This window comes from Nitrincola sp. (genome assembly GCF_048264025.1).
Lineage (GTDB): Bacteria > Pseudomonadota > Gammaproteobacteria > Pseudomonadales > Balneatricaceae > Nitrincola.
Genome location: NZ_JBLXDN010000013.1, coordinates 1 through 56,372, shown reverse-complemented (window position 1 = coordinate 56,372; position 56,372 = coordinate 1). Strand labels below are relative to the sequence as shown.

Sequence of the window (56,372 nt, the reverse complement as noted above, 5' to 3'; positions counted from 1 at the left end):
AGACCATGTATTGTTGCAGTCGTTCACGGATCAAAACAAATTTATTTATTTAATCCGTCGTGGCTGATAGACGTCAGTCTCAGGAGAAGTTCTACCTATGATAAAAATTTTCAGTAAGTGGATTCATCGTTACTTCTCGGATGAAGAGGCACTCTTACTGTTTCTTTTGTTGATTGGCGCCCTGGTGGTGATACTGACCCTAGGCAAAGCGCTGGCACCCGTTTTTTTCAGTATTATACTGGCGTTCCTGATGCAGGGAGCTGTGCAGCGCTGTAATCGCTTTATGCCGCGCAAACTATCTGTGTTGATAGTCTTTACCAGCTTTATGACGGCTTTTCTGGCGTTTATGCTAGTGGTTATGCCGCAGATCTGGCGACAGTTGGTGACCTTGCTGAATGAAGCACCACGCATCATGTCTGAAATTCAAAAAGTACTCTTGCTCTTACCTGAGCGATACCCTGAGCTGGTGGCTGAGCAACAGATACGTCAGTTAATAGCCATTGCGGCCGCTGAAATAGGTAAGGCGTGGCAGTGGGCGTTAACCTTCTCATTACACTCCATTACCAATATTGTCGCCTTGTTGATCTATCTTATTCTGGTGCCGATTCTGGTATTTTTCTTTATGCGCGATGGCAATTACCTGGCCGGCAGTCTGACAGCTTATTTGCCAGAAAAGCGTGACATGATGCGACGTATCTGGACTGAAATGGATGCACAGATCGCCAATTACATTCGCGGTAAAGTTATTGAGATACTGATTGTGGGGTCAGTATCTTATGTCGTATTTGCGTTCATGGGGCTGAACTATGCTGCGCTGTTGGCGTTGATGGTAGGTTTGTCGGTAATTATTCCCTACATAGGGGCTGCCGTCGTAACCCTGCCAGTGGCTGGCGTCGCCTTCTTTCAGTGGGGCTGGGGCAGTGAATTTATTACACTGATGACGGCTTATTTTGTGATTCAGGCGCTGGATGGCAATGTGCTGGTTCCGATTCTGTTTTCAGAGGCTGTGAACCTGCACCCGGTATCCATAATAGTGGCGGTGCTGGTGTTTGGTAGCCTGTGGGGGGTGCTGGGGGTATTTTTTGCCATTCCTTTGGCTACATTGGTGAAGTCTGTGGTGAATGCCTGGCCCAAAGCTATGGAGCATGCTCATGATGGACAGGTTGTCGATTCGGAGGTTGAGCAGGAGCGGTAATTCGTTCCTGCTAGGTCAGTCGCTTTAGAGTGCTTTGACGCTTTCGAGCACCTCTTCTGCATGACCGGGCACTTTGACTTTACGCCAGGCCTGTCGTAGCACGCCTGCTTTGTCGATCAGAAAGGTACTGCGTTCAATTCCCAGGTGCTCTTTTCCATAGAGCTTCTTCAATTTGATCACATCAAACAGTTTGCAGACGGTTTCGTCTTTGTCACTGATAAGTTGAAACGGAAAAGCCTGTTTGGCACGAAAGTTTTCATGACTCTTCAGTCCATCGCGTGAAACACCAAAAATCTCTGTGTTCAGTGCCTGAAACTGCTCATAAAGATCGCGGAAGTTCTGCCCTTCAGTAGTGCAGCCGGGTGTGCTGTCTTTGGGATAAAAATAGATAACGATATTACGGCCTTTGAACTCGTTGAGGGTAAAGGTGGTCTCATTGGTCGCTGGGGCACTGAAATTGGGCACGGGATGACCCGTTACAAGCTCACTCATGACTCGCTCCTGGAAAAAGTCTGTTGAAAAATGCTTCTGCCACTACGCTAAAGGGGCGTTATTCGTTTAGAATGACGGGTCATTCAGATAAGATAACGATAACAGAAGCGGAGCGTCAGGTTAACTCTGTTTCTGTTTACGTCCGGTGTGAGATTTAGATCGCCACCGTTAGGTATAAATATGGAGAATAAAATGATTCGCGGCAGTATTGTAGCGCTGGTAACCCCGATGGCCCTCAATGGAGATATTGACTGGGAAGCGTTGAAGCGTCTGGTTGAGTTCCATATACAGAAGGGTACTGCGTCAATTGTCGCTGTAGGCACTACCGGTGAATCAGCCACACTGAGCTGCAAAGAGCATACTGAGGCGATTGGCTTTATTGTTGATCAGGTTGCTGGCCGTATTCCAGTCATTGCCGGAACCGGGGCAAACTCCACCCGTGAGGCGATTGAACTGACCCGTGGTGCAAAAGCGGTCGGTGCCGATGCCAGTCTGCTGGTGACGCCTTACTATAACAAGCCGACTCAGGAAGGTTTGTATCAGCACTACTGCGCCATTGCCGAGGCCGTTGATATTCCTCAAATACTCTATAACGTACCGGGGCGTACTGCCTGTGATATGTTACCAGAAACGGTTTTGCGTCTGATGTCTGTGGCTAATATCGTTGGCATTAAAGAAGCGACCGGTAATCTTGAGCGAGCTAAAGAGCTTATTGAAGCCACGCCAGATAACTTTGCCGTCTACTCGGGTGATGATGCTACAGCGATTGAGCTCATTCTTCTGGGTGGTCAGGGTAATATCTCCGTGACGGCCAATGTGGCACCAGCCGAAATGGCCGAGCTGTGTCGTCTGGGCCTGGAAGGGCGCGCTGATGCTGCTCGTGAGTTGCAACATAAACTCATGCCACTGCATACCCGTTTGTTTGTTGAAGCCAACCCAATTCCGGTCAAATGGGCGATGGTAGAAATGGGATTGATCCAGGCAGGTATACGTTTACCGCTCACGCAACTTTCCCCCCAGTACCATGAAGTGGTGCGCCAGGCTCTTAAAGACAGTGGTATCGCATGACTATTAATAACAAAATGAATTTAGCGCAAGTTTGTGCCTTGCCTCTTCTGGCTGTTGTACTTGTTACGATAGGGTGTGGCTCGGTAAAAAATCCCGTTTACGGTGAGCATGGAATTATACGTGATCGCAGCCAGGATTATGAACTTGCAGAAGCAGGTCAGCGGTTGGAGATCCCTGCAAATATCCAGGCGCGTGAAACCCGTGAGCAACTGGTAGTGCCTGATGTGGGTATTACAGCTACTCGGATTCAGGGGCGTTTTCAGGCGCCTCGGCCTGAGTTTTTCTATGCAGATCCAGGATCAGATCAGGTCAATCTTCAGCGCCTGGAAGGCGAACGGGTTATCATGGTTGACGAGCCGATTGCCGATGTATGGACTAAAGTGATCGATTTCTGGGATTACAACGGAGTGCGGGTTGCACGAACTGATCCACGCCAGGGGTTGATTGAAACTGACTGGATTCAGACTGATGGACAGGACTATAACATCATAGATCGCTGGATGCGTCGTTTGACCTTGCAAACACTGGATGGTCCTGCAGAGAACAAACTCCGGGTCACTGTAAGGCCGGACCCAGATAACTATGAACGTACCTCCATTCGCATGAAGCATGTTCAATACCCATCAGGTCAGGAACCTGAAGTGGTTAATTGGGACAGTGGTGTGCCAGATATCAGCTATCAGAGCGATATGATGTTTGAGATGCTGCGCTACTTCAGTCGTTCCTCTGAACCAACAACGGCACGGACTCTACTGGCGATGCAGGAACAGCGGGCTAGCCGTGCTGAGTTGGGACGTGATTCACGGGGTAACCCCGCACTTAGAGTCAATGCGCCGGCCGATCGCGCTTGGAGTCTGATCGATGCGGCCCTGGATAAAGCCGAACTCGATGTAGGTACTCGTGATCAGCAGGCCGGTGTTTTCTACATGACTTTCACTACCACTACCCAAGTGGAAGATACCAGTCGTCAGGGGTTCTTTGATTGGCTGTTCTCAGACCGTGAAGAGATTACGTTGAGTACCAGCTTTATCAGCTCAGCTCTTGGGCTTGAATCAGATGATGTAGCTGAAGAGAATGTCTATTCGTCACGGGGTGCCTTGACGTCAGATGAGTTGGCTGGCGATGAAGAAGTCCTGGCTGATTTGAACGATCCAAACAATCCGGCTAACCAGGATGGTTACAAAATCTGGCTGGGCGGTCGTGTTATCTTCGTATTTGGTGGTAGTGGGCGCGGTGTATTCAATAATAATACCGGCGAGTATGAACATGTGGGTCGTTACCAGATTAACCTGAGTCGTACACGCTCTGGTGTGATGGTTACAGTTCTGACCGATGAAGGCATCTCGGCACCTGCCGTAGTCGCAGAAGAAATACTCTGGCAGATCAAAGACCAGTTGCCGCAAACATTATAGGCTACAGGTATTTAATTACTTTCAGTCCTCCACCAGTAGGGGGGGCTGACTATTGGAGATAAGAATGGAAAAGCGTGAAGCACTTTATGCGGGGAAGGCCAAGTCTGTTTATACAACGGATGATCCTGATCGCATGGTCATGGTGTTCCGTGATGACACCTCAGCCTTTGATGGAAAAAAAGTAGAGCAGCTTGATCGCAAGGGCATGGTTAATAATAAATTCAATGCCTTTATTATGCACAAGCTGGAAGCGGCGGGTATTCCAACCCATTTTGAAGCCTTGTTGTCAGATAATGAGAGCTTGGTTAAGCGTCTGGATATGATGCCGATCGAGTGTGTGGTTCGGAATATTGCGGCTGGTTCTCTGTGCCGTCGTCTGGGTATTGAAGAGGGTTTGGATTTGAATCCACCCACCTTCGAAATGTTCCTGAAAAATGATGCCCTGGGCGATCCTATGGTGAATGAATCACACATAGCGACCTTCGGCTGGGCGGAACCTGAGCATATTGAAACGGCTAAGGCGCTGACATTCAAAACCAACAGTGTCTTGAAAAGGCTGTTTGATGATGCAGGCCTGCTGCTGGTGGATTACAAGTTGGAGTTTGGACTCTTTAACGGCCAGGTTGTGCTGGGTGATGAGTTCTCACCCGATGGCTGTCGTCTGTGGGATAAGCAAACCCGTACCAAGATGGATAAAGACCGCTTTCGTCAGGGACTGGGTGGTGTAATCGAGGCCTACGAAGAAGTGGGTCATCGTCTTGGGATAGATTTTGGTTAAAGGTGAATTGACTGATGCGTGCCGTATTTCTGGACAGTTTAAGCCTGGATGATCTTGATCTGGCACCGCTTAAAACCGGTTTGTCAGAGCTGGTTGTGTATCCGGGCACATTACCAGAGCAAGTTGCAGACAGGATCCAGGGCTTTGATATAGTCATTACTAACAAAGCGCTGGTGCCAGCTGAGGTGATTCAGTCAACTGATCGCCTCAAGCTGATTTGTGTTGTGGCCACGGGCGTGAATAACGTCGATATCGAAGCGGCAAACGCGGCGGGTATTCCGGTATATAACTGTCAGGGATATGGTACTGGATCGGTCGCGCAGCATGTCTTGATGTTAATGCTGGTTATGCATACCCGCTTTGTAGATTATAAAGCGGCAGTGGAGCAGGGGCGCTGGAATCAGTCGTCACAATTCTGTTTGCTGGATTATCCTATTCTGGAGTTGCGCGGTCGAACCCTGGGTATTATTGGTTACGGTGAGCTGGGTGCTGAGGTTAAGCGCTTGGCTGAAGCCTTTGGTATGCAGGTGTTGATTGCCGCACGAGCCGGTACACAGCCAACCACAGGGCGCTTGTCTCTAGCTGAGTTGTTGCCCCAGATCGATGTATTAAGTCTGCACTGTCCCCTGACTGAGGCGACACGTGATTTGATTGATGCTGATGCGCTGGCGCTAATGCCGCGGGGAAGTTATCTGGTAAATGCGGCGCGTGGCGGTATCGTCAATGAAACGGCCCTGGCTGATGCGCTTCGCTCTGGTCACTTGGCAGGTGCGGCCACGGATGTATTGACAGCAGAGCCGCCGCAAAACGGTAACCTGTTATTGGATCCGGAGATACCTAATCTGCTGGTTACCCCGCACTGTGCCTGGGGCAGTCGCCAGGCGCGTGAAACCATTATTCGCCAGACCTGTGACAATATTCAGGCCTGGCTGCAGGGAAGCAACCAGCGTCGTGTCAACTGATTCTGGACCTTCGGTGCTCAGAAGGGGCAGGGTGAGGCAAACTCCATCCATTGACCGCTAACGGGATGCTCTAGTCCCAACTGATCCGCATGCAGCATCATGCGTTCATGGCGGCTGTGTTCGGCTTCTTCGGTATAAAACACATCTCCCAGAATCGGATGGCCGATAGCCAGCATATGCACCCGCAATTGATGTGATCGACCTGTATGCGGGTAGAGTAGCATTCGACTGGCATTATCCTGCTGATCAATACATTCCCAGTGCGTTAACGAGGGTTTTCCTTGTTGGTGATCAACCAGCATGCGTGGACGACGTTCCCAGTCAGGGCCCAAGGGAAGGTTTATTTCACCGCTTTCTCCGCTAATTTGTCCAGTCACCAGTGCCTGATAGCGTTTCTTGGGGATGCGTTCCTGAAACTGAATGCTCAGGGCGCGGTGTGATCCTCGGTTTAAGGCCAACACCAACAGTCCTGAGGTGGCATAATCCAGTCTGTGTACAATACGGATGGTAGGAAATTCAATCTGCAGACGACTTACCAGGCAGTCTTTTTTTTCTTCACCGATACCTGGCACAGACAGTAGATCGGCTGGCTTTGATACCACCACCATGACGTCATCGGCATAAAGAAGTTCAATCATGTGTTTCTCTCAAACAGTGCCATGGATTCTATGTGTGAAGTATTGGGAAACATATCCAATACTGAAAAACGTTGTAAACAGTAACCTGCTTCCAGCAATACGGCTGCGTCCCTGGCGAGGGCTGCAGGGTTACAGGCAATGTAGAGCAGCTTGGCGGGTTTGAGTTGCAGGAGTTGTGGAAGTAATTCGGCTGCGCCGCTGCGGGGTGGATCCAGCAGGATCAAATCCGCCTGTCCTTGACGAAACCAGGCGCTGGCTTTGATAGGCTGGCTAAGGTCCGCACAATAAAACTCGGCATTGTTGATGCCATTACGAACAGCATTCTGACGCGCACGTTCAACCATGGTCAGACTGCCTTCTACCCCTATCACCTGTTTCAGATGGGGAGCTAGCGGCAGTGAAAAGTTGCCCAGGCCACAGAACATATCCAGCAGAACCTGGTCAGGTTTCGGGTTTAACCACTCCAGCGCGCGAACAATCATGCGGCGATTGACTGCCGCATTCACCTGCAGAAAGTCACCCGGCAAAAAGTGTAACCGAGTTTGATCCTTGGCTAGAAAACTTAGTTCAGTGATGGGCGAGAGTGGTGTCAATTGGTGTTGGTTGTCTTCAATCCAGGCTGACAGTTGCAGCTGTTCGGCGATGGCCAAAAGGCGTTCCTTCAGTGGGTCGGAGGCAGGTCGAGTCAGTCGAAACCGCAAGGCCCCTCCTGAATCACCCAAACTGACCAGTACTTCGGTCAGATGACGTAGATCACTAAGGTCATCCAAAAACTCATGTAGGGTGCTGAATAGCTGGTCCAGGCGTGGATCGAGAACTGGGCAATGCTTGATATCCATCAGTTTGGCTGATTGGCGATGGCGAAAACCGGTAAGGAGTGCCCCGTCACGCTGACGTTGATTGATACCAATGCGGGCGCTGCGCCGGTAACCTGTGGGCGATGAAGTAATCGGTGCATCCAGGCTAAGGGGCGCGCAGCCAGCAAATCGCTGCAACTGGTCCAGCACTAATTGTTGTTTGATTTCGGGCGCGCGATCAGGATTCAGGTGCTGCAGGTCACAGCCACCACAGCTATTGTAATGCGCGCAGACGGGTGGCACTCTGTCGCTACTGAAATCAGCGATATCGATGGCTTCGGCTTCATCGTAGCGCTTGTAGGATTTTTCCAGTCTGACACTGATGCGCTCACCCGGCAGAGCGTTGCGTACAAACAGGGTCTTGCCCTGATAACTGGTAATGCCACGACACTCGTGGCTGAACCGATCCACTACAAGTGGCGTATCGATGCTGTGTAGTGCTCGGGTAGCTGGCTTTGAACGCTGTTGTTTTCTAGGCATGTTATTCTGAAAAAAAGAAAGGGATTATAGCCTATTTTTAAGCCGAGCGCGGCATGGATTAACGAATTTAAGGTTGTTAGCATAATATCCGATCAATTTACTCGGAATTGATTTCGGTGTATGCTGTTCACCATATATCCACGATGGTTGTGAGTGTAAAAACTATGATAATTACCGTAACAGATGGTGGTCAGGAATATTTGGCCAGTTTGCTTGAAAAACAAAATGTCGAAGGCATGGCTGTGCGGCTTTTTGTGACTCAGCCAGGAACGCCTTATGCTGAAACCTGTCTGGCTTATTGTCGTCCTGATGAGGTCAATAGCGAAGATGAGGTTATGGAGACACCGAAAGTACGTTTCTATCTCGAGCGTAACAGTCTGCCATTTCTGGAAGAAGCCACCATCGATTTTGCTGAAGATCGTATGGGTGGGCAACTGACTATCAAAGCCCCCAATGCAAAAATGCCGAAAGTATCGGCCGATAGCCCGTTACAGGATCAGATTAACTACATACTCTACTCAGACATCAATCCCGGACTAGCGGCACATGGTGGCGAAGTTAAGTTGATTGAGTTGATCGAAGAAGAACCCGGGTATGTTGCTATACTGCAGTTTGGTGGCGGCTGTCAGGGTTGCAGTGCTGTCGATCTAACCCTGAAAGACGGTGTTGAGAAGACACTGATTGAACGGATTCCGGCTTTAGTGGCTGTCCGAGATGAGACTGATCATAGCAACAGGGTCAATGCGTATTACAAATAATATTGTCGGGTTTTGCCGACAATAGCTATGAGCCGTATAGCTGAGTATCACTAAACGGCTTGTTTTTCTCAGCCCCGTCCCCATAGACTGATACTATCCAAAGAGCGCAGCTCAAACCGAGCTGATGCGCAGCACAGAGGCACAAAATTATGGATCACTTTGAAGCAAAAGATGACACTGCCAGTAGTGGTGGCGTTGCTATTGAGCTTCCGGTTCTCCCTTTGCGGGATGTGGTAGTTTATCCACATATGGTCATCCCGCTATTTGTTGGCCGGGCAAAATCAATTCGTGCCCTGGATAACGCATTGGCACAGGATAAACAAATCGTTCTGGTGGCTCAGAAAAGCGCATCTGAAGACGAACCTGTTGCTTCTGACCTGTTTCATGTAGGTACAGTGGCTACCGTATTGCAGATGCTCAAGCTTCCTGATGGTACCGTTAAAGTGCTGGTTGAGGGTGAGTACCGTGCACGTATTGCTTGCCTGACAGATAATGAGGAGTGCTTTTCGGCCAGTCTGGAGGTAATGGTCACAGAGCATGCCACTGATGCAGAAAGTGATATCTATAAACATACTGCACTGGATCAGTTCGAACGCTTTATTCAGGTTAACAAGAAGATTCCGGCTGAAGTACTAAACTCCCTGCAAAATATCGATGACATTGGCCGCCTGGCGGATACCTTGGCTGCGCATATGGCGCTCAAGCTGGATGAAAAGCAGAAGGTTCTGGAAATGCTCAGTAGTCGTGAGCGTCTGGAATATCTGATGGCCAAAATGGAAGCTGAGATTGACCTGGTTGAGGTCGAAAAACGCATCCGTGGTCGAGTTAAAAAGCAGATGGAAAAAAGCCAACGTGAGTATTATCTGAATGAGCAGATGAAGGCGATTCAGAAAGAGCTTGGCGATATGGATGAAAGCGGCGGCAGCGATATGGATGAGCTGCGTCGTCGTATTGAAGCGGCTGAAATGCCCGAAGATGCACTGAAAAAGACTCTTGCAGAACATAAGAAACTGCAAATGATGTCACCCATGAGTGCTGAAGCTACTGTGGTACGCGGTTATATCGACTGGATGCTGCAAATACCCTGGAAAAAACGCTCCAAGGTCCGTTTGGACATGCAGCGTGCGCAAACAATTCTGGACGAAGATCACTTCGGTCTGGATGAGGTCAAAGAGCGCATTGTTGAGTATCTGGCGGTACAGAAGCGCGTCAAAAAACTGAAAGGACCTATTCTTTGTTTGGTAGGACCTCCGGGGGTCGGAAAGACTTCGCTGGGTAAGTCTATCGCGCGTGCTACTAATCGTGAATACGTGCGTATGGCCTTGGGTGGTGTGCGTGATGAAGCTGAAATACGTGGACATCGTCGTACCTATATCGGCTCCATGCCGGGTAAGCTGGTGCAGAAGATTACTAAATCTGGGGTGAAAAACCCGTTGTTCCTGTTGGATGAAATTGACAAGATGGGCATGGATCACCGTGGTGACCCCTCATCCGCTTTATTGGAAGTATTGGATCCAGAACAGAATAACACCTTCAATGATCACTATCTGGAAGTGGACATGGATCTCTCGGATGTGCTGTTCATCTGCACCTCCAACTCCATGAATATCCCCGGACCTTTGTTGGATCGTATGGAGATCATCCGTATCCCCGGGTACACCGAAGATGAAAAGCTCAACATTGCGAAAAAATACCTGATCACCAAACAGATGAAGCAAAGTGGTCTGAAAACGGGTGAGCTGGAATTTACCGATGAGGCTATTCTGGATCTGATTCGCTATTACACCCGTGAAGCCGGTGTGCGTGGTCTGGAGCGAGAAATTGCTAAAATTTGCCGTAAAGCGGTGCGCGAGTTTGCTTTGAAGCAAATGACGGCTGATTTGCAGCGGGTGACATCCGATAATCTTGAGCATTATTCCGGTGTGCATAAGCATAGCTATGGTAAGGCCGAAGAAGAAGACCTGATCGGCCATGTCACTGGATTGGCATGGACACAGGTAGGGGGCGAGATTCTCAGCATTGAAGCCGCTCTCGTACCAGGTAAAGGTAGACAGATTCACACAGGTTCACTTGGCGATGTGATGAAAGAGTCTATTCAAGCCGCGTTGACGGTGGTGCGTAATCGTTCGCAGCAGCTGGGTATTCGTGCGGACTTCCATGAAAAACACGATATCCATATTCACGTCCCTGAAGGGGCTACACCGAAAGATGGACCCAGTGCGGGGATTGGTATGTGTACGGCCCTGGTTTCAGTGCTGACGGGCATTCCGGTGCGTTCTGATGTGGCCATGACCGGTGAGATTACTCTGCGTGGGCAGGTGTTGCCGATTGGTGGTTTGAAGGAAAAATTGCTGGCGGCACACCGTGGTGGTATCACCACAGTGATCATACCAGATGAAAATAAACGCGATTTAAAAGAAATACCTGAAAATATTAAGGCAGACTTGGACATAATCGCGGTAAAATGGATCGATGAGGTTCTGGACATCGCTTTAACGCAAGTTCCGGAGCCTCTTTCAGAAAATGAAACCGAAATTGTCAGTAAAGAAAGTGGCAGTGTAAAAGCTGAGCCAGGACAATTAAGTACTCATTAATCGCCTGAAGCCCCTACAAAAAGGGGCCCTGCGGTTGACACAGGAATCTGTGTGTTGGTATAAAGTGGCCTGAAGCGTTACTGGGCAAACCACGCGAACAGAACAAAATAACGATGCATTTAAGGGGAACAAAGTGAATAAATCTGAATTGATTGATGCTATTGCTGCGTCTGCTGATCTACCAAAAGCAGCGGCAGGTCGTGCATTGGATGCTACTCTGGAAGCTGTAACTAAAGCTTTACAGAGCAATGAGTCCGTTGCACTGGTTGGTTTCGGAACTTTCTCTGTTAAAGAACGTGCTGCCCGCACTGGCCGTAACCCACAGACAGGTCAGCCGATTGAAATCGCGGCGGCTACGTTGCCAACTTTCAAGCCTGGTAAGGCTTTGAAAGATGCGGTAAACAAGTAAGCTGACCTTTCTGAGCGAAGAAAGAAGAAAGCGCATTCGAATGGGTGCGCTTTTTTTGTATTACAACAATAGGTGAAACGTAAACAATGCTTCAAACCATCAGGGATAATTCAAAAGGTATTATTGCCAAGACTATCGTCGGCCTGATTGCGCTGACATTTGTATTGTGGGGTGCTGAGTCATTGATAGGTCTGGGCTCCAAGGAAAAGCCAGCCGCTGAAGTCAACGGTGAAGATATTGCCGTCGTTGATTTGATGCGAGGGGTCGATCTGCAGCGTCGGCAATTACTGATGCAGATGGGGCCTGATGCTGATCCGACCTTGCTGGATGATAATCTGATGGGGCGTCAGGTACTGGAAAGCCTGATCGAGCAATCCTTGTTGATTCAGTCAGCTAACCGTCAGGGCTTGTATTTGTCGGAAGATATGCTGGATCAGATAATTGTATCCTCGCCTGGTTTCCAGGTAGACGGACGCTTTGACCGTAATCAGTTTGAAATGGTACTACGCAACGCTGGATTTACGCCGTTGATGTACCGTGAACGGCTTCGTAAGGAAACCCTGGTTGATCAGGAGCGGGCTGCCTTAATACTGTCAGCGTTCAGTACGCCTGATGAGGTTGAGCGGGTAGTCAGGCTGGATCAGCAAAAGCGCGACCTTGCCTGGGTTCGGTTGCCATTGCTTAAGCTGTTGAATGAAACCAGCGTAACAGAAAGTGAAATTCGTGATCTTTACGACCAGCGAGCTACGGCCTTGCAGACACCAGAGCAGGTTGTACTGGACTATGTCCTGCTGGATAAGAATGATTTTGTAGACCCATCACAAGTCAGCGATGATGAAGTGCGCGGTATCTATGAGCAGATGCTGGCTGATTTTGTTAGTGAAGAAGAGCGTTCGGCTTCGCATATTTTGATCGAAATCACCGATGAGCGTGATGAGCTGGCGGCCTTGGCTAAGGCTCAAGAGCTGTCGCTGCAGCTGGAATCTGGAGCCGATTTTGCAGAATTGGCACAGCAAAACTCGGATGATCCAGGTTCGGCCGGTCAAGGTGGATCTATGGGGTATCTAACCCGTGAGGTGCTGGCCGATGAATTTGCTGATACCTTGTTCGCTATGTCTGATGTGGGGCAGGTATCTGACCCGGTGCAGACAGAGTTTGGTTTTCACCTGATCCGTCTGGATGGCTTGCGCCAGGCAGAGCAGCCAACGTTTGCTGAAGCGGCGTATGATTTGCGACTGGAAATTGCTGAGCGTGATGCTGAATTGCGTTATGTTGAGCAAATGGAACGCCTGGCGGATCTGTCTTTTTCAGCCGCTGATTTGATTGTACCTGCTGAAGAGCTGGATTTAGTGATTGAACGTTCTGAGCCGATCAGCCGAGAGGGTGGGGCAGACGAGTTGGGACGTAACTCTCGCGTCGTTGAGGCGGCTTTCAGTAACGACTTGTTACGTGAGCGCCTGAACAGTCTGCCTATTGAGCTGGATCGCGAGCGTACCGTTGTTGTCAGGGTCCAGGAGCATTTGCCTAGTCGTCAGGTTACCTATGAAGAAGTACGTGACGAACTGGAGCTCGAGCTGATAACTGAGCGGGCAACCGAGAGACTTGAACAGCAGGCGTCCGAATGGCTGAATGCTTTGCAGGAAGGTGAAACTTTAGCACAGCTAAGTGATGACTATAGCTGGGTTGAGGTGAGTGATGCGGACCGTGGAGATTCACGCGTGCCATCTGAAATCAGGCAGCGTGCTTTTGCTATGCAGGGCAGTCAGTCGCCAGATTTTGAGTTGATGCAGTTGCGTGATGGTAACTTTGCCATCATTCGTCTGGATGCCGTGCATCAGAGTGATGTTGAACTGAGTGCTGAGGAAATGGCACTGATGATGTCACTATTGGGGGCTACCCAGGGACAGCAGGACTATCAGAATCGCGTAGAAAGTCTGCGTGAATCTGCAACTATCAAGCGTAACTAAACATTAGATAGTCAGTCTCAGGCGCAAGGACGCGCCTCATTACCGAAAGCAGCCAGAAAGAGCTCCCTTGTATAGGGATGTTCCGGGTTTGCAAAAATAGCTTTGGCCTCTCCTTGCTCTACAGCGATTCCTTCTTTCATCACCAGTAGTTTATGACTCAGCGCCCTGATAACGGCCAGATCATGGCTGATAAACAGATAGCTGAGCTGATAGCGTGCCTGTAGATCCCGTAACAACTCTATAATTTGTTTCTGCACCGTTCTGTCCAGTGCTGATGTAGGCTCGTCAAGCACAATAAGCTCCGGCTTTAGTACTAGCGCTCGGGCAATCGCGATACGTTGGCGTTGCCCTCCGGAAAACTCGTGTGGATAGCGGTTACGGATATCCGTTGGCAACCCCACATCTTCTAATGCCTGGATTATGCGTTGTTCAATGTCGGCTGTATCAGTAATGCCGTGCACTTCCAGTCCCTCTGCAATGGATTCACCCACCAGCATGCGAGGGCTGAGGCTGCCAAACGGGTCCTGGAATACAATCTGCATCTGTTTGCGATAAGGTTTGATAGCCTTTTGGGCTAGTTGGTTAAGATTCTGACCGGCAAAATTAATACGGCCATCCGAGTGGATCAGGCGCAGAATGGCCAGTGCCAGCGTGGTTTTTCCAGAACCGGATTCACCAACGATACCCAGTGTCTCACCACGATGCAGGGTCAGGTTGATATCATTGACTGCTTTGTGATGCCCGCTGACGCGTTTAAATAACCCCGTGTGGATGGGAAACCAGACCTTGAGGGATTGGGTTTCCAATACCTTGTGCGAGCTGTCAGCAACGTCGGCAGGGCGTCCATCCGGTTCAGCATTCAGCAGCTTGCGCGTGTAAGGGTGTTGTGGCTGTTCAAACAGCACCTGGCAGGGTGATGATTCAACCTGCCGTCCCTGATGCATCACACAAACGCGATCTGCATAGCGCTTGACGACATTCAGATCGTGAGTGATCAGTAACACCGCCATGTTCAGTTTCTGTTGTAAGCTTTTCAACAGTTCCAGAATTTGTTTCTGAATGGTTACATCCAGCGCCGTAGTGGGTTCGTCGGCAATTAATAACTGTGGTTCGTTTGCCAGGGCCATGGCAATCATAACGCGTTGACGCAATCCGCCGGATAGCTCATGCGGGTACTGTTTAAGGCGTTTTTCCGGTTCAGGTATGCCTACCAGCTCTAATAGCTCAAGAATGCGTGTGCGTGCTTGTTTGCGGTTCATGCCTGCATGTAACTGGAGTGTTTCTCCGATTTGCTTTTCAACACAATGCAGCGGGTTGAGTGAGGTCATGGGTTCCTGGAAAATCATGCTGATACGGTTGCCACGAATAGCACGAATTTTTGCTTCGCTAAGTTGAAGCAAGTCTTCACCCTGAAAGAGTATCTGCCCCTGAGGATGGCTGGCCAGTGGGTAAGGGAGCAGTTGCAGTACGGACAGGGCCGTCACTGATTTACCTGAACCTGATTCACCTACCAATGCTACACATTCGCCAGGATGAATCTGCAGGTTTACCTGATGAACGACCGGGGTGTCGGCGAAGGCAACTGACAGGTTCTTGATGCTTAATAGTACTTTATCCATACATCCTTCCCCGTTCTGATGATAGCTGATCAGCTATCCAAGTTAAGCTGCATATGAAAGGTTGTACCAGATTCCGTATCTGAGGTGACTGCCATGTGACCTTCATGCTGCTCAGTGATGATGAAGTAGGCAAAGGATAGTCGCTTGCCAGCTTCATTGATATGTGGGCTGGACTCATCGTTACTGAAGAAGGGTTCAAATAGGGCCATCTGTTCTTCATCCGAGAGGGGTTTGCCATTGTGGTTGATGCGTACCCACAGCGTATCATATGACTTGCTGACATGAATACGGATGCGCGCAGGCTCTGATGTGAGCTTGCCTTCCGCTATTGCATCAAATGCATGCCGGAAAAGGCTCAGAAAAGCTTGCTGTAATTCAATGTTATAACAAGGCAGGGTTGGCAGGTTGTCATCATAGTGTTTGATAATTTGTATATCGCTGAAACGAAAGCTATTGGTTGATATCAGAACATCACCGGCTAGCTGCAAAGCGTGCTCAAGTAAATCCGGCACCTGCGCCAGCAACTTTTTGTCGGTACGTTGGCGTGCAAAGGTTAGCAGGTTGTTGATGATTGCGGCGACATTACGACCTTTCTCTGAGGCGTCGGCAAGAAGATGATTCAGCCGTTCAATCTCTTGACTGGTTTCATTCTGAGCTTGCATCAATTTGCCAGAAGCCAGTAAGCTTTGAAAGCTGCTGAGATCAAAGAGTATGGCCTGTAACGGTGCGTTTATATCATGTGCCATGGTGGCTGCCAGCTCACCCATGGAAGCGATCTTATCGTTATGTACCAGCATATTTTCAGCAAGAATTTTCTGGGTGACATCGTCAATCAGAATAACAGCACCGGGTTCATCCTGCCCCTGAAGTGGGTAGATGGTGATGTTGAAATAATAAAGACCGCTTTGGCTTTGTTTGATGTAGACAGGTTCGTTAGAGTTTAGCGCCTGTGTTATCTGTGCTGGGGTGATGTTGATGGTAGGATAAATCTGCCAAAGATCCATTCCCAGTGCTTTGACTGTAGAGACTCCAGCGATTTCTTCCGCCTGACGATTCCAGTGTGTGATCTGTCCTTTATGGTTTAGACCAACCAGCATCAGTGGCAAAGAGCGCAGAATGTTTGTGATGTAGGATTCAGACGCTTTTAGCTCAGCGGTGCGTTTCTCTACGCGCAGCTCCAGTTCATTCCTGATCAGGGTCAGTTCACGGTTGGCACGATGCGCCTTGCGCCAGGTCAGTAATAGAATCAGCGCAACAACTGAAAGGATGATGATCAATACACCACTGGAGAAATTGGCTACATACTGCCAATTGGTACTGCCGCGTTCATCTTTAAAGTACTGCCCCAAGTTCAGGCTGGCGTGCAGTGCTGATGAAGGCAGCAGAAGCAGGGCAGCTATGACCAGATAAAAAAAGCGGTTGACTGATCGCTGCATGAAACACTCTCTCCTGGCGCATTATAAATTTAGTTAATTCAGTATTCTAACAGCTTTTGTCAGTTAATCAGAGGTTGTGAACGCTGCTGATTAATACTGTCAGCAGGCTTTCTTGCGCGTGTCACATAGCTCGCTGCGCTTAAGCAGGTCAGACCAGTACTGAATCTCTTCATCAGGTAAGCCAATCGCTTCAACCGAGCGAAAGGGGATGGTGCGCCAGGATTTATTCAAGCTGTAAAGTGTATGCTCTCCTGAGATGATACGGCTTAATACAATTTCGCCCCATTCGGCACCAGCAACCTGACCGCACCAACTGATCTGAATAGCTTCTGCATAATCAGCTGATCGGGATCCTGACAGGATTCTGAAATGGCTGAAATCACAGCTGCTTTGCAGTGCTTCACGGAGTTGACTCAGGTAATTTTCAGGTGAGGTAGTTACTTTATCCAACACCTGAATGGCCAGCATTTCCCGCCAGTTGATAATCGTCTGGTCGGCCGGCACTACCTCTTTCACTCCCCGATCATCCAGCCATTCCTTATGTACGGTATGCCAGCCCGGTGGGATATAGGCTTTCAGTATTTCGCCACCTTCATCTGAACTAAGTACGTCCGGCGTTGCAAGAATACGGAATTCACCGGTTTGAGCCACAGCACTGCTACTGAGTAACCCGATCAGGGTCAGAAAAAGGGTAAGGCGTTGTAAGCAAATCATGTTGCTGTTCTCCAAAGCGTTGGCGCCTAAGCGTCAGAAGTAGTGTTGCCAGATGAGTCGCAGGCTGATCACCAATGAAATACCGACCAGCAACGGACGGATGAGTTTCACGCCATGACTGACAACCATGCGTGAGCCGACACGGGCGCCCAGGTATTGTCCAACGGCCATGGCTAATCCAGCTGACCAGAGTACATGGCCCCCCAGTGCAAAAAATAGCAGCGAGGCAAAGTTGGAGGTGAAGTTGAGTAGTTTAGTATGTGCCGTGGCTTTGGCCAAGCCATAACCAGCCAGAGCAACGAAAGCTATGGCAAAAAATGAACCGGTGCCCGGACCAAAGAAACCATCATAAAAGCCGACGCTGGTGCCGATCAGAAAGGCAAAGGCCAGGGGTGGGATACGCTGTTGGCTATCATCATTACTGATGCGTGGAGAGAGTAAAAAATAGATAGAAAAGCCAATCAGCAGAAAGGGCAGTAATTTGCTCAGGAAACCGGAGTCCATGCGCTGAATCAGCAGTGTCCCTATAGCGCTGCCACAAAAAGTGCAGAGAATATGTGGCCACATAGTGTTTAACTTGATCAAACCCTGGCGCCAGAAATACAGTGTGGCTGCAAAAGAGCCAAAGCAACTTTGCAATTTATTGGTGGCCAAGGCCATAGCAGGAGGCATGCCGGTGGCAAGTAATGCCGGCACGGTAATCAATCCGCCACCACCGGCAATGGCGTCAATAAAGCCGGCCACCAAGGCTGCCAGCATTAGTAGCAGCAGGGTTGTGAGCTCAAGCTCCATGGCGTGATACTTTAGGTTCCAGGCTGGCTTTCGTCTCGACGCATGGCGAACTGTTCTTCATACGCCACTTCCATGATTGCAACCAGTTCGTCAACGCGTTTGTTGAAGTCGGCCAGTTGTTCACTGGGTACGGAGGTGGCTAAGGGTAAATTCGCCGTCATGGCATTTACCGGACGGTCGTTAATATGCAGTTCAAAATGCAGGTGAGGGCCGGTTACGCGACCCGTGGCGCCCGAAAGACCGATGCGTTGGCCTCGCTGAATAGAGTCTCCACGATTTACATCGATTCGGTGCATATGCAGGTAGCGGGTTTTATACGTACTGCCATGCTGAATTTCCAGATAGCGTCCGGCGAACGGGTGATTTTCGACGCGGGTTACGACACCATCACCAATGCTGACCACGGGTGTGCCGGTTGGCATCGCAAAGTCTGTGCCGTTATGGGGTGAAACACGTCCGGTAACCGGGTGTAAGCGACGCGGATTGTAATTGGAACTGATACGGAAATTTTGATTATGTGGGTGACGACGAAATGCCCGAGTCAGGCTTTCACCATTACTGTCATAATAGTTACCGTCTTCAAACAGGAAGGCGGTATAAGCATGTCGGCGCTGCTGTAAGCGTATGCCTTCGATGGACGTCTGGCCTGTGGCTTGTTCACCAACATACTGGCTGTTACGCACTACCTGGAAGCGGTCACCGGCCTGAATTTGTCGGTTAAAATCAATTTGTTCGCCCAGTAGTTTATTGATTTCGTGAATTTCAGCTTTGCTTAGGCCTGCACGGATTGCTGATACATAAAAGCTACCGTAAATTTCGCCAGCTACTATTTCCTGTTCCCAGACGCCAGGGTGTCTGACTTCTTCATACTCAAAGTTGTCGGCATCAACACGACGGTAAATAATCTGATTACCAACGTGTATGTACAATTCCATTTCTTCCAGCTCCAGTGTTTCAGGATGCTTGCGAAAGGTCAGGATGTTGCCCGGCCGGAGGATATCCAGCGCCAGCAGTTGTTCATCAGCTGAAAGAATTTGGTACATGGTCGTCTGACCAATCTCCACCTGATCAAAGATGGTACTGAGTGTGTCGCCCTGATCTATGGCAATTTTCACCTCGAGCTCAACGGGCTCTGGCTCTGACGTTGCAAGTTGCTCCGTTGCAATGTCAGATGTAGTGTCGGTTGTAACTAATGGATCAGACTCAGTTGTATCAGCGATAGGCAGTTGCTCATCACTTTCGAGTTGCATATGTGGCTCTGAGCGAGTCAGTTCAACACTGTCAGCTGAAGTGATGGTTGCGTTTCTAGTGGGATTTTCACTGTTCGATTCAGCCGCTGTTGTGCTGCGATAACGAATCTGAGGGGTGATGTGGGGGGTATTGGTATCCGCTGAGTTTACAACCAGAGTTTGTCGCTCGGTTGAGGTGTTGTTTGTATCTGTCCCAGGCCATAGCATGGCCGCCAGAATAACTAACAACGCCGTAAATAGAGCGACGAGGTGTTTAACCGGAATACCTTGTATTCTGAGCGCTGATTTGGCTGTGTTTCTCAGTTGCATCCTATACCCTGAATATTATCAATTATAGGTAAATATTATAATTGCAGGCCATTATCACGCGATCAACGGTGATAATGCAATGTCAAATTGCCCTTGATTACCCCTATCTGCCCGATTAGATTGCATTTGTTGCGCCAGATCAGCAAATCTGGCGGATTTCAACAGCAGACATACAGGCTAGAAAGGTCTATACCTATTTAATAGTAGGTGTTAATAGTGGGTGATATTTTAAATCGGTAAGGTGTGCTCAGAGGGATAATATGACAAATACAGGGTGGCGATTTCTATTTAGTCATGATGGGCTGCCTGATACAAAAAACTGGCCTGTGTGTCTGGATGCGTTGAAACAAGCTTTTGCAACTGTAGACCAACAGACCACTATGGCAGAAATGAAAGCCTGGCAGCCGACACTGGTCCGCGCGTTACAACAACTGGATCTGCCAGCCTGGCGTATCAGCCAGGTGATCAGCGATCACAACGATTGGATTTATCGTTATACCCTGCGTGAGTCCCTATCTGAAATGCAGCATCAGGGGTGGGGGCAGCCTCCTTGTGATTTTTGCGTGCTGACATTGGGTTCAGGTGCCCGCCATGAAAGTCTGCTAGGTCCGGATCAGGACAATGCAATGATTATTGATAATTACCCTGATGCCCGGCACAACGAGATAGATACCTGGTTTCAATCTCTCGGTGAGCGTTTTACCGATAAACTGGATGCGGCCGGCATTCCGCTGTGCCGGGGACATGTGATGGCGCGTTGGCCTTTGTGGCGTAAGCCGCTGGATCAGTGGTGTGAGCAGATGCGCCTTTGGAGTCGCCGCCGCACCGTCAAACTGGTGCAGTTATCCAATATTTTGCTGGATTTTCAACCTGTGTATGGTCAGGCGGCTCTGGCAGACAGCTTCAGACAAACTTTGTTGGATCTAATGCCAGGTGCCGGGCTGTTTCTGGATGAAATGAATGAGTTGCAGAAGGAGACCACTGTTGCACTGGATAGGTTAGACCGTCTGAGTAGCGATGGTCAGGATGCACCGCATCAGCAAGCCATCAACCTCAAACGCCAGGGGTTACTGCCGATGCAAGCGGCCCTGCGGCTGATGGCCTTGCGAAAAGGCGTGGCTGCAGCCGACTGTAAAGGTCGGCTGACCGCCTTGTGTCAGGCCGGGTTCCTTTCAAGTGACCGAGCCAAGGGACTGAATGATGCACTGGAATACCTGCTGTCATTATTGCTTGATGCTCAAATGGAAGCGGTGTCATTGGGCCGAAGTCCGGATGGTTGGGTAGATAAGAGCAAGCTGGCACCACATCAGCGTCAGCAGTTGAAAATGGCACTAATGCAGATTCGCGAATTACAGCGGCTGGCGGCGAATTAAGCGGTCTAGATTAGCCAAATCGTGCCCTTAGCTATCTGGGTCTTCCGGCGGGACGCACTTGGGGAGTTCTATCACCAAAACTGCACCACCTAAAGCGCGTGGTTCATCTACCCAGAGTTTGCCGCCGAGGTGGGTCAGTATTCCTCGGCAGATTGGTAGGCCAAGTCCAGTGCCGCGAGGGCGGCCGCGGGGTTGTTCAGTGTTACCGCGTTCCACCTGATGGAATTTCTCAAATACCAGATCTCGCTGATTTTCGGGAATGCCTACACCATTGTCTTCGACGCTTAAACGGTAGTTATTCTGATCTGTAGTTAGTGTCACCCGGACTCTGGCCTGATCTTCCGCAGCAAACTTGCGCGCATTATCGAGCAGGTTGATCAGTACCTGTTGCAAGCGATCAACATCAGCACTGACCCAGGCCGCTTCGGCCGTAATTTGCAGTTCCAGGGTGACATTGCGCTCTTCATAGAGCCGGGTCACAGCTTCTACTGACTGGTGTAATGCCGCGACCAGGTCAACAGCTTGCGGCTTCAGGGTCATGCGCCCGGACTCGAGTCTGGCAAGGTCGAGAATTTCTTCAATCAGACGAGACAAGCGCTCACTCTCGCGTACGATAACATCCAGAAAGTGTTGCTGTTTTTCTGCGGGCAAATCCGGGGTGTTTTTAAGAATTTCAGCAAAGGCACGAATTGACGTCAGCGGAGTGCGTAACTCATGACTGACCATGGCTACAAACTCATCCTTGAGCTTGTCCAACTCACGCAAGCGGTCGTTGGCGGCACGCAGTTCATTGCCAATCCGCGCCAGTTCAGTGGATTTTTGCTCCAGACGACGATTGTATTCCAGTGTTTGTGAGGTCGTATCCAGAATGCTCAATACGGCCTGCAGATCCAGGGCTTCACCCTTGACTACTGAGTTAATCAATACCCGGGCGGATGAACTGCCCAGCGCACCAGCCAGCTGCTTTTCCGCCTGACTGATCATGTCGGGGGGGGCCGGGTTATCGTCATTGAGCGGATTAGCCGTGTCGCTGAAAGAGCTGAATAAGCGTTCGGTTGCGATTGGGCCCAGGTAGCGATAAACCAATTGACGCAGTTCACCGCGACTGGTGTGGCCCTGCCAAAGGTGGGTTTGCAAACTGTCCTGACTCAGTGCCTGGGTGAATAGAGCGGCCTGGGTCTGTTCCAGGCTGGATTGCCGGGTGAACTGAGAGATCAACAGGATGAGCCCGACATTGACCAACATACTCCAGAACAGCGAATGGGTATGAATATCCAACCCTGTCAGACCAAAGAGCTGGTAGGGACGCAACCACTCAATACCCCAGGGCCCATCTGTGAGCAAAGACACGGATAGCCAGCCAGATTGAGCAAAGCCGGGAATCAGCAGCGTATGGCACCAAACAGCAAAGCCGCCGATCAGGCCTGCCGCTGCTCCGGCTCGGGTCGCGCCGCGCCAGAAAAGTCCCAGTAACAAGGCGGGTGCAAACTGGGCCGACGCAGCAAAAGAAACCAGTCCGATCGTTACCAGCGAGTAGGAATCGCCGATCAGGGCTACATACAGATAGCCCAGTAGCAGTATCAGAATGATGGCAATACGACGAATGCCCAATAACCAGCCGCTGAGGTCGCTGCTCTGATCCAGATGCAGGCGTCTCCAGCGCAGCAATATCGGCATCACCAACTGGTTACTGACCATGGTAGAGAGTGCGATGGTTTCCACAATCACCATGCTTGTGGCGGCGGAAAGGCCGCCAATAAAAACTAATAAAGGTAAGTAACTCAGCCCGGCAGACAGCGGGAGGGTAAGTACAAAACTGTCCGGTGCGCCCGCGGCATCGCCGAGCATCAGGCCCGCCAAAGCCACCGGAATAACAAACAGATTAATGGCCAGCAGGTAAAGTGGAAAAACCCAGGCGGCTCGTTTGATATGCCGTTCATCGACATTTTCTACCACCAGCACCTGAAATTGTCGTGGCAGGGTGAGAAAGGCGAGCGTAGCCAGTAACAGCAAGCCTACCCAGCCAGCAGCGCCTCCGGGCACACTGGCAAGACCCAGTAGGGTGTTGGCTATATCCGGATGATTAGCTGCTTGGGTGAATAGATCAGTGGGTCCGGAATAAAGTACAAAAACGACAAAGATACCGACGGCTGTAAAGGCCAGTAGCTTCACCAGGGATTCAAAAGCAATCGCCGTGACCATCCCTTCATGGCGCTCACTGGCATCCAGTTGGCGGGTACCGAATAGAATGATAAAGATCGCCAGTACGATGGAAATCCAGAATGACTGATCCAGTAGAAACGAGATATCAGCACCGCGTTGCCGCCCTATAGCCGGGTAGCCGGTCAGAACATCAAAGCTGATAGTGATCGCTTTCAACTGCAGGGCGATATAGGGGATGATGCCGATCACCGCGATACCTGCGACCAGGGCGCCGATGGTTTCGCTCTTGCCAAAACGCGCACTGATGAAATCAGCAATAGAGGTCAGGCGTTGCGCTCTGGCAATCCTCACCATTTTGCGAATCAGCATCCAGCCAGCCAGCATTGCCAGTGTAGGTCCAAGGTAGATCAGCAGGAAGCTGGGACCGGCTTCGGCTGCGCGACCAACGCTGCCGTAAAACGTCCAAGCAGTACAGTACACGGCAATCGATAAGGCATAGACTGTCGGAGAACCTATCAGTGAACGTCCCTGCTCGGCGCGTCTGTCACCCCATGCAGCGATCAGAAATAGCAGTGCCAGGTAACTGAAAGCAACCAGTAGAACGATGGCTTCATTCTTCATCACTGCGTTCCATTACCCAGGCGGTTAGCATAATCAGTACCAGCCAGCCACTGAACAGCCAGACCGGAAGCCACGACAAGCCGTTACTGGCAGGTGTATCAAATAGCAGCAGCAGCGGTGGGGTAAAAAACAACACTCCCAACAACGTGAGCGACGCCAATCGGCTGATGAGTGATTTGCTGTTCATCGCTAGCCTACCCTGACCGTTTCAGCGGTGGCCTGGAGTGCCAGGGCCTGTTGCAGCGTATGAATGCCACGTGCTTCCAGGCGTGGGATCAGGTTGAGCATTAACTCAGCGGTGACGCGTGCATCACCCAGGGCGGTGTGGCGGGTGCCTGCCGGAAAGGTGATCTGAAATCGCTCCGAAAGCGCATCCAGACCATGTTCTTCCAGATCCGGGTCAATGACCCGAGATAACAGCAGTGTATCCAATACCGGCATATCAAAGTGAATGCCAGCTTCCAGACCCGGTAGATTAATAGCCAGCAGGTCAAAAGCGGCATTATGAGCTACCAGAACCGCCTGTCCGACATAGTTACGGAAGCGAGGTAATACCACGGCCAAGGGGGGGGCATCCTGCACATCGGCATCACTGAGCCCGTGTATACGCGTGCTTTCAACTGGAATCGGTCTGCCCGGATTGACTCGTTGATCAAACTGTTCGTTGGCGCGCAAACGACCATTGATAATGCGACAAGCACCAATGCTGACGACCGTATCACCCTCGCGCAGTTTAAGACCGGTGGTTTCGGTATCAAATACGGCCATTTCCAGTTGCTTTAATAGGCAGTTGCCCAGCTCGCTGTCAGGCGGCGGCAGCTCAGCAATACTGAAATCATGAAACTCCGGTCTGGGTTCGGTTTTGCGATCGGGTTCGGCGTAACGGTCAGTCGCTGGTAAGGGGATGCGCAGGCGCGCATGTTCGCGATCATGGTCCGGTAAGCACCACCAGTCAGAGTTATGCTGACTGAGTACATCGCTGATTCGCGGAGCCAAGGGCTGCTCAGAAAGTGGCAGGGAGCGCCAGGATTCCAGGGTTTTCTGCGTGACAGGCTGGCCTTCCCAGACGAGATCAAGGTAGACGCGCTTATTACCAAGACAAAACTCCACATCAAAGGCGTGCTTGTCGGTGGTCATGCTTAGCTTGGTTAGCAGTACTTCCAGCATAGCTAGCAGAGTAGGACTATCGGCACGAAACCAGGCAGGAATGCCGATGGGAGTGATGGTGATGGATTTGTCGTCCCAAAGGTCTGTCATCGCGCTGGTTAAGTCAACCGACCAGGTGTCAGACAAGCAGGTTTGATCCAGTTGCAGCGATTCGAGAACACGTGACAACTGATCGATCAGGTCACCGAGTATACGGCTTTCTTCATGCATGGCCGTTTCTAGCCGAGGGCGAATATCACTGTCAGTTGCGGATCCGCTCAGCGCTTCCGCAGTGGTGGTCAGGCTGGCTGTATGTCCGCGAAGTTCCGGGAGCAACTGGGCCAACGGCTGCCGCCAGCGCAGATGACTTTCATGTGTATCAGTACTGTCAGTCAGTGTCAGTAAGGCTTCACCCTGGTTAGCACGAACGCGGCGCAGATCACAGCGCAGCCAGCGCTCCTCATGGTGTAACAAGAGTTGTCGAGGGCTGCCGTCGGTAGGCAGTTTTTTCAGTGCCTCGGTGAGGTTGGGTAAGGGTAGTAGTTGCTGTAGATGACGCCCAAGGCCTAGTGCCGGGTGATCGCTAAAAAAATCTTTAGCTGCAGGATTCAGCATAAGTACACGCTGGTGTTTATCACACAGCAGCAACGGGGTCTCCAGTACGGCCAGAACGGCTTCTAATTCATGACGAATGCGCGCTGCATCGCGCGCACCTTCCTCGCGGGCCGAACTGAGCAACTCTCGGTCACTACGCCAGCCTTCACGCAAACGGGAAAAGTCATTGGTTAAGCTGCTGAGCCAGCCTTCCGGGTTGAAATCGTCTTTAGCATCTGGATTGGCCGCAAGCCGGGCAAATTGAATCTGAAGATGTCGCAAGGGTGAGAAAAGCTTACGCTCCAACCAAAGGCCGATCAGCAGCATCGCTACGGGTGCGACGAGTACCGCGACCCACAGCAGTACGCGGCTAGACAGATCGGTTGTGAACTGGCTATCTAGCAGAGCTCCGAAGATTATGGCCGCGAAGGTAACCAAACCTGTTGCCAGCATCCAGATACCCAGCAGAAACTGACGTTTTGGCATAGGCTTAGCCCGCTTCCTGAAGCAGTGTCCTAACTTTTTGTACGAGTGCCTGGGTGGAGAAGGGTTTGGTGATATAGTCATCGGCACCCAGCGCCATGCCTTTTTCACGCTCAACCTCTCGCCCGTGGGCTGTCAGCATAATCACCGGTAGCCGGGTGAAACGACTGTCTTTGCGTAACTGCTCAAGGACGTCAAAGCCGCTGATGCCGGGTAAGCTGATATCCAGCAATACCAAGTCAGGCTCGATCTGGCTGATCTGCTCCAGCGCGGCCTCACCATCTTCAGCCGTTGATACAGTGAAGCCCGCTTGCTCCATCAGAAATTCGAGTGATAACAGGATGTTTGGCTCATCATCCACTACCAGTACTTTGGTCATATGCACTCCTTATTCTTTTTAGTTAAGTCTAGTGCGGATGAAGATAAGTTGAAAGTGCGGCCTGGAATTAATCCCGATCAGCTGATAAAGACACATTGTCCCAGAGTGCCACTATGGCCGTTTTGTCCTGATCCGAGAGTCGGTCAATGGTAAACGCCTGTTGCAGGCTGGTATGCATCAACTGGTCGAGACTCGCACTGTCCATTAATTCCTGACCACTGATCAGGCTTAAATGGCCCAGCAGGTAAGCACAGCAGAACAGCTCGTCACTGCTGGTTTCTGCGCTGGCTTCAAGGCGTATTAATTTCTCATAAGCCGTATCGGCTTGCAGGGTAACGTTGGTCATATTACTGGGCTTGTTTGAGTAGTAGGGTAAAGCGATTACCATTGGGTTCAACCTGTTCCAGGCGAACTATTAGGTAGTCAAGTTCGGGTGCAAACCAGATCAGGGTTTCCCGTTCGGAGTCTTCACCTCTGTCACGTTCCACTCGAAATGCATTGAACTGACCGGCAGGGGTGTCGACCAGGTCTTCCCCGGTAACTTTAAAAAGGTAGGTTTGCAGGCGTCCACCATCGGCTACCTGATAGCTGAGTGATGTTTTGCCAGCCGCAATATCGGCTGGCATCTGCAACTGGTAGCTCAGCTTATCGTGTATGCCCGGCTCTATCGCCATGCGCCAGGGTTTGTCATCTATATCGGTGGTGACATGGCCGGCCTCCCAGTCAAAACGTAACTGGGCGGTTCGATTTCGGGTCAGAATGCGACGATGATAGTCATAGCGCAGTGGAAGCAGTTGGTTGTCCCGTTGGGTTACGTGCGTAGACTCGTGAATATTGGCCATCATTGCAGAGGCTTCAACGGAGAGTTCCCAGGTGCCATCATCCAGCTGTTTAAGCTCACGAATGGCTTCACCATTGACGGAAATAGTTGCATCTACTTTATTGCTGTAAACCGCCCGGTAGGGCTTCAGCTCAACTGGACTGGCTAAGACCGGAAGGCTCAGCAACAGTATAAATAATGTAATGCAACCTTTGCGCAGCATGCACAATCCTCTCGTTAAGACTCCAATTGAAAGCCCGAAGCCGGAAGTAGGGTATCATCAAGCAATACTCCTTCTTCGGTCAGCTTCAGTCGCTCAGCACAGAACCAACTGACGGCCAGCGGATAGATCTGATGCTCCAGCGTATGCATACGACCCTGAAGCGAAGCTGAATCATCACTGGTCAATACAGCTGTTCTGGCTTGTATGACCAGAGGTCCGCCGTCCAGTTCCTCAGTCACAAAATGGACTGTGCAACCGTGTTCAGGATCGCCAGCTTCGAGCACCCGCTGGTGAGTGTTAAGTCCTTTGTAGCGTGGCAGCAAAGACGGATGAATATTGAACAGTCGCCCGGCATAGTGACGCACGAACTCCGGACTTAAAATACGCATAAAGCCCGCCAACACCACCAGATCAGGCTCGCAGGCATCGATCTGGCGCATCAACGCCTGATCAAAGCTTTCACGGCTGGTGTAGTCGCGATGGCTGATGAAATAGCCGGGAATACCGGCCATTTCGGCGCGTTTGAGGCCAAAGGCATCATCGCGGTTGCTGATAACACCAACCACCTTGCCATTGATGTTGCCCTGGTTACATTGGTCCATGATCGCCTGCAGATTCGAACCGCTGCCAGAGATCAGCGCAACGATACGTTTGCTCATGCGCTTTTGCCGGAACGCATTTCAACCTGGGCTTCGCCTGCGGCGGCGGTTTCGATATGACCAATTTCCCAGGCTGTTTCACCCAACTGGCTCAGCAGCTCAAGTGCGCGGGCTTTATCCGTTTGTGCGACCGCAATGACCATGCCGACGCCACAATTGAAGGTGCGGTACATCTCCTGCAGGTCAACATTGCCAGCCTGTTGTAACCAGTTGAATACGGCCGGCAGCGCCCAGCTGTCGGCATTCAGCACTGCTTTGGCATCGGCGGGCAGTACGCGTGGAATATTTTCCAGCAGACCACCACCGGTGATGTGTGACAGCGCATGAACTGGCAAGGTTTTGATCAGTTGCAGCAACGGCTTCACATAGATACGTGTTGGCTCCATCAGAGCAGCCGCCAGCGTGGTATCACCCATAGGCTGTTGTAGATCAGCCTGGCTGAACTCGATAATCTTGCGAATCAGTGAATAACCGTTGGAGTGCGGGCCAGAAGACGCCAGCGCTAACAGTGCATCACCGGCTTGTACAAGGGAGCCATCAATGATCTCATCTTTTTCCACCACACCGACGCAGAAACCGGCGAGGTCGTAGTCGTCACCTTCGTACATGCCCGGCATTTCAGCTGTTTCGCCGCCAACCAACGCCGCACCAGCGAGTTCGCAACCCTTACCAATACCAGTAACTACATCGGCAGCCATATCCACATTCAGGTGGCCAGTGGCGTAGTAATCCAGAAACAGCAGCGGCTCAGCGCCTGCGACCACCAGATCGTTTACACACATGGCCACCAGATCGATACCGATAGTGTCGTGTTTGTTCAGCTCCATGGCCAGGCGTAGTTTGGTTCCTACACCGTCAGTGCCGGAAACCAGTACGGGCTTGCGGTAACCTTCGGGAATTTCACACAGGGCACCAAATCCACCCAGTCCACCCAATACTTCCGGGCGAGCAGTGCGTTTGGCCACACCTTTAATGCGCTCGACCAGCGCGTTTCCGGCATCGATATCGACCCCGGCATCTTTGTAACTGAGTGATGTTTTTACAGAATCTGTAGACATGGTGTATCCGACCTTTAGATCACGGATGAGAAGAAGAAATTCAGCTCGCAAGTTTATCAGGTTGATGGTGACTGGGCTATTGTGTGTTAAAGTTGTAGACCAAATTCTGTAAAAATCGGTTAAAAAATCAGCATTCGGAATCAATTACCCATGACAAAGCACAAATCAAGCAGGTTAAAATGGAAGCAAACCCTGGCCATATTGTTGCTGTTGTTACCTCTGAAGGGGATTGCGGCAGAGTCCATGCTGGTCTGGCTTGCTGAAGAGCAGGCTGGAGTGCGCGACTTTGCAACAACCAGCCATCCACTGATCCGAGGCTTGCGTACATCGGCACCGTCATCCTTGGCGGTATTATCGCCGCTGATGGATCTGGCTGATCAGCAGTCGCTGAGTGTCGATGCTTTATGGCGCGGGGCGGATGAAGCGGTGCTGTCCGCCTCAATGCGTTATGCCGCAGATACAGTGGTGGTTGGGCGTGTTGATGCTGGTGGGACTGAGCCGTTTACCGAATGGGTAGTCTGGCAGGATGGTGAACGTCAGTTACTTTCCACGCAAGGTGACTGGCAGGTACAGGTTGATGAACTGTTGGCGAGTCTGTCTGCGTCAAGCACATCGGCACCATCCGTTGCGGCCGATCCAAATGCTATCGTGGCTCCACTGTCTCTGCCGGGCCAGATGACGCCCCCCGGCTATCTGGTAACCGTGTACCGCTTGAATCAGGCCGGTGATTATCTACAGGTTATGGATCTGTTTACGGAACGCCTGGGTGCTCAAGCGGTCATACCGGTGAGTTTCAATGCCGGGACACTGCGCGTCAGTATTGACTATGAAGGCGCCGTGTCTGCCTTACAGCGTGATCTGTTACGTGGATCTCAACTTACCGAACTGCCAGATGGGCAGCTGGAATTTGTCTGGAACTGAGTTATGTCCAATCTGACACCGCCTGTTCAGTTACCACTGGGCATCTCATTACGAGAAGAAGCGCGCTTTGAAAATTTCATCATTGGTGATAATGGTCTGCTGTGTGAAACGCTGAAGGCTTCAGCATCCGGTCAGGGTGAACAGGTGTTGTACTTATGGGGCAGCCCCGGCCAGGGGTGTTCCCATCTGTTGCAGAGCAGCTGTCATCATGCCGATGCGCTGGGCCGCCATGCCGCCTACTTACCCCTGAGTGAATTGATTGACTATGATGCCTCTCTGTTTGAGGGGCTGGAACAGATGGACCTGGTCTGTCTTGATGATCTGCAGGAAATTGCTGGCAAACCGGTTTGGGAAGAAGCTGTGTTTCATCTGTTCAATCGCTTGCGTGCCGCTAATGTATCGTTGGTGACAGCCGCCACACAATCGCCCTCCGGTCTACGCTTGCAGTTGCCTGATCTGACATCGCGCTTGCACTGGGGGTTGGTGTTTCAGGTGCAGCCATTGCATGAAGAGGCTAAAATAGAAACCCTGAAAGCGCGTGCTTCCAGTCGTGGGTTTGAACTCAGCGATGACGTGCTGCGTTATATTATGCATCATGGCAAACGTGATCTGACTGAGTTACTCAATGTATTGGATCAGTTAGATCATGCCTCCTTGAGTGCCCATCGCCGTATTACTGTCCCCTTCGTAAAACAGGTGATGGGATGGTGATACAAGCAATAGAATCTAATGCTGACTCAGCGTCGGCCGATGCTGATTATCAATTGCGTTTTGGCGGCACGCGGCGTCTCTACGGTGAATCACTGACCGAGTATTTTCGTCAGGCGAGGGTGATTGTGGTGGGGATCGGTGGCGTGGGTTCCTGGGTCGCTGAGGCGCTTGCCCGCACGGCCATAGGACAGATTACGCTGATTGATCTGGACGATATCTGCATCAGCAATATTAACCGTCAGGTACATGCCACCTCCAGTAGTATTGGGCAGATGAAAGTAGATGTCATGGCCGCAAGACTACGGGATATCAATCCTTATTGCCAGGTCGAGACTCAGGCGGCGTTTATTCAAGCCGCTAATATCGCTGAGTTGATCCCGGATGATGCCGATTATGTTGTGGATGCCATCGATAATGTGCGAGATAAAGCCGCGCTGATTGCCTGGTGCAAGCGGCGTAAAATTCCACTGATCACCATCGGTGGTGCGGGGGGACAAACTGATCCGACGCAAGTCGCTGTGGCTGATCTGACCCGAACTTCTCAAGACCCGTTGGCGGCCAAATTACGCTCTGTATTAAAGCGCCACCATGGTTTCAGCAAAACCGACAAGTTTGGTATCGACTGTGTCTATTCTACCGAGCAATTACGCTACCCTCAGGCGGATGGCAGCGTCTGTTATCGCAAGCCTGAAGCAGGCGGCCCCACGCGGCTGGATTGTGCCGGTGGGTTTGGCGCGGCAACCTGTGTCACGGCCACCTTTGGGTTTGTGGCGGTGGCACGTTTGTTAAAGAAAATGGAAGCCCGTTTTGTACGCCAGCAGGCGGCTGGCTGAATCCATAAAAGCTATTTCTATAAAAGCTAAGGTGACTGGTTAATGAATCCGATGCGTTCGTTGTATCTGACGGTTGTGTTGTTGTGCTTGCTGCTATTGGCGGGCTGTGCTGAAACCGAAACGCCTCCCGAGGTTAAGCGTCTTGAGGGTGGCATTTTTGGTACCTTCTGGGTGGTGTCAATAGCCGATCCGATGAGTGAAGAGCAATTGACCCTATTACGCCAGGGAATCGAAGCAACACTAGACCGGGTGGACTGGCAAATGTCGACCTGGAAGTCAGAGTCGGAGTTGATGCAGCTGAACGTGCATCCGGTCGGCGAGTGGATGGCGTTATCACCGGAGTTGATGCAGGTGTTGTCTCTGAGCCAGACCATCTCTACTCAAAGTGGCGGAGCATTTGATGTCACCGTAGGCAATCTGGTCAACTTGTGGAGTTTTGGCCCGGAGCAGCGGCCTGATGTGATTCCTGAGCCCGGCCTACTGCAAGACAGGCTGGCTACAGCTGGCTATCAGGGGCTGGAGCTGGATGCCTCCGCCAGTCGGGCACGCCGGCAGCAGGATTTCTTTATTGATCTGTCGGGGGTTGCCAAGGGCTTCGGTGTTGATGAAGTCGCACGTTATCTGGCGGCTCAGGGACTGAGTCACTTTCTGGTGAATATCGGCGGAGAGTTGGTGGCATTCGGTGAACGTGAGCCAGGTCAGAGCTGGCGTATTGGTATAGAGTTACCCCACAGCGGGGTGCAGGTGGCTCATCATATTATCCCTGTGAAGGATATGTCGATAGCGACTTCAGGGGATTACCGTAATTATTTTGAAGTCGATGGTCAGCGCTTTTCTCATACCATCAATCCGCTCACTGGCTGGCCAATAGATCACCGCGTGGCTTCGGTAACGGTACTGGCCCCTGAGAACGCCGATGCGGATGCCTGGGCCACCGCAATGATGGTGTTGGGGACCGAGGGGTTACCACTGGCTGAATCAGTAAACCTGCGGGTGCTGATGCTGGAGCGAAACGGAGACGGCTGGATTACGCACCTCTCTTCAGCGATGGTGGAATATCTCGGTGAAGAGAAAGCGCAGGCATTGTTGCAAAGCGAGTAATGCAATTACTCGCTGACTTTGAACATCTCTTTGACATGTTGTCGGTGGGCCAGGTCTGTGGCGATGCCAGGCTTTAATTTGATCGCTTCGATTATCTGAGTCAGAGAGCGCGTTTCTTGCGTGTTTAACACAGGTTGCTGGAAACGGCGGATATAATCCAGGCATTGGCGTGCTTCGATGACGTTGTCGGGCATGTCTGTTTTGAACTCACTATCACCGACAAATACAATGACTGAGTGAAGCAGTTCAGTTGGGCAACCGAGTGCGGCTTCCAGCGTTTTGATGTGTTTGTAGTTCTGGTGTATCGGGTTTTGAAATTTGGAGGTGTGGCGATAGATTTTCTGCGTCCATTGCGCTTGTGTTGCTGAACCGAATATCCAGCCTTTCATATTCTTGGTTTCGACAACAAATATTCCATATCTGGAAATAATGATGTGGTCGATCTGTGTGGTGCCATCAGCTGTTGGCAGGGTGACATCCTTGATGATGGTGTAGTCTTCAGCAGGAAGCTTGGACAGCAGCCGATTTACCAGAAACTCGCCAAAAATACCCTTAAACCAGCGGCTCTTGAATAACTGTATGACGATGAACAGTGGAATGATGAACCAGAACTGAGTTAGTGCCTCTGCATATAAGCTTAGAATATCCATTTTCATTGTCCTGCTTGGCGCCCCTCATGTTGAAATCTGTTCTATTTTGATTGAATCAAGGTCCAAATTACATGAGTGGCAGTACAATAAGAATAGGGAGTGAAGGGCCGCCAATCCTGGGCTTTCATTGAGGTGGGGTGCTGCATTCCCTGCTTGCATTAAGATTAACTAAGTTTTTACGTGAGCTCAATAGGTTTTTAAACAAGAGCCTGCGGAGGTGTGCTTACACTGGCATGGTTCAGCCAGCCAGCTTTGTGTTTGATGACAGGGCTGTTAGTATGGAACATAAGGATTACCTGAAGTGTGTTCTGTTAAACGGGTAATGTACTGTAGCAAAGCAAACATCAGACAGTACTGGCTGGCTAAAGCGATATAATGTTAGGAGCTGTGTTCCGTGATGCGTTTTTTAATTTTTCTTGCTCTCATATCAGTTGTTTTCCTGGCACCCGACCTGGTGAGGGCTGCTTCGTCGTCTGATATTGATGCTGATAGAGAGCAAAAGACTGGCCAGCAAGTTTCTTATATTGTATCTGGTATTGTCAGCTATTCTCGTTGGCCTGAAGACATAGCTCCGTCGAAAGCCTGTGTCGTCGGATCAACGCTCTATAGGCAAGCTCTTTTTGATCAGGGTATGAACAGGAACTCTTACACCTGGCATCATTATCAGGAAAGTGATCACTGGGATGTTGAGAGTTGCGATATTCTATATATCGGATTGCTTAATTCTTCGGATCGAGACAGCCTCCTGTCTGGGATTATTGGCAAGCCTGTACTGAGTATTAGTGAACAGGACCCTCACTGTGATGGCGGCAGCCTGATTTGTTTGAACCTTGTAGAAGGTGGGAGCTCATTCCAAGTTAACCTGGATGCAGTAGCGCGCAGCGGTATTCGCATACATCCGCAAGTACTGAAACTTGGAAGAGAATTGAGGCCAAACTAGATGAGTCAGAACACTAGTATCAATTACCGCAAGATAGTTACCTTGCGCGGATTGATGCACAAGGCACAAATACGCAGTAATCTGGTGGGCATTGTTACATCGGGCGCTATCCTGACGATATTGGGTTTGGTTGCACTGGTTAACCTGGCAGATCACAACCAAAAACTGGTTAGCCGAGTCTTGTCCTATACGCTTGAAGCCGCTGTGGTGTTCAAAGACAGTGATGCGATAGGTGAGGGTGTTGATCTAATCCTGGAAACAGAGAAACTCTCAGAAGTGATTGTACTCGATGAGCGAGGCAATACCTTGTACGAGTGGAATGCCTCTGGTAAGACCCAATGGGGTCAAATCGAGCGACAGGTTTTAGGTCTTATTCTTGATCAACCCAGAGTCGTACCTGTGCGCCATAATGGTGAGCAGGTTGGTGAGCTGAAAATTTATACAGATGGTACTGTTTTCTTCATCTTTATGCTGTGCGGCATTCTGGCAGTATTTTTCAGTCTGATTATCAGTACGCTGGGTGCGAATGTTGAAGGTGGTCGCATACATGCTTTCATCTGCAAATCTGTGCAGGAACTAGCCAATATTGCCAGAAAAATTGCGCGTGAACGTTCTTTTGAACTTAGAGCACCGCTCAGCTCCATTTATGAAATCCGGGAATTGGCTGAAGATTTGAATATATTGCTGGATGAGATCGAGACTTGGGAAGGACATCTGCAGCAAGAGAATACTTCTCTCAGCTACAGGGCTAATCATGACTCGCTCACCGGGGCGGCAAACCGTGCCTATTTCGAACGCGTGTTATCGCAGCAGGTTATTTCTGCTCGTGATAAGGGATTCCGGCTGGCACTGCTCTATATTGATGGTTACCAGTTTAAGTCCATCAACGATACGTTTGGGCATGCCGCTGGGGACGAGATCCTAGTCACAACAGCGAAACGTCTGAGTGCTTTGATCAGAGAGCAGGATCAGTTAGCACGTCTTGGCGGGGATGAATTCGCTATACTGATACAGCCTTTGCAGCAAGATCAGGACCTTGAAGGCATAGTCAAAAAAATTGTCGACGCCATGTCTCATCCGATTATATTGGAGAGTGGGGAGAGGGTTTGTTTTTCACTTACCCTAGGAGCCGCCACTTTTCCTCAGCATGGTGAAACCCCGAAAGCGTTGATGCAAGCAGCAGATGAAGCTATGTATGCTGCAAAAAACAATGAGAAACATTATTATATTCTATAAATTGGATGCGAAGAGGAGAGTGCTGTGAGAGTTTTGAGGGTTTTGGTTTTGCTGGTGTGTGTGGCGATGTTAACGGCGTGTCAGCTGTTCCAGCAACAAGGGTTGAATTCAGAGCAGGTTGCTGTGCTGCAAAAGTATGGATTCAAGCTTTCTGATGAAGGTTGGGAGTTTGGTATGGCAGCCAAAGTATTGTTTGAATTCGATTCTGATAATATAGCACCTGCTAGTCAGCAAACACTTGCAGATATTACCCATGATTTTGTGGGAGTAGGAATTAGCGGGCTTACTTTGGAAGGACACACTGATACCTCTGGCGAACCTGCCTACAATCTTGATCTGTCACAACGTCGGGCAGCGGCTGTCGCCGAGGTTATGATCAGTAATGGCATGCCAAGAGATAATATCCTGGTTCGTGGCATGGGGGGCAGCAAGCCAATAGCGGATAACAATACCTATAGTGGACGTGGCGAAAACCGACGCGTGACAATCATAGTGGCTAATTAATACCACGGAGTCCAAGTAGACGTGTTTATTGACAAAATACGCTTTTTTTCAATATATTATACATAATTTTATGGTCTAATCTGAGGAGCATCATGGCCCCCAGCCGATGTTGTTTTAGCAGCACTCAACCGTTATTTGCCCGCTCCACGCACGTCCTTCCTTAACCACTAGTTAGCAGTGGGTCAGTTCCGGGCAGGTGTCGAGCCTGCTTTGGAGACTGACAATGAACTATGCAGAACTCGCTGATTCACTGCGCAAGGCAATGGAAAAACAAGATGTTGTTGCCTTGGAATCGCTGGTGGCCGAGTTTCAGCCTGCCGACCTGGCAGAATTTCTTCGTCATGAAGCGGTTGAAGTCAGCCTGAAGCTGTTGGCTCATCTGGACATTGAAGAGCGCGCCGAAGTCTTTGGTTACCTACCCTTAAACACCCAGTTTCAGGTGTCTGAACTGATGACAGCCGAAGGGCTGGCGCAGTTATTGAACTGTATGGACTCGGACGAGCGTGCCGACCTTTTCAATATCATGGATGAAGACCGGCAAACCTCAGTACTCAAACTGATGGCGCAGGAGGAGCGTGAAGACCTTCGGCGCATGGCCTCGTATGAGGATGAGACTGTCGGCGCCATCATGACCAGTAATTATGCCAGTGTACCGGTAACTGATACGGTGCTGCAGGCGCTAGACAAAATACGTAAAACCGCACCGGATGCTGAAACCATCTACCAGATCTATGTGCTGGATAAGCTGCATCGTTTAGCTGGCACCATTTCATTACGCGAGTTGATTGTCAGCCGGCCCACGGCACTGATCAGTGATTTGATGGAAACCGAGCTGATTACCATGTCACCGGATCAGGATCAGGAGCTTGCGGCAAAAATGATCAGTCGCTACGACTTGCTGGCTTTGCCGGTGGTTGATAGCCAGCATCGCTTGGTCGGTATCGTCACCTATGATGATGCGATGGACGTCGCCGAAGCCGAGGCCACTGAGGATATCCTCAAAGGGGGGTCTGTTGGTGGGCTTGAAGGCAGTTTTAAAGATGCCACCATCTTCATGCTGTATCGCAAACGTATCTTCTGGTTATTATTACTGGTATTCGCCAATATTTTTACCGCCGCCGGGATTGCCATCTACGAAGACACTATCGCTAAATATGCCGTGCTGGTATTTTTTATGCCGTTATTGATCGGTAGTGCTGGTAACGCAGGCTCTCAGGCTTCAACCCTGATGGTACGTGGGCTGGGTACTGGAGATGTCAAACTGTCTGACTGGGCAAAATTATTTGGTCGAGAGATCCTGGTGGCGCTGGCGCTGGGCTTGACTATGGCCTTTGCTGTCGCCTTCATCGGTCATTTTCGTGGCGGTATGGAAATTGCCGTGATTGTAGCGTTGAGTATGGTGGCCGTGGTTATGCTGGGTAGCCTGTTAGGTCTTAGCCTGCCCTTTGTACTTCATAAGCTGGGTCTGGATCCAGCCACTGCCAGCGCCCCTTTGGTGGCAACCATCGCCGATGCAGCGGGGATTTTGGTGTATTTCGGTATTGCTACGGCGATATTGGGGGTGTGAGTGGGGGACTGCTTGATATAAAAGGTGTGAGAGTAGGCTTATGTTAACTTATATACATAGTTGCCATTTTGGCATATGCCTTGCTATACAGTTAAATCTTTAACATTTTAAGGTTCGTGTCATGGATGCCTTTCTCTCTGCACATCAAGAAACTATGAAGCGTGTTATGAAGGGAGTTGGTCAATATGACCAGGGTTTAAAGTCACTAAGCACTTGGTGGAAAAAATATCCCTGATCGGAAAAATAAACAGCTTAGAAGTGGCTGCAACTATTTTACAAGATATGGACAGCACACTTGTTCAGTTTAATCACTTACAGAACAGGCTGATTGAAAGCTTAATTAACGAGCATGCGCGTAAGATTCTTCTTCAAGATACCTCTCGTTGCCAGATGGCTATCGATGTTCTGATTCGCAACCTTTTTGAACGAACGGCGGACATAGGTTTTTTGTCGACGGACTATGATATCGTTCAATTTCTTAAAAAATCCATTGTAAATGAAAAGGATAGGGAGTTTATTAAGGGTTTTTTGCAGGCTTATGTAAGCATTTATTCAGTGTATCAAGATGCGGTTTTGTTAAAGCCTGACGGCACCTTAGTGTTTCAATTGAGTCAGCCTAGCCGAACAGGTAAGGTCTCCGATGCTATGATTCAGCGAGCTGTTAGAACCCCTAACCATTATGTGGAATATTTTGGTGCGACCCAACTCATGGGAGACGCGCAAGCTCATCTTTTGTATGCAAATGCGGTGGTAGAAAACGGTAAAGTGGTTGGGGTGATTGTGCTTTGTTTCCGTTTTCATAATAAGTTAGAAGGTATCATCAGTCGCCTGTTGTCATCCCAAGACGCTAACGATTTCTTGCTTCTAAATGGTGCGGGAAAGGTGTTGTTTGCACCAAAAACTTCTCATCAGCCGTATCCCTCTAGGTTGACATTAAAAACAGCACCTCAAATGATTTCCATAGACAACCAAGAGATGGTGGCTGTTTGTGCTAAAGGGCAAGCCTATCAAGGCTACGCTGGCCCAGAAAATTGGCATGTTGGATCCTTAATGCCTATTGAATATATCGACGGAAGTACCAGTGCTGATAGTGCAAATCAAAACGACAGTGCATCATTGTTCTCAGAATTGTCTGGATTGATTTCTGATAACCTGCTTGATATTCGTCGCCAGGCAATGACAATTAATGATGATTTACAATTGATCGTATTAAATGGCGTGATCACGGCGGCGCGTGAAAATGCAGTGGAATTCATGCCAGTTTTAGAGGCCATTAAAAATATTGGGCGAGATATTGATAATGTGTTTGCTGAGTCCATTGAATCGTTGTTTTCTACGATTATATCCGGCCAGTTAAATGCTATAAGACTACAGGCCAGCCTGGCGGTAGATATCATGGATCGTAACTTATACGAGCGCGCTAATGATTGTCGCTGGTGGGGGCTAAGTAGCTTGTTACGCACCGCCTTATCTGAACTAGATAAGGACAGCATTAAACAAACTCTAGCGAAAATACACTCCCTATATACTGTTTATCACACTCTGTATGTTTATGATAAACAGGGACGTTATGTGGCATTTTCAGATGACAGATATGAGCATAAGGTTGGCCAAAGCGTGGCGGCTGACTCCGGTGTGCAGGCGGTTTTTCAATTAAAAAATATCTATGAGTACTGTGTTTCGCCTTTCGAGCCTTTTGAATGTTATCAGGGAGAGTCAACGTATATTTATAACGCTGCACTTCGTGATATGAACCAAGCTGATAAAATAATCGGAGGGATTGGCATAGTATTTGATTCTACGGTGGAGTTTAACGCTATTCTTAATGATGTTTTACCGCGTGAACATGATGTGATTAAGGCTGGGTCCAAAGCCTTATTTACCACAGATAAGGGGGTGGTGATTGCCAGTTCTTCAGCTGAACATGCTATTGGTGAGGTGTTTTGGCCGGATATTGATCTAGCCCAGTTGCATAAAGAAGGCTCCACAGCCACGGCGGTACGGCTAGATGGCACGGGGTATCTTATTGGTGCAGCCAAGTCAGAAGGGTATCGTGAATATAAGCGCCAAGATGGCTACGCTAACACGATCATTGCTTGGGTGTTAATCCCTTGCTGAGGTGATAAACATTAGCGTGCCATCCCTGGCACCTTAGGTCATGTACAATCCATTATTTTTTAAGATTAAATCGGCCTACCAGTGCGGTAAGTTTTGAGGCCTCCTGAGCCAGTTCATTGGACGCTATTGCGCACTTCTCCGACGTTTGACTATTGCGGTGTGAAACCTCATCAATCTGCTGTATTGCAATGCCTACCTGTTCAGCTCCGGTAGACTGTTGTATCGATGCAGAAGAGATTTCCCTGACCAAGGACGCTGCGTCATGCGTGTTTTGGACAATCTTTTGCAGTGCCTCAGCCGTTTGAGCTGACAAGGCTATACCTTTGCGGGTTTTTTCGTTCGAAGCACTCACCAGAAGGGATGTTTTCTTAACGGCTTCGGCACTTCTTGAAGCCAACTGACGAACCTCGTCAGCGACAACCGCAAACCCCCGTCCTTGCTCTCCAGCTCTGGCGGCCTCAATGGCGGCATTAAGTGCCAGCAAATTGGTTTGTTCTGCTATAGATTGAATGACCTTAATGAATTCATTAATGTCATTGCCAGCCGTCTCGATTTCATTCATGGCGACTTGCAGTTCTTCCATCAGATTATTTCCGTCACCAGCCGAGTCTGCGCTTGCAAGAGAAAGGCCGCTGGCTTTTTCAGCGTTACTGGCGGTTTGCCTGATTTGGGTTGCGATTTAAGCGATAGATGCACTTATCTCGGTTACTGAGGCAGCGGAATCTGTAGCACCATTGGACAAATCATCGCTCATGACCGAAACCGTATCAGAGTTACTACCAATAATGTCTGCCCGAGTTTTAATGTCACTGACCAGTTGATTCAAGTCATCCAGCATTCTTTTGAGAGCAAGGCCAAGCTGATCATCAACTCCGGCCATAGTGACTGTCTGGTTGAGATTGCCGCTGGCAATTTTTTCTGCAATATCGGCATGAGATTTAAGAATATTTGCCATATTATCTAGGGCAAAAGAAAGTTGACCAACTTCATCTTCTTTGGAGTAATTTAATCGTCGGTCGAAGCAGCCTTTTGAAATTTCTTTAGCCATGTCTACAGCATTCATTATCGGTTTGCTCATGTTTCTTGCCAATATAAACATGCCCAATACAGCCAAGACAGACAGAACTATACCAATGACAACCTGCCACATGGCATCTTTTTTGTTTTGGCTGTCAATCTTGCTTGTTATATCTTCAACCTCGCTCAATACCAGTGCCTTATCAAGTGTGATAGCTACCCCCCCAACTTATATTGGTATTTCCCAACATAATGGGTGCAATAACGTTTACAGTATTATTGGATTCATCTATAAAGTAGCCGATATCGCCAAGTTTGATTTGATCGACGATTTTTTGACCAAATTCAGAAGAGGTCCCTTGAATGGATTGACCGATGTTATTTGCGTTTCCGCTGTCGGCTATATATAAACCATCTGACGTGATTATTCGAACGATAGCCGCATCTTTATAGATCGATTCAGCCACACTTTTGCTTAGGTTCTGTACAAAATCCAGATCATAATCCGTACCGGTAACACCCACAAATCTGTCATTTACCATAATAGGAGAAGACAGTGTGGCTAACCATACATTTCGCCCTTGTACGACATAAGGTCAAGGAGCTGTAACTGTGGACCGCGACGTGGATTTAGGAACCTGAAACCAGGCGCCTTTCTTCACTCCATTAGGGTGGGCCTCCAACGAATCGTATTCAACCAGGGGTTGCACGTCGACTCGTCCGCTGGCATCGCGAACCCAGTAAGGGGTGAACCGCCCTGTGTCTGGGTTGTTGCCATATTGTCCGTTGGCATTACTCGCATCTAGATTATCAAATGCATTTGGCTCCCAAGCACTGTAAACACCGTTAAGATCCTTGTCCGCATCAAGCACATTTTGCAAAATAGTGTTGAAGGTTGCTCTGTCTATATTTACTGATGTCTGCCCAGTTTGGGATGCTTTCAATCCAGATGCTGCGTTAGATAGGGTTTCTGCAGCCTGAAGACCTTTTTCTAATTTCCTGGCAATATTTTTTGATGAATCAGCTGCGATGCTCATCATTTTTTCGAGTGTTATTTTGGTGACAAGGTCTGATACTTCAATTCTAACTAAAGAGCTAGATTGCCTTGATGAGTAAACGCTAAATATAATCAGTAAGAAAACTGTTACCAGTACACCAATAGCAGCTGAAACTGCTATTTTTGCTTTTATTGAACGCAGCATGATCTTTAATCCTCAAAAATGAGCGTAAACTCGATTTTTTATTATACAGCTGTAAAGATACAAATTAGACCTGTACTAAAGTCGATTTATAGTGAAACTTTAGGCTTAATTTAGATGGTCATTTTTAAACGGTATAAGTCAGATCAATAGGTTTTGATTTGGGTCATGCTTTAAAAACTGAATCGGTTTGCCCTCTGGGGCAAATCCAACGTATATTTGCAATGCATGATTCACAACCCTGAAAAGAGTGCGCCCCAAGGGCAGCAGAGGCATTGAGTGGAACCCTAAGCCTCAAACAAAAAGGATGAAATACCATGGATATGTTGACAAATCCCATCGCCAGCGAGAATTACTTCAGCACATACGACGGTGTTGAGCTCTTCTACCGTCATTGGCCAGCGACAGGGGCGAGGCGGGGTGCCGTAGTTATGTTCCACCGCGGCCATGAACATTCAGGTCGCATGGCGCATCTGGTTGAAGAACTTGCTCTAGACGATTTCGATATTTTTGCCTGGGATGCTCGTGGCCATGGTCATTCGCCGGGTGAACGTGGTTTTTCCCCGAGTTACGGTACCTCGGTACGTGATGTACAAACCTTCATTGACCATATCCAGGCGACTCATGGAGTCGATCAGGGAGATATGGTCATACTGGCACAGAGCGTGGGAGCGGTACTGGTTTCCACCTGGGCGCACGATTATGCACCGCAAGTACGGGCGTTGGTATTGGCTTCACCCGCTTTCAAGGTGAAGCTCTATGTGCCCTTTGCACGGCTGGGCCTCAAACTGCTGCAGAAAATACGCGGTAACTTTTTCGTCAACAGCTATGTTAAGTCGAAACTCCTTACGCATGATCCGGAACGTCAGGCCAGCTTCGATAATGACCCGCTGATTGCCCGGGCGATCTCAGTGAACATCCTGCTTGGTCTCTACGAGGCAGCAGAGCGTGTAGTTGTCGATGCAGCAGCCATCACCCTACCCACGCAACTGCTGATCTCGGGTTCAGACTGGGTGGTTGAGCAGCAGCCACAAATCGATTTTTTCAATAATCTCGGCTCCTCTGTCAAGGAAATGCATCTACTTGAAGGTTTCTACCATGACACGCTGGGTGAGGCGGACCGTGACCAGGCTGTGGCGCTGATTCGTCAGTTCATACAGCGTCAGTTCGATGAGCCTGCACCTGTGGTAGATCTGACACAGGCTGACCGCCAGGGTTATACCTTTGAAGAGTCCCAGCAACTCTCTGCACCGTTACCCAAAGGGAGTTTTAAGAACTGGTGGTGGAAGCGTTACCGCCAAGGACTGCATTGGTCAGGTATGGTTTCAGATGGTATCGCCCTGGGTTATCGCACCGGGTTCGACTCGGGTAGTTCGCTTGATTATGTTTATCGAAACCAGCCTGGCGGGATTGGCTTTATCGGCCGCCTGGTGGACAAAAACTATCTGAATGCCATTGGCTGGCGTGGCATTCGCCAGCGCAAGGTGAACATGGAAGCGCTGTTGCGTCAGGTCAGAGCTAAGCTGCGCGAGGAAGGCAAACCGGTAAAGGTGCTCGATATCGCTGCTGGTCATGGCCGCTATGTACTTGATGCGCTAACCCATGAGGCCGATACATCCGACCGGGTGCTGTTGCGTGATTATTCTGATATCAACGTGCGTGATGGCGGACGGCTGATCGAAGAACGAGGCCTGTCAGACTGGATTCGCTTTGAGAAAGGTGATGCTTTCAACACCGAGTCCGTTGCCAATGCACAGCCGGGAACCACACTAGGCATCGTTTCAGGCCTGTATGAGTTGTTCCCGGATAACGATATGGTGCAGGCTTCCCTGGCAGGCATGGCGCAGGCCATCGAAGAGGGTGGTTATCTTATCTACACAGGTCAGCCCTGGCATCCACAACTGGAGATGATTGCGCGGGCTCTCACCAGTCATCGTGATGGTGATGCCTGGGTTATGCGTCGCCGCACTCAAGCAGAAATGGATCAGTTAGTACGTCAGGCCGGTTTTGTAAAGATTGAACAGCGTATTGACGAGTGGGGCATCTTTACCGTATCGATTGCACGACGCCAGCTAGTATGAATACGGTTGCTACGCCTGTTCGCGAGTCGATTCGGCTAAAGCACAGTCTCGCCTGGCTGGTTCTGCTGGCACCCCTATTTTTTCTGAGCTACGGCTGGAGCAATCAATGGGCTGCCAGTCGTGGGGTGACGGAGAGTATTGTTTTTGCCTGGGAGTGGGTGATCCCTTTTCTTCCCTGGACTATCTTGCCCTATTGGTCCATCGACCTTATGTATGGCTTCTCTTTCCTGGCTTGTCGCGGTCCACGAGAGGTTAATCATCACGGCTTGCGGCTATTAACGGCACAGTTGATTTCTGTGAGCTGTTTTATCCTTTTTCCGCTACGCTTCTCCGGTGAGAAACCTGAAACGACCGGCATATTCGGTACGTTCTTCGATCTCCTGGCCGGTTTTGATCTACCCTACAATCAGGCTCCATCTCTGCATATCAGTCTGCTGGTCATCATCTGGTGGGCGCTGGTGAGGCGTGCTAGTCCTGAGATGCGATGGGTATGGCATAGTTGGGCTGTGTTAGTGGCTGTCTCTGTGCTCACCACCTGGCAGCACCATTTCATCGATGTGCCGACTGGTTTGCTTGTCGGGTTTCTCTGCCTGTGGTTGTGGCCTGATAGGGTCGACTCGCCACTCCTTATCCGCAAGGGCGCGCGTCGTAGCCATCCGCAGCTTGCTCTCAGCTATCTGCTTGGTGCAGTCATTTGTACCTTGATCGCCATGCTGGGTGGATGGGCACTGCTGGCCATGTGGCCGGCTGCTGCGCTGACACTGGTTGCTATCAATTACGCCTGGGCAGGTGCGGCTGGCTTCCAGAAGCAGGATGGGCAGCAAGCTGTTGCTGTACGCTGGTTACTGGCTCCCTATCGGCTGGGGGCTTGGATCAACAGTCGTCTCTGGACACGCCAGCAGCCGGCAGCCAATCAAATCACCGATAAAGTCTGGCTGGGTCGCATACCAACGGCGTCTGAACTGAGTCGAGGTGGTTTTGATGCCCTCGTGGATTTGACCGCCGAGTTCGACTCACCACGCACGGCTACCCAGCGCTACAGTGTTCCGATGCTCGATCTGACTGTGCCTGATGTAAACACGCTCAAACAGGCGGCAGATACACTGGAAACAGCTCACCAAAACGGAGCTCGTATCCTCGTCTGTTGTGCTCTGGGTTACTCTCGCAGTGCCTTAACTGTAGCGGCTTGGTTGTTACTCAGCGGTCGGGCCGATAGTGTCAACAACGCGATAAGGATGATTAAAGCAGGTCGTCCACAGGTCGTCTTCAAGGAAACACATCGTCAGGTATTGAAGGCACTTATATTGAAGGCACCTAACCATGACCCCACCTGAACAAGAGCTCAATACCCTGGCAGCCAAAGCCGCCGTTACCGCAAGCCTGCTCAATATCGGCTCTTATATAGCCCAGATCAGTGTTGCCTTATTGATGCTGGGGCTGCTGCTGCTATGGTTGCTAGGGCACTCGGTGAGTCATCCTCTGCTATTGGCAGCAATGGCTATGGCACTCCTGCAGGTTTACTTTGCTTTGCGGGTAAGGTTTGATGCCAATATCTTCCGCACCTGGGCCAATCGCTGGCACGGAAGTGCCGATCCCAAGGCGGACCTGAACGCCTTTGATAAGCAGGTGGGTCGAAGCGTAGCTGCAACAGATATCAAAACAGACCTGAGCAACCGGCGCGCTGGCGCCCTACGACTGTTGCGTCTGCAGCTAATCTGCATGGTGATGCAGCTGCTAATGACGGCTGTTGCTGTCTGGTTTTAAGGCATCTCCCGGTGCCACTCTGTATCAGTTCGAGGAAGAGGGTATTCGGGAAGTCGCTTACCGTGAAACAGATCCCTACCTGATCACTAAAGAATTTTTGAGTGGATCAGAGCGAATCCTTATTCGTGCTGCCTATCGCCCCGAACCCGTAAAAAACTGGTGAAGCGGGGCAGACCATTATTGGTGTAGCCGTGGTATTTATAGGTAATTGTACTGCCGATAGGCGGGGGATTGGCGCGTTCGGCATCAGTGAATCCACTGCCGACAGAAAATTCAATGCCTTGTTGATTTCGCACTCGTAGAGCGCCTAGCATGCCGGTGTATTTGCCTTGGCCGGGCAAATGCGCAATCACCTCGGCTTCGGCATCAAAATAAGGCTTTAGCTTCAATAACGCATCGCTTCTGCCGGACCGATGGTGTGCGCTGGCTAAATGCAGCATCAAGCCTTCTGCGCCGCTTTCAACAAGAGCCTGCAGATGTTCACTTAACGCCTGATTGGAATCAAAACGCAGCTGTTGTATGGCTTTGATATGCGCTGCATTTATCTGCTCTATTAAGTCGGTATAGTTTTTGTAACGTTGCTCAAAGGGGAGCTGGGCATCAGGCATATCAAAAACCATATAACTGACCTGGCGCCATCGGTCATCGTTGGCTGTTTGGGTGCGTACGATGCTACTTAGGGCTTCGAAATCCTGACGTTGTGTCCATAACTCACCATCCAGCCAAACCGCGGGTAAGGGCGCGGTGAACCAATTAGGCGCTGGTATCGGGTTGCCTTGCCGGGTCAGCAGTTGTTCGCCCGTCCAGATAGCCCTTATACCATCATATTTTTCACTGACTAAATAGTCGCTGATGGTGACGGTACTATCCTGGTCATAAACCTTTGCCAGTTGTACCTGTGCTGAAGATTTCACAGAGAACAGGGCACAAGCGCCAACACACAGAACAATAAAATAAACGCGAGGTAGTTTTGAGAATTTCGAGAGGTTTGACATCATAGCATCCTTGCTTGTCAGTAAGTTGCAGCGCTCCTGCGCTAGCGGTACGAATAGATTATAGCACTGGGAAGCATGCTTCGCACGGCGGCAATGAGTTAGTCGCTCTCCGTTCGCATAGGAGCCACCATTACTGTTTATGGTCACGAAGCTGGTTCGGGATGAGCAGAGGCGGCTGGAAGTGGTTACTGCATCAAAACTCCGAACAACATAACTTCAGATCCCAAGCAAGCCTTGCAATATGCGAATTTGCTTGTTTTAATCCATATGGATAATCTGGATATACCCCATTTGTGATTGAGCAAGGGTTGGGCGGTAGCGTGCCTGGTTTTATAGAAATATCTGAATATGGACAACTTGGGTTGCAAATTACCGACACACTCAAGTTAAAACGAAAGGACGCATTATGAACTATTTAAACATAAACATTTCTGAAAAGCGGGATATTGAAACTGTTCTTAAGAACATTCAGTCATCTCAGTCTCACGAGTTTACACACTTCACTATTAATTTCGCTAGAGGTAACGAGGCTGCATGGTCCCGTTCCTTAAAGGGCACTTATAACTATCCGATAACTTGGTGGGTGGGTGTATTTCAGCTACAAACGCAGATGGGAGTGTGGGGGCACCACCACCGGAGTGTGCGGTGAAGAAGCGATACTTCTGGAAAATCTAGAACTGGATGTTTGTGTAAATGAATAGATTAGCAGAGTGGCTGACTGCTTTAGAGAATGAGTATCGGCTGTTTGAATGAGTAGAAAGGTTCACTGATATGAGCAGGTCACAATTAACAGAATAATGAAGGAACTGTCGATGCTGGGAATTTTGAGTTCAAAATGTCTAATCCGACAGGCGCATTAGCTGATGCAATAAAGGAGAAAGTATGCAATTTGCAGAGATCACGCACATAAATCAAGCTGGGACTTTTGGTCCTCTGAAAGGAAAGTGCTGTGTTCAACCGGGGGAGTACATCAAAGGAACTTACTTTTTAGGCGGTGCCGGACTCGATGGAGTATATATCCCACAGTTGATCAGTGCTCTCCACGAAGCAGGTGTAAGGAGCGCCATACATCTAGATAGAGAAAAATGGTCTGGAGGTCAACACATGGATGCTTCAATAGGTGTCTTATTCGGAAGAAATTATGACCCTAGGTTTCCTATGTTGCTCCGAGTATACCCAAACTCACATAAACAGTTCAATTTAATTGGCTATTCATATGGCTCATTAATAGCTGCTCAACTAGCAGTTAAATATGCGCGAAGTTGATCATATGTGGATCATCTTGTTTTAATTGGTAGTCCTATCAGCGACAATTTTTTAAGCATCGTAAAAGGTATGACAAACATTAAAAATGTTTTTGTTATTGACTTGGATGAATTTGGTGACCCAGTTTATGCAGGCATGACTACACCCAGATTAATTTTGAGTACGTATACTCTCAGTGAACAAATGAAAACATCAAGTGGATATTTTTATTATGCCGAGAAAGGTCCTGCAGGGGATGAACGAAGAGAATCTCTGGCAGAAGAATTATATAGGTTGGGGCTTAGATAATGGTTTTAACAAAAAGAAATTTTTCTTATATTATTTATTTTTTTGCGTTACTTGTTCTTGTTGGTGGTGCAGTTGATCTAATTTTCTCTTTTAGAGATTTTATTTTTTCCGGAAAAGGAATCGGTGTTTATGGTGGTTTTGTATACTATGCGTTAGCTGTTTTCAGTGTGGTTATATGGAGCACATCTTATTTTTTTCAAAAAAACAATACGCTAGCTGTCATATACTGGTCAGTATTTCTGTTACTAACAGGGTTTATTATAGCTCAACCCACATGGTGGTCAGCCCCATAAATAAGTAGCTAACCAACCAAGGCTGTACGACATATTTTGCTTTGCTGCATTAAAAACGCAAAATATGCCTCTTCTTGGGGTGTAAAATTGCTTTTCTAAAACTCAATTACTACAATGTATTACATTGCATTTAGTTGAGGGCTTCATCATGAGTGTTACTACGGTTCGATTACAAGCTGAGGTTGAGCATCAGTTGGAAGCCATTGCGAGCAGGCTTCATCGGAGCAAAGGATGGGTGATCAACCAGGCTTTATCAGAATACATTGACAAGCAGCGATTAGAGCAAGAACGCTGGCAACAAACCTTAGATGCGATGGAGTCAGCTGCTCAAGGAAAAGTAGTCGATGCCAGCGAGGTCCATAGTTGGCTAAATAGCTGGGGAACTGAAAACGAGCAGGATGCACCGAGGTCGGATAAGTGAAACTGGTTTACACGGATGAAGCCATTGAAGATTTGAAGCGCCTCAGGGAGTTCATCGCAATCCATAACCCTGCAGCGGCATCCAGAGTAGCTGCAGAACTGGTAGGCAAGATCGAACTGCTACCAGACTTCCCAAAAATGGGGACGCCGGTTGATTTTGCACCGGTACCAGACTCGGTCCGTGACATGATTTTTGGAAAATACGTTGTCCGTTATTCAGTACATGCGAGTGCCGTTATTATTCTACGGGTATGGCATACGCTGGAGGGTGAACGGTAAGCGGCCATTTTAACCTGCGCGGCTCAAATGTATGTCCAGGCCAATACCCTGGTAAACCAGCGGCACTGAGTTGAATACATCTTACTTTCTCTGACCAGCTTTTAAAGAAACAGCTGTTCGCCCCCCTTACACCACAGCTCGGCTCCCAGCCCGCCAAAATTCAGGGGGGATTCGGTTGTTGCTTTTTGCACACCGCGACTGCGAGCCAGGTTGTTGTAAGTGTTGGGTTTCACATGGGGGGGCTAGTGCAGATATAAGCGTTACGTGCTATCGAAATAACTCGGCATGGGTGCCAATTCGAGCCAACTTGAGAGAAGTGTCATCGGCTTTGTAAATCAAAACCAAGTCCTTCTTAAACTGGGTCGAGTACTCAAGTTTAAGCATTGTCGAGTTTACCGATGTTCAGTTCCTCGAATAGCTCCTCAAGATTGGTAACGGAACTCGCCTTGCCGGACTCTAGCTCGGAGATGGCTGCGGCTGTTGCTGCATTGGGCTGCTTCATTTTAAGCTCAAAGGGTATGCCGCCGTAATTAATTACCGCCTTGGCAAAAAGCTTTATTGCTTGAGAGGGGCTAAGTCCCATACCTTCGCAAACATTAGTGAATGCTAACTTGGTGTCGTGGTCTATTCGGGTACTCAGCATTTCAGTCTTCATAATGTCACCATTTGCTTGACTATGTATTACAATGTATATCAAAGTGTAGCAAATGCCTGACGAATTGAAAACAATAGGCGTCTGCGCTACATGCAACAACTATCTTGGTCTTCTCCTGCGCTCGTTGCACCCGACCGTTTATGGCTGGCTCGTCAGGGCAAAAATCGTGAGGTGTTAATGACTAAAGATATTAGAATCTTTTTTGTGGGTGATTCTTTCGTCAATGGCACGGGGATGAAAAAGCGCTTGGATTGGCTGGACGATTGCTACAGACTCAACCCCCTGAAATCCTCGCCCGAAAACAGGCCCAGATTGAGAAACTGGAAAAAGTCTCTGCCAAGATAAAAAAGCACTTAGCGACCATGCCTGAACGGCTCGGTCAGCGTGGCACACCGGTAAAGGGAAATATCACTGACCCAGATAGTGCAAAAATGAAGACTTCAAGGGACTGATAGGTGAACAATAAATCATCAGCTTCCAAGGTTACCGCCAACACTGTCGAAACTGTTCTCTAAAACATCAGTGCCTGCGTAGACCCAATCAACAAGATGGACGTCATCTCTACAGCCAACGTTTAAGTACGGTTGAACTGGTGTTCGGCAACCTGGAAAGTAACAAAGGATTGAATCGGTTTACACTGAGGGGCAAGTCCAAGGTCAATGCCCAGTGGTTGATGTGTTGTATGGTACATAACCTTGAGAAGATTGCGACACAGGGACAACAAAGGCATTGAGCCAAATCATAATCCACCAAACGGTGGTTGTGATAGCCTGAATGGATGTGCATTTTATTGTACATGTTTGGGTTTGAGGCTATACATGTCCGGTAAAACGTGTATGTGGAGGTTCTATGAGAATTGTGTCTTTTACTGAAGCAAAAAATAGTCTGAAAACGGTGCTAGACTCTGTCGTTAATGACGCAGATACAGTGGTGATTACCCGCCGTGATTCTGAAGATGCTGTTGTTATGTCGCTAGATTACTACAATAGTCTGATGGAAACAGTGCACCTGCTGCGCTCCCCAGCAAATGCTGAGCATTTGAATCGCTCAATTGTACAATTTAAAGCCGGTAAAGTAACGAGCAGAGATTTGATAGGTGAGTAGCCGTCTACTGCCATGGACTGGCGAATTCTGGGCCGATGATTGTGCTGAGGACTACCGGTTTAAAGTAACCCTCAGCCTGTTGAATCTTATCTGGCCAGTAATTCATTGCGCACAATTTGTGCCCCTGCTGCCAAGGCACTGAGCTTGCCTGTTGCAACCTGACGGGATAAAGGTGCCATACCGCAGTTAGTGCAAGGATACAGCTTGTCGGCATCGACAAATTGCAGGGCCTTTCTCAGCGTATCCGCGACTTCTTCGGGTGTCTCGATGGTGTCGGTTGCCACATCGATGGCGCCGACCATCACTTTTTTACCCCGGATCAGCTCCAGTAGTTCCATGGGCACATGTGAGTTGTGACATTCGAGCGAGATGATATCGATATTGGATTTTTGCAGTTTCGGGAACGCTTCTTCGTATTGCCGCCACTCCGAGCCCAGGGTTTTTTTCCAATCGGTATTGGCTTTGATGCCATAGCCATAGCAGATATGGACGGCCGTTTCGCATTTCAGCCCTTCGATGGCTCTTTCCAGACAGGCAATGCCCCAGGCATTCACATCATCAAAAAATACGTTAAAGGCAGGTTCATCAAATTGAATGATATCCACACCGGCTGCCTCTAGCTCTTTCGCTTCCTGATTCAGTATTTTGGCAAATTCCCAGGCGAGTTTTTCACGGCTTTTATAGTGGTCATCATACAGCGTGTCGATCATCGTCATCGGGCCTGGCAACGCCCATTTTATCGGTTGCGTGGTTTGCTGACGTAAAAATCTGGCATCTTCAACAAAAACGGGTTTTTGTCGGGAAACCGGGCCCACTACGGTTGGCACACTGGCATCATAGCGGTTACGAATTCTGACCGTTTTACGCTTCTCAAAATCAACGCCACTCAGGTGTTCGATAAAGGTTGTCACAAAGTGTTGGCGCGTTTGTTCACCGTCACTGACAATATCGATACCTGCCTGTTGTTGTTCCTGCAATGACAGACGTAGCGCATCCTGTTTGCCGTGAATGAGTTCCTCTCCCTGCAATTTCCAGGGTGACCAGAGTGTCTCAGGTTGTGCCAGCCAGGAGGGTTTAGGTAAGCTGCCTGCTGTTGATGTCGGTAATAGTGTTTTCATCATAAATACTTTTATCTGAGTGATTAATTAAGCGTAGTTAGCTGACCATTGATCCAGAACGGCACGATAGGGTTTGATAAAGTGCTCTTCAGCAAACTTCCCCTGTGCGATGGCTAAGGTGCTGCGCTCTTCCCGGTCATACACTATGTGTGTGATTGAGTGATCCGGGTTTTTCAAATTCGGTCGATAGCATTTTCCGGCGACAGCATTGGCATTATAAATTTCTGGCCGGTAAATTTTTTGAAAGGTTTCCATGGTGCTGATGGTGCTAATCAGCTCAAGGTTAGTGTAATCGTTCAGCAAATCACCAAAGAAATAGAAGGCCAAAGGCGCAACACTGTTGGGCGGCATAAAATAGCGAACATCCAGGCCCATCTTTTTGAAATACAGCTCGGTCAGCGATGATTCGTTTGGTTGGTATTCCACGCCTAATACTGGGTGCTGGTTTTCCGTGCGGTGATAGGTCTTGTTATCCGAAACGCTCAAGCAGATAACCGGTGGCTTTTTGAAATGCTGCTGATAGGCTTTTGAACTCACGAAGTACTTGAAAAGTTTGCCATGCAGATCGCCAAAATTCTCCGGGATGCTGAATTGGGCTTGCTGCTTGTTATGATCAAGTAGCAATACACTAAAATCATAATCCCGCACATAGGAAGAGAAGTTGTTACCAACAATGCCTTCAATGCGTTCGTTGGTGGCATGATCCACAATGTTGGTTTTCAACACTTCAATCGAGGGAAAGCTGTCACCCTGGCCTTCGATTGTCATATCAACGGAAATGATTTCCAGCTCGACAGAGTAACGATCGCTGTTGGGGTTATCCCAATGCGCTAATGCATTAAAACGATTGTCAATCATCTTCAGAGCATGGTGCAAATTCTGCTGGCGACACTCACCCCTTGCCAGGTTGGCAAAGTTGGTGGTGATACGGGTACTGTCCGACGGCTGATAGTGCTCATCGAAACGAATACGCTTAATACTAAAAGTGAAATCTTGATTCATCGCTGTCTGGTATCCCTTTTACTCATTTGCTGAGACAAACCCTGAATATGCTGTTTGTTGTTGCTGGGTTCGCCAATCGCTCTCCGGTCTGTCGTCTGTGCTTGAAGGCTGTGTGTACTTTATACGTTTAAATTCACATGAATGAAAACGATGTTATTTCATTTTTTCATGAGTAATATTAATTCTAGCTGTCTAAAGGCCTCTTAATGGACCTCACAACCCGCATCCTCTTTAAAAGTCGGTACTGCTGATGCGAACCTGAGGGCTCCACCGCGCCAGCCATGGCGCTCTCAGGTTACAACCTGATCCATTTTGGTTACGCCAACGTTCAAATGGCATGAGTCAGTTCAATAGATTTCAGTTGGGTGGAGACAAACAGTGAACATCATCAATCCAGAGAAGCTGCTACGCAGCAAATGGACAGCCGTTACGCCGCATAATAAAGAGAAACACTTCATGGTCACGGAATTGGTTCGGGACGAGCAGGAGCGGGTGGTGGCGTGTTTGCTAGAGGCGGTGCTGACCCGGCAAGTGTACAGTTTTCCCTGGCAGACACTAAAGAATGAGGCAGAATGGCGAATGGGTTGGAAGTAGTTTTCTACTGCCTTAACACCTGAACAGAGTGGCTAATAGCGCGGTTTTAAATCTCACAACAAAGCTTGCAGCAATCAACTTTGCCTGTTTTAATCCATTACAGGCTATCTGGATATACGGCGGCTGTAAATTAACTGTATTTTGGATGCTACCCGTTTACACAACTGCAATAGGCTTTCTCTGTGTGTTAAGCCTGCATACTTGATGATCTGTTTGCCTACCGGTATCTGCGAGGGAAAATAGATCAGCCTTGGGGTTTGCCAATTTAAGTGTAGGGTTAGTCGAATTGGTATAGTGGTCTTTGGGGCTATGGTATAAATGTTAGACTTCTTTAAGGTTGAAGAATGGAATCTGTATTAGAATTTCTAGAAAATGATGATATTAATTGGTCGATAAACTTTGACCGATATGATGGGTTCATACATGTAGCAGAAACATTTGGATATAAGTTTGGAGCTCAAAAAACTGCCCGTGAAGTACAGGAGTTTTTAAAGGAAAAAATTAAAAATACACTTTACGGTAATGAGATTAGCCAGATTGATTTTGAGAAGGTGCAAGATCACCTCGCGCTAAGATATTTCTCATCAGGTGAGATTGAGTGTAAAAATTCATTTAAATTTGTAGGATTTATTAGATATATAATTAACCGGCTTGAGTCTTACTCAGCTTCTCTGGAGTCATGGAACTTGGCGAGAGATTACTTAGAAGCATACCTATGTCTTTCTAATTATAATTATGACAAAAATTCTTATTCATCTTTGTGTAATGAAAAAAAGTTAATTTCAGAATCCATAATTTTTTTAAACAAGAAGGGGTTTAAAACTACGATTGAAGCTGGAGATATTGTTATCAGTGAGGGTTCTGAAAGTCGATTATTGTCAGCAATCAACTATAGATTTAAAAAGCTTGGATATCATTCAATATACTTAACCCTTCGTTGTATTTCAAAGCATTATGATCAAGGTGCTAGACGATACTTTTTACGCCCTGAGCCTTCTGTTTCACTTGAATATCGTGCTGGCGTACCTTGGGGGTATTTGTTTAATGTAAGCTTGGCTAATTTACATAGTGTTAAGAAGCTCAAAAGACCTGATAAATTGTTTCTCGAATGCATCGAGCTATCAAAGCACTATTTCTGTATTAAGAATTTGCAAACATTCAATAAATACAGCGACACAAATCATAGGTATGACACTATTTTACCTGCCATACAAAAGCATATCCTATATGATCAGTACTTCTCGATAGATCAAATCAGTTCTGATCATCTTGTTAAGATGATTGAAGGTATGTTCGACACCTCATTAATTAAATCTATGAATATTAATGCAGAGGTCTACATAGATATACTGAAATGGGTTTCAAATAGATCAAAGCACAATGAACCGCTAGTGTTCTCAGTAGATGAGATTACACATGGGCTTAATTACAAATATTTTGCAAGCGATATCGAAGATTCATTGTTATTTATGTCATTTAAAGTCAGTGATATCAATGCTGGATATTTAAAGCCCAATGAGATATATAAGCGAAATTATTTCGAGAAACCCTTTGTCTCTATTGAAGGAAAATTCTTATATGTTAACCCTGTTATTTGCAACTATGGATTTTATAATTGCTTGCTAGATTTGTGCAAAATAAATGGAGCTGATGGCAATTTAATAGGCAAGGTTGCGGAGGAACTGGTTAAGGATTTGTTTGGTCGAAGTGGAGTAAAAGTCCATTCAAATAAAGAGTATAATATTCCGAATCTTATATCTAAAGATTTGTGTATTCAAAGCCAAAAACGTGAATGTGACTTCATTGTAGAAACGGATGATACAATCATATTTATTGAGTTAAAAAGAAAAACTCTTACTTCTGATGCAAGGGCTGGAGATACTCTAAGGTCAACAATTGACTTGTCACAATCTTTATTGCACGCTTTAGCGCAAACAGGCTGCCATGAATATATGCTTAGGCGCAATGGAGAAATTAAATTTGATGATGGTTCAGTAATAGAATTATCAGGTCGGAAGGTTGAGCGTGTAGCTTTGTCCTTGTTTGGGTTCTTTGGTATTCAAGATGGATCTTTTGTACACCAAATACTTGGCAGTCTAATAAATGCAAAGATTGATAGCGGTAATGCCGAAGAAGATAAAAAAATAAATAAGCACCTTGCTGAACTCCAGAACCAATATCGAACTGATATTTTCTCCGATCTATATTGCGGAGAAAATAATCCATTTTTTAATTGTAGGTTCTTTAGTGTCCCGCAATTAATTGAAATCCTCTCAAATTCTAATAATAATGAGCAATTTAAGGTGGAGCTTAATCGTACTCGACATGTTTCAACTGGGTGCAAAGATTGGTTTAAGGATTATCTATTCATTCGAAAGCTTCAAGCCTAAGGAACGTATGAACAAGTTCCTCAAGAGCCATTTAAACTGCATTTTCTCTGCGTCGGGGCGCATAAAATGCGCACAAC

At 48.7% G+C, this 56,372-nt stretch carries 57 protein-coding genes and 1 pseudogene (1 of these 58 running past the window's edge); 33 read left to right on the top strand and 25 right to left on the bottom strand.

All coding sequences use genetic code 11. The features are described 5' to 3' along the window. Positions 1 to 67 carry the final stretch of a sulfurtransferase TusA family protein gene (locus ACN0R1_RS11315; protein WP_417582874.1) on the top strand. The gene continues 173 nt to the left of window position 1, outside the view, so 67 of the gene's 240 nt are visible here — the last part of the coding sequence; the start codon falls outside the window, past its left edge; the stop codon is at positions 65 to 67. Between the two features lie 30 nt (positions 68 to 97). Beyond that, positions 98 to 1,195, top strand: coding sequence for an AI-2E family transporter (locus ACN0R1_RS11310; protein ID WP_417582872.1), 1,098 nt, complete (start codon positions 98 to 100; stop codon positions 1,193 to 1,195). A 24-nt stretch (positions 1,196 to 1,219) separates the two neighbouring features. On the opposite strand, the gene ACN0R1_RS11305 is transcribed toward ACN0R1_RS11310, so the two are convergent. Beyond that, positions 1,220 to 1,687, bottom strand: coding sequence for a peroxiredoxin (locus ACN0R1_RS11305; RefSeq protein WP_417582870.1), 468 nt, complete (start codon positions 1,685 to 1,687; stop codon positions 1,220 to 1,222). Between the two features lie 192 nt (positions 1,688 to 1,879). On the opposite strand from ACN0R1_RS11305, the gene dapA reads away from it, so the two are divergent. The 4 genes from dapA to ACN0R1_RS11285 all read left to right on the top strand — a co-directional run bounded on the left by dapA (position 1,880) and on the right by ACN0R1_RS11285 (position 5,907). Beyond that, complete coding sequence (dapA, locus tag ACN0R1_RS11300) at positions 1,880 to 2,755, top strand: 4-hydroxy-tetrahydrodipicolinate synthase (RefSeq protein ID WP_417582991.1); 876 nt, start codon at positions 1,880 to 1,882, stop codon at positions 2,753 to 2,755. Beyond that, positions 2,752 to 4,167, top strand: a complete 1,416-nt coding sequence (gene bamC, locus ACN0R1_RS11295) for an outer membrane protein assembly factor BamC (protein WP_417582868.1) — start codon at positions 2,752 to 2,754, stop codon at positions 4,165 to 4,167. The genes dapA and bamC overlap by 4 nt, the downstream gene beginning before the upstream one ends. A gap of 64 nt (positions 4,168 to 4,231) precedes the next feature. Beyond that, the gene (gene purC / locus ACN0R1_RS11290) at positions 4,232 to 4,945 is read left to right on the top strand and encodes a phosphoribosylaminoimidazolesuccinocarboxamide synthase (protein ID WP_417582866.1); all 714 of its coding nucleotides are present in this window, start codon (positions 4,232 to 4,234) and stop codon (positions 4,943 to 4,945) included. A 14-nt stretch (positions 4,946 to 4,959) separates the two neighbouring features. Beyond that, the gene (locus tag ACN0R1_RS11285) at positions 4,960 to 5,907 is read left to right on the top strand and encodes a 2-hydroxyacid dehydrogenase (RefSeq protein ID WP_417582864.1); all 948 of its coding nucleotides are present in this window, start codon (positions 4,960 to 4,962) and stop codon (positions 5,905 to 5,907) included. 17 nt (positions 5,908 to 5,924) lie between these two features. Here the strand turns inward: ACN0R1_RS11285 and ACN0R1_RS11280 are convergent, their stop codons facing one another. Beyond that, positions 5,925 to 6,545 (bottom strand): RluA family pseudouridine synthase, encoded by a 621-nt coding sequence (locus tag ACN0R1_RS11280; RefSeq protein WP_417582861.1) that lies wholly within the window; start codon positions 6,543 to 6,545, stop codon positions 5,925 to 5,927. Next, complete coding sequence (gene rlmD, locus ACN0R1_RS11275) at positions 6,542 to 7,882, bottom strand: 23S rRNA (uracil(1939)-C(5))-methyltransferase RlmD (RefSeq protein ID WP_417582859.1); 1,341 nt, start codon at positions 7,880 to 7,882, stop codon at positions 6,542 to 6,544. Before rlmD ends, ACN0R1_RS11280 begins: the two co-directional genes overlap by 4 nt. 164 nt (positions 7,883 to 8,046) lie before the next feature. On the opposite strand from rlmD, the gene nfuA reads away from it, so the two are divergent. From nfuA to ACN0R1_RS11255, 4 genes and pseudogenes are all read left to right on the top strand, one after another. Continuing rightward, a complete protein-coding gene (nfuA, locus tag ACN0R1_RS11270; protein WP_417582857.1) occupies positions 8,047 to 8,640 on the top strand; it encodes a Fe-S biogenesis protein NfuA in 594 nt (197 codons plus the stop codon). A 149-nt stretch (positions 8,641 to 8,789) separates the two neighbouring features. Further along, a complete protein-coding gene (gene lon, locus ACN0R1_RS11265) occupies positions 8,790 to 11,234 on the top strand; it encodes an endopeptidase La (protein WP_417582855.1) in 2,445 nt (814 codons plus the stop codon). A gap of 127 nt (positions 11,235 to 11,361) precedes the next feature. Next, a pseudogene (locus tag ACN0R1_RS11260) lies at positions 11,362 to 11,643 on the top strand (HU family DNA-binding protein); the annotation flags it as partial. 86 nt (positions 11,644 to 11,729) lie between these two features. After that, a complete protein-coding gene (locus tag ACN0R1_RS11255) occupies positions 11,730 to 13,610 on the top strand; it encodes a SurA N-terminal domain-containing protein (protein ID WP_417582853.1) in 1,881 nt (626 codons plus the stop codon). Positions 13,611 to 13,627: 17 nt separating this feature from the next. Here ACN0R1_RS11255 and ACN0R1_RS11250 read toward each other — a convergent pair whose 3' ends face one another. From ACN0R1_RS11250 to ACN0R1_RS11230, 5 genes are all read right to left on the bottom strand, one after another. Further along, positions 13,628 to 15,229 carry an ABC transporter ATP-binding protein gene (locus ACN0R1_RS11250; protein ID WP_417582851.1) on the bottom strand — a complete coding sequence of 534 codons (1,602 nt, stop codon included), beginning with the start codon at positions 15,227 to 15,229 and terminating at the stop codon, positions 13,628 to 13,630. A 29-nt stretch (positions 15,230 to 15,258) separates the two neighbouring features. Then, the gene (locus ACN0R1_RS11245) at positions 15,259 to 16,665 is read right to left on the bottom strand and encodes a two-component system sensor histidine kinase NtrB (RefSeq protein WP_417582849.1); all 1,407 of its coding nucleotides are present in this window, start codon (positions 16,663 to 16,665) and stop codon (positions 15,259 to 15,261) included. 99 nt (positions 16,666 to 16,764) lie between these two features. Beyond that, positions 16,765 to 17,379 (bottom strand): hypothetical protein, encoded by a 615-nt coding sequence (locus ACN0R1_RS11240; protein WP_417582847.1) that lies wholly within the window; start codon positions 17,377 to 17,379, stop codon positions 16,765 to 16,767. 33 nt (positions 17,380 to 17,412) lie between these two features. Further along, positions 17,413 to 18,171: a TSUP family transporter gene (locus ACN0R1_RS11235; protein WP_417582845.1), complete on the bottom strand. Its 759-nt coding sequence runs from the start codon at positions 18,169 to 18,171 to the stop codon at positions 17,413 to 17,415. An 11-nt stretch (positions 18,172 to 18,182) separates the two neighbouring features. Then, entirely contained in the window at positions 18,183 to 19,730 is a 1,548-nt protein-coding gene (locus ACN0R1_RS11230) for a peptidoglycan DD-metalloendopeptidase family protein (protein ID WP_417582843.1), read from the bottom strand. A 260-nt stretch (positions 19,731 to 19,990) separates the two neighbouring features. On the opposite strand from ACN0R1_RS11230, the gene ACN0R1_RS11225 reads away from it, so the two are divergent. Continuing rightward, complete coding sequence (locus tag ACN0R1_RS11225; protein ID WP_417582841.1) at positions 19,991 to 21,103, top strand: DUF294 nucleotidyltransferase-like domain-containing protein; 1,113 nt, start codon at positions 19,991 to 19,993, stop codon at positions 21,101 to 21,103. Between the two features lie 27 nt (positions 21,104 to 21,130). Here ACN0R1_RS11225 and ACN0R1_RS11220 read toward each other — a convergent pair whose 3' ends face one another. The 8 genes from ACN0R1_RS11220 to purM form a co-directional block, all read right to left on the bottom strand. Further along, positions 21,131 to 23,887, bottom strand: a complete 2,757-nt coding sequence (locus ACN0R1_RS11220) for an ATP-binding protein (protein ID WP_417582839.1) — start codon at positions 23,885 to 23,887, stop codon at positions 21,131 to 21,133. Beyond that, a complete protein-coding gene (locus tag ACN0R1_RS11215; protein WP_417582837.1) occupies positions 23,877 to 24,074 on the bottom strand; it encodes a hypothetical protein in 198 nt (65 codons plus the stop codon). Before ACN0R1_RS11215 ends, ACN0R1_RS11220 begins: the two co-directional genes overlap by 11 nt. 2 nt (positions 24,075 to 24,076) lie before the next feature. Continuing rightward, on the bottom strand, positions 24,077 to 26,113 hold the full coding sequence (locus ACN0R1_RS11210; protein ID WP_417582835.1) for an exonuclease domain-containing protein: 2,037 nt from the start codon (positions 26,111 to 26,113) through the stop codon (positions 24,077 to 24,079). A gap of 4 nt (positions 26,114 to 26,117) precedes the next feature. After that, positions 26,118 to 26,489, bottom strand: coding sequence for a response regulator transcription factor (locus ACN0R1_RS11205; protein ID WP_417582833.1), 372 nt, complete (start codon positions 26,487 to 26,489; stop codon positions 26,118 to 26,120). Between the two features lie 67 nt (positions 26,490 to 26,556). Then, positions 26,557 to 26,835 (bottom strand): YfcL family protein, encoded by a 279-nt coding sequence (locus ACN0R1_RS11200; protein ID WP_417582831.1) that lies wholly within the window; start codon positions 26,833 to 26,835, stop codon positions 26,557 to 26,559. Position 26,836: 1 nt separating this feature from the next. Then, the gene (locus ACN0R1_RS11195) at positions 26,837 to 27,532 is read right to left on the bottom strand and encodes a DUF3108 domain-containing protein (protein WP_417582829.1); all 696 of its coding nucleotides are present in this window, start codon (positions 27,530 to 27,532) and stop codon (positions 26,837 to 26,839) included. A 14-nt stretch (positions 27,533 to 27,546) separates the two neighbouring features. Next, positions 27,547 to 28,191 (bottom strand): phosphoribosylglycinamide formyltransferase, encoded by a 645-nt coding sequence (gene purN / locus ACN0R1_RS11190; protein WP_417582827.1) that lies wholly within the window; start codon positions 28,189 to 28,191, stop codon positions 27,547 to 27,549. Then, complete coding sequence (gene purM, locus ACN0R1_RS11185; protein WP_417582825.1) at positions 28,188 to 29,249, bottom strand: phosphoribosylformylglycinamidine cyclo-ligase; 1,062 nt, start codon at positions 29,247 to 29,249, stop codon at positions 28,188 to 28,190. The genes purN and purM overlap by 4 nt, the downstream gene beginning before the upstream one ends. A 150-nt stretch (positions 29,250 to 29,399) precedes the next feature. Between purM and ACN0R1_RS11180 the strand changes: the two genes are divergently transcribed. The 4 genes from ACN0R1_RS11180 to ACN0R1_RS11165 are packed head-to-tail and all read left to right on the top strand — an operon-like array spanning position 29,400 to position 32,815. Beyond that, entirely contained in the window at positions 29,400 to 30,170 is a 771-nt protein-coding gene (locus ACN0R1_RS11180) for a DUF2066 domain-containing protein (RefSeq protein ID WP_417582823.1), read from the top strand. Positions 30,171 to 30,173: 3 nt separating this feature from the next. After that, positions 30,174 to 30,881: a DnaA regulatory inactivator Hda gene (hda, locus tag ACN0R1_RS11175; protein WP_417582821.1), complete on the top strand. Its 708-nt coding sequence runs from the start codon at positions 30,174 to 30,176 to the stop codon at positions 30,879 to 30,881. Next, positions 30,875 to 31,714, top strand: a complete 840-nt coding sequence (tcdA, locus tag ACN0R1_RS11170; protein WP_417582819.1) for a tRNA cyclic N6-threonylcarbamoyladenosine(37) synthase TcdA — start codon at positions 30,875 to 30,877, stop codon at positions 31,712 to 31,714. The genes hda and tcdA overlap by 7 nt, the downstream gene beginning before the upstream one ends. Positions 31,715 to 31,756: 42 nt before the next feature. Next, positions 31,757 to 32,815: an FAD:protein FMN transferase gene (locus ACN0R1_RS11165; protein WP_417582817.1), complete on the top strand. Its 1,059-nt coding sequence runs from the start codon at positions 31,757 to 31,759 to the stop codon at positions 32,813 to 32,815. Positions 32,816 to 32,820: 5 nt separating this feature from the next. Here the strand turns inward: ACN0R1_RS11165 and ACN0R1_RS11160 are convergent, their stop codons facing one another. Further along, entirely contained in the window at positions 32,821 to 33,465 is a 645-nt protein-coding gene (locus tag ACN0R1_RS11160; protein ID WP_417582815.1) for a nuclease-related domain-containing protein, read from the bottom strand. Between the two features lie 397 nt (positions 33,466 to 33,862). On the opposite strand from ACN0R1_RS11160, the gene ACN0R1_RS11155 reads away from it, so the two are divergent. From ACN0R1_RS11155 to ACN0R1_RS11135, 5 genes are all read left to right on the top strand, one after another. Beyond that, complete coding sequence (locus ACN0R1_RS11155; RefSeq protein ID WP_417582813.1) at positions 33,863 to 34,405, top strand: YfiR family protein; 543 nt, start codon at positions 33,863 to 33,865, stop codon at positions 34,403 to 34,405. Beyond that, a complete protein-coding gene (locus tag ACN0R1_RS11150) occupies positions 34,406 to 35,641 on the top strand; it encodes a diguanylate cyclase domain-containing protein (protein WP_417582811.1) in 1,236 nt (411 codons plus the stop codon). 24 nt (positions 35,642 to 35,665) lie between these two features. After that, positions 35,666 to 36,145, top strand: coding sequence for an OmpA family protein (locus ACN0R1_RS11145; RefSeq protein ID WP_417582809.1), 480 nt, complete (start codon positions 35,666 to 35,668; stop codon positions 36,143 to 36,145). A 223-nt stretch (positions 36,146 to 36,368) separates the two neighbouring features. Further along, complete coding sequence (gene mgtE, locus ACN0R1_RS11140; protein ID WP_417582807.1) at positions 36,369 to 37,712, top strand: magnesium transporter; 1,344 nt, start codon at positions 36,369 to 36,371, stop codon at positions 37,710 to 37,712. Positions 37,713 to 37,928: 216 nt separating this feature from the next. Then, positions 37,929 to 39,830, top strand: coding sequence for a hypothetical protein (locus ACN0R1_RS11135; protein WP_417582805.1), 1,902 nt, complete (start codon positions 37,929 to 37,931; stop codon positions 39,828 to 39,830). Positions 39,831 to 39,882: 52 nt separating this feature from the next. Here ACN0R1_RS11135 and ACN0R1_RS11130 read toward each other — a convergent pair whose 3' ends face one another. The 4 genes from ACN0R1_RS11130 to ACN0R1_RS11115 all read right to left on the bottom strand — a co-directional run bounded on the left by ACN0R1_RS11130 (position 39,883) and on the right by ACN0R1_RS11115 (position 42,049). Beyond that, the gene (locus ACN0R1_RS11130) at positions 39,883 to 40,413 is read right to left on the bottom strand and encodes a methyl-accepting chemotaxis protein (RefSeq protein ID WP_417582803.1); all 531 of its coding nucleotides are present in this window, start codon (positions 40,411 to 40,413) and stop codon (positions 39,883 to 39,885) included. Between the two features lie 96 nt (positions 40,414 to 40,509). Beyond that, entirely contained in the window at positions 40,510 to 41,037 is a 528-nt protein-coding gene (locus ACN0R1_RS11125; RefSeq protein ID WP_417582801.1) for a HAMP domain-containing protein, read from the bottom strand. 13 nt (positions 41,038 to 41,050) lie between these two features. Continuing rightward, positions 41,051 to 41,371 (bottom strand): hypothetical protein, encoded by a 321-nt coding sequence (locus tag ACN0R1_RS11120; RefSeq protein ID WP_417582799.1) that lies wholly within the window; start codon positions 41,369 to 41,371, stop codon positions 41,051 to 41,053. A 72-nt stretch (positions 41,372 to 41,443) separates the two neighbouring features. Further along, entirely contained in the window at positions 41,444 to 42,049 is a 606-nt protein-coding gene (locus ACN0R1_RS11115; protein WP_417582797.1) for a cache domain-containing protein, read from the bottom strand. 314 nt (positions 42,050 to 42,363) lie between these two features. Between ACN0R1_RS11115 and ACN0R1_RS11110 the strand changes: the two genes are divergently transcribed. From ACN0R1_RS11110 to ACN0R1_RS11100, 3 genes are read left to right on the top strand one after another with little or no spacing between them, the layout of a single operon-like run. Then, positions 42,364 to 44,127, top strand: coding sequence for a bifunctional alpha/beta hydrolase/class I SAM-dependent methyltransferase (locus ACN0R1_RS11110; RefSeq protein ID WP_417582795.1), 1,764 nt, complete (start codon positions 42,364 to 42,366; stop codon positions 44,125 to 44,127). Then, on the top strand, positions 44,124 to 45,461 hold the full coding sequence (locus tag ACN0R1_RS11105; protein ID WP_417582793.1) for a phosphatase PAP2/dual specificity phosphatase family protein: 1,338 nt from the start codon (positions 44,124 to 44,126) through the stop codon (positions 45,459 to 45,461). Before ACN0R1_RS11110 ends, ACN0R1_RS11105 begins: the two co-directional genes overlap by 4 nt. Next, a complete protein-coding gene (locus ACN0R1_RS11100; protein ID WP_417582791.1) occupies positions 45,448 to 45,891 on the top strand; it encodes a hypothetical protein in 444 nt (147 codons plus the stop codon). The genes ACN0R1_RS11105 and ACN0R1_RS11100 overlap by 14 nt, the downstream gene beginning before the upstream one ends. Before the next feature lie 119 nt (positions 45,892 to 46,010). On the opposite strand, the gene ACN0R1_RS11095 is transcribed toward ACN0R1_RS11100, so the two are convergent. Then, positions 46,011 to 46,886, bottom strand: coding sequence for a DNA ligase (locus ACN0R1_RS11095; RefSeq protein WP_417582789.1), 876 nt, complete (start codon positions 46,884 to 46,886; stop codon positions 46,011 to 46,013). An 882-nt stretch (positions 46,887 to 47,768) separates the two neighbouring features. On the opposite strand from ACN0R1_RS11095, the gene ACN0R1_RS11090 reads away from it, so the two are divergent. From ACN0R1_RS11090 to ACN0R1_RS11070, 5 genes are all read left to right on the top strand, one after another. Beyond that, entirely contained in the window at positions 47,769 to 48,152 is a 384-nt protein-coding gene (locus ACN0R1_RS11090) for a hypothetical protein (protein WP_417582787.1), read from the top strand. Between the two features lie 6 nt (positions 48,153 to 48,158). After that, positions 48,159 to 48,440: a hypothetical protein gene (locus ACN0R1_RS11085; RefSeq protein ID WP_417582785.1), complete on the top strand. Its 282-nt coding sequence runs from the start codon at positions 48,159 to 48,161 to the stop codon at positions 48,438 to 48,440. Then, positions 48,440 to 48,733: a hypothetical protein gene (locus ACN0R1_RS11080; RefSeq protein WP_417582783.1), complete on the top strand. Its 294-nt coding sequence runs from the start codon at positions 48,440 to 48,442 to the stop codon at positions 48,731 to 48,733. Before ACN0R1_RS11085 ends, ACN0R1_RS11080 begins: the two co-directional genes overlap by 1 nt. Before the next feature lie 148 nt (positions 48,734 to 48,881). Continuing rightward, positions 48,882 to 49,154 carry a CopG family ribbon-helix-helix protein gene (locus ACN0R1_RS11075; protein ID WP_417582781.1) on the top strand — a complete coding sequence of 91 codons (273 nt, stop codon included), beginning with the start codon at positions 48,882 to 48,884 and terminating at the stop codon, positions 49,152 to 49,154. Continuing rightward, on the top strand, positions 49,151 to 49,432 hold the full coding sequence (locus ACN0R1_RS11070; RefSeq protein ID WP_417582779.1) for a type II toxin-antitoxin system RelE/ParE family toxin: 282 nt from the start codon (positions 49,151 to 49,153) through the stop codon (positions 49,430 to 49,432). The genes ACN0R1_RS11075 and ACN0R1_RS11070 overlap by 4 nt, the downstream gene beginning before the upstream one ends. A gap of 376 nt (positions 49,433 to 49,808) precedes the next feature. On the opposite strand, the gene ACN0R1_RS11065 is transcribed toward ACN0R1_RS11070, so the two are convergent. After that, positions 49,809 to 50,087, bottom strand: a complete 279-nt coding sequence (locus ACN0R1_RS11065; protein WP_417582777.1) for a type II toxin-antitoxin system RelB/DinJ family antitoxin — start codon at positions 50,085 to 50,087, stop codon at positions 49,809 to 49,811. A gap of 90 nt (positions 50,088 to 50,177) precedes the next feature. On the opposite strand from ACN0R1_RS11065, the gene ACN0R1_RS11060 reads away from it, so the two are divergent. From ACN0R1_RS11060 to ACN0R1_RS11050, 3 genes are all read left to right on the top strand, one after another. Next, positions 50,178 to 50,432 carry a hypothetical protein gene (locus ACN0R1_RS11060; RefSeq protein WP_417582776.1) on the top strand — a complete coding sequence of 85 codons (255 nt, stop codon included), beginning with the start codon at positions 50,178 to 50,180 and terminating at the stop codon, positions 50,430 to 50,432. 121 nt (positions 50,433 to 50,553) lie between these two features. Continuing rightward, complete coding sequence (locus ACN0R1_RS11055) at positions 50,554 to 50,820, top strand: transposase (protein ID WP_417582989.1); 267 nt, start codon at positions 50,554 to 50,556, stop codon at positions 50,818 to 50,820. Positions 50,821 to 50,936: 116 nt separating this feature from the next. Beyond that, the gene (locus ACN0R1_RS11050) at positions 50,937 to 51,191 is read left to right on the top strand and encodes a type II toxin-antitoxin system Phd/YefM family antitoxin (RefSeq protein WP_417582774.1); all 255 of its coding nucleotides are present in this window, start codon (positions 50,937 to 50,939) and stop codon (positions 51,189 to 51,191) included. An 86-nt stretch (positions 51,192 to 51,277) separates the two neighbouring features. Here ACN0R1_RS11050 and ACN0R1_RS11045 read toward each other — a convergent pair whose 3' ends face one another. After that, complete coding sequence (locus tag ACN0R1_RS11045; protein WP_151059141.1) at positions 51,278 to 52,309, bottom strand: methionine synthase; 1,032 nt, start codon at positions 52,307 to 52,309, stop codon at positions 51,278 to 51,280. A 27-nt stretch (positions 52,310 to 52,336) separates the two neighbouring features. After that, positions 52,337 to 53,311 (bottom strand): DUF1852 domain-containing protein, encoded by a 975-nt coding sequence (locus ACN0R1_RS11040; RefSeq protein ID WP_417582772.1) that lies wholly within the window; start codon positions 53,309 to 53,311, stop codon positions 52,337 to 52,339. Between the two features lie 378 nt (positions 53,312 to 53,689). Between ACN0R1_RS11040 and ACN0R1_RS11035 the strand changes: the two genes are divergently transcribed. Together ACN0R1_RS11035 and ACN0R1_RS11030 are read left to right on the top strand one after the other, a co-directional pair. Further along, a complete protein-coding gene (locus ACN0R1_RS11035) occupies positions 53,690 to 53,905 on the top strand; it encodes a TIGR02450 family Trp-rich protein (RefSeq protein WP_151056256.1) in 216 nt (71 codons plus the stop codon). 344 nt (positions 53,906 to 54,249) lie between these two features. After that, positions 54,250 to 56,295 carry a hypothetical protein gene (locus ACN0R1_RS11030; protein ID WP_417582770.1) on the top strand — a complete coding sequence of 682 codons (2,046 nt, stop codon included), beginning with the start codon at positions 54,250 to 54,252 and terminating at the stop codon, positions 56,293 to 56,295. The last annotated feature ends 77 nt before the right edge of the window (positions 56,296 to 56,372 follow it).

What these genes read in the sequence shown, in the direction of transcription:
- ACN0R1_RS11105 (WP_417582793.1), top strand. Translation starts at nt 44,124, where the DNA reads ATGAATACGGTTGCTACGCCTGTTCGCGAGTCGATTCGGCTAAAGCAC.
- ACN0R1_RS11210 (WP_417582835.1), bottom strand. Translation starts at nt 26,113, where the DNA reads ATGCCAAAACGTCAGTTTCTGCTGGGTATCTGGATGCTGGCAACAGGT.
- ACN0R1_RS11220 (WP_417582839.1), bottom strand. Translation starts at nt 23,887, where the DNA reads ATGAAGAATGAAGCCATCGTTCTACTGGTTGCTTTCAGTTACCTGGCA.
- ACN0R1_RS11040 (WP_417582772.1), bottom strand. Translation starts at nt 53,311, where the DNA reads ATGAATCAAGATTTCACTTTTAGTATTAAGCGTATTCGTTTCGATGAG.
- ACN0R1_RS11180 (WP_417582823.1), top strand. Translation starts at nt 29,400, where the DNA reads ATGACAAAGCACAAATCAAGCAGGTTAAAATGGAAGCAAACCCTGGCC.
- ACN0R1_RS11110 (WP_417582795.1), top strand. Translation starts at nt 42,364, where the DNA reads ATGGATATGTTGACAAATCCCATCGCCAGCGAGAATTACTTCAGCACA.
- rlmD (WP_417582859.1), bottom strand. Translation starts at nt 7,882, where the DNA reads ATGCCTAGAAAACAACAGCGTTCAAAGCCAGCTACCCGAGCACTACAC.
- purC (WP_417582866.1), top strand. Translation starts at nt 4,232, where the DNA reads ATGGAAAAGCGTGAAGCACTTTATGCGGGGAAGGCCAAGTCTGTTTAT.
- ACN0R1_RS11195 (WP_417582829.1), bottom strand. Translation starts at nt 27,532, where the DNA reads ATGCTGCGCAAAGGTTGCATTACATTATTTATACTGTTGCTGAGCCTT.
- ACN0R1_RS11235 (WP_417582845.1), bottom strand. Translation starts at nt 18,171, where the DNA reads ATGGAGCTTGAGCTCACAACCCTGCTGCTACTAATGCTGGCAGCCTTG.
- ACN0R1_RS11165 (WP_417582817.1), top strand. Translation starts at nt 31,757, where the DNA reads ATGAATCCGATGCGTTCGTTGTATCTGACGGTTGTGTTGTTGTGCTTG.
- ACN0R1_RS11225 (WP_417582841.1), top strand. Translation starts at nt 19,991, where the DNA reads ATGACAAATACAGGGTGGCGATTTCTATTTAGTCATGATGGGCTGCCT.
- ACN0R1_RS11045 (WP_151059141.1), bottom strand. Translation starts at nt 52,309, where the DNA reads ATGAAAACACTATTACCGACATCAACAGCAGGCAGCTTACCTAAACCC.
- ACN0R1_RS11050 (WP_417582774.1), top strand. Translation starts at nt 50,937, where the DNA reads ATGAGAATTGTGTCTTTTACTGAAGCAAAAAATAGTCTGAAAACGGTG.
- ACN0R1_RS11200 (WP_417582831.1), bottom strand. Translation starts at nt 26,835, where the DNA reads ATGACCAACGTTACCCTGCAAGCCGATACGGCTTATGAGAAATTAATA.
- ACN0R1_RS11255 (WP_417582853.1), top strand. Translation starts at nt 11,730, where the DNA reads ATGCTTCAAACCATCAGGGATAATTCAAAAGGTATTATTGCCAAGACT.
- ACN0R1_RS11285 (WP_417582864.1), top strand. Translation starts at nt 4,960, where the DNA reads ATGCGTGCCGTATTTCTGGACAGTTTAAGCCTGGATGATCTTGATCTG.
- ACN0R1_RS11240 (WP_417582847.1), bottom strand. Translation starts at nt 17,379, where the DNA reads ATGATTTGCTTACAACGCCTTACCCTTTTTCTGACCCTGATCGGGTTA.
- ACN0R1_RS11160 (WP_417582815.1), bottom strand. Translation starts at nt 33,465, where the DNA reads ATGGATATTCTAAGCTTATATGCAGAGGCACTAACTCAGTTCTGGTTC.
- ACN0R1_RS11310 (WP_417582872.1), top strand. Translation starts at nt 98, where the DNA reads ATGATAAAAATTTTCAGTAAGTGGATTCATCGTTACTTCTCGGATGAA.
- lon (WP_417582855.1), top strand. Translation starts at nt 8,790, where the DNA reads ATGGATCACTTTGAAGCAAAAGATGACACTGCCAGTAGTGGTGGCGTT.
- ACN0R1_RS11150 (WP_417582811.1), top strand. Translation starts at nt 34,406, where the DNA reads ATGAGTCAGAACACTAGTATCAATTACCGCAAGATAGTTACCTTGCGC.
- ACN0R1_RS11305 (WP_417582870.1), bottom strand. Translation starts at nt 1,687, where the DNA reads ATGAGTGAGCTTGTAACGGGTCATCCCGTGCCCAATTTCAGTGCCCCA.
- nfuA (WP_417582857.1), top strand. Translation starts at nt 8,047, where the DNA reads ATGATAATTACCGTAACAGATGGTGGTCAGGAATATTTGGCCAGTTTG.
- ACN0R1_RS11250 (WP_417582851.1), bottom strand. Translation starts at nt 15,229, where the DNA reads ATGGATAAAGTACTATTAAGCATCAAGAACCTGTCAGTTGCCTTCGCC.
- ACN0R1_RS11130 (WP_417582803.1), bottom strand. Translation starts at nt 40,413, where the DNA reads ATGGAAGAACTGCAAGTCGCCATGAATGAAATCGAGACGGCTGGCAAT.
- ACN0R1_RS11205 (WP_417582833.1), bottom strand. Translation starts at nt 26,489, where the DNA reads ATGACCAAAGTACTGGTAGTGGATGATGAGCCAAACATCCTGTTATCA.
- ACN0R1_RS11245 (WP_417582849.1), bottom strand. Translation starts at nt 16,665, where the DNA reads ATGCAGCGATCAGTCAACCGCTTTTTTTATCTGGTCATAGCTGCCCTG.
- ACN0R1_RS11030 (WP_417582770.1), top strand. Translation starts at nt 54,250, where the DNA reads ATGGAATCTGTATTAGAATTTCTAGAAAATGATGATATTAATTGGTCG.
- ACN0R1_RS11100 (WP_417582791.1), top strand. Translation starts at nt 45,448, where the DNA reads ATGACCCCACCTGAACAAGAGCTCAATACCCTGGCAGCCAAAGCCGCC.
- ACN0R1_RS11280 (WP_417582861.1), bottom strand. Translation starts at nt 6,545, where the DNA reads ATGATTGAACTTCTTTATGCCGATGACGTCATGGTGGTGGTATCAAAG.
- purN (WP_417582827.1), bottom strand. Translation starts at nt 28,191, where the DNA reads ATGAGCAAACGTATCGTTGCGCTGATCTCTGGCAGCGGTTCGAATCTG.
- dapA (WP_417582991.1), top strand. Translation starts at nt 1,880, where the DNA reads ATGATTCGCGGCAGTATTGTAGCGCTGGTAACCCCGATGGCCCTCAAT.
- ACN0R1_RS11060 (WP_417582776.1), top strand. Translation starts at nt 50,178, where the DNA reads ATGCAACAACTATCTTGGTCTTCTCCTGCGCTCGTTGCACCCGACCGT.
- ACN0R1_RS11155 (WP_417582813.1), top strand. Translation starts at nt 33,863, where the DNA reads ATGCGTTTTTTAATTTTTCTTGCTCTCATATCAGTTGTTTTCCTGGCA.
- bamC (WP_417582868.1), top strand. Translation starts at nt 2,752, where the DNA reads ATGACTATTAATAACAAAATGAATTTAGCGCAAGTTTGTGCCTTGCCT.
- ACN0R1_RS11075 (WP_417582781.1), top strand. Translation starts at nt 48,882, where the DNA reads ATGAGTGTTACTACGGTTCGATTACAAGCTGAGGTTGAGCATCAGTTG.
- tcdA (WP_417582819.1), top strand. Translation starts at nt 30,875, where the DNA reads ATGGTGATACAAGCAATAGAATCTAATGCTGACTCAGCGTCGGCCGAT.
- ACN0R1_RS11115 (WP_417582797.1), bottom strand. Translation starts at nt 42,049, where the DNA reads ATGCTGCGTTCAATAAAAGCAAAAATAGCAGTTTCAGCTGCTATTGGT.
- ACN0R1_RS11095 (WP_417582789.1), bottom strand. Translation starts at nt 46,886, where the DNA reads ATGTCAAACCTCTCGAAATTCTCAAAACTACCTCGCGTTTATTTTATT.
- hda (WP_417582821.1), top strand. Translation starts at nt 30,174, where the DNA reads ATGTCCAATCTGACACCGCCTGTTCAGTTACCACTGGGCATCTCATTA.
- ACN0R1_RS11090 (WP_417582787.1), top strand. Translation starts at nt 47,769, where the DNA reads ATGCAATTTGCAGAGATCACGCACATAAATCAAGCTGGGACTTTTGGT.
- mgtE (WP_417582807.1), top strand. Translation starts at nt 36,369, where the DNA reads ATGAACTATGCAGAACTCGCTGATTCACTGCGCAAGGCAATGGAAAAA.
- ACN0R1_RS11080 (WP_417582783.1), top strand. Translation starts at nt 48,440, where the DNA reads ATGGTTTTAACAAAAAGAAATTTTTCTTATATTATTTATTTTTTTGCG.
- ACN0R1_RS11065 (WP_417582777.1), bottom strand. Translation starts at nt 50,087, where the DNA reads ATGAAGACTGAAATGCTGAGTACCCGAATAGACCACGACACCAAGTTA.
- ACN0R1_RS11215 (WP_417582837.1), bottom strand. Translation starts at nt 24,074, where the DNA reads ATGAACAGCAAATCACTCATCAGCCGATTGGCGTCGCTCACGTTGTTG.
- purM (WP_417582825.1), bottom strand. Translation starts at nt 29,249, where the DNA reads ATGTCTACAGATTCTGTAAAAACATCACTCAGTTACAAAGATGCCGGG.
- ACN0R1_RS11230 (WP_417582843.1), bottom strand. Translation starts at nt 19,730, where the DNA reads ATGCAACTGAGAAACACAGCCAAATCAGCGCTCAGAATACAAGGTATT.